The sequence below is a fragment of the Kineosporia sp. NBRC 101677 genome (genome assembly GCF_030269265.1).
Classification (GTDB): Bacteria; Actinomycetota; Actinomycetes; order Actinomycetales; family Kineosporiaceae; genus Kineosporia; species Kineosporia rhizophila.
Window position 1 is genome coordinate 228,450 of the sequence record NZ_BSTA01000010.1, and the last position, 57,671, is coordinate 286,120.

Below are 57,671 nucleotides of genomic sequence, written 5' to 3' on the forward strand. Positions count from 1 at the left end.
GCCGTGAGCCCCGGCCTGGCTCGGGGTACACACGACCGCCTCGCCGTGGTCCGCCAGGATCCCGGCCTGTCGGCGCTGGTACTCGACGAGGCGGGCGAACCGCTCCCCGTCGGCGCGACGCTGCGGCAGCCGGTTCTGGCCGCCACGCTCACCGAAGTCGCCGGAGACTGGAAGTCGTTCTACACCGGACCTCTGTCGCAACGCGTAGCCGCGGCCCTGGAGAAGTTCGGCAGCCCCCTGCGGGCATCCGATCTGGCGGCGCACGAACCCGAGGTCTGCGAACCACTTTCAACAACTAAGGACGGGGTGGTCTGGTCAGTCGCTCCCCCACCCAGTCAGGGGGCGGCTCTGCTGGCAGTGCTCGCGGCTGCCCCCGCAGAACGACTGGCCGCCGCACGCGAGGCAGAACTACGTAGGGACGCTCTCCTCGGCGATCCGGCCATGGGCCCGATCGATGTGGCTGGGTTGCTCGGAGCAGCCTCCCGGTCGGTCGAGGCTCTTCCCACCGGCCCGAAACCGGCCGGGGACACGGTCGCCGTGACCGCCGTGGCCGAGGACGGCAGCGCGGTCACGCTGATCCAGAGCGTGTTCCAGACCTTCGGCTCCGGCCTGCTCGACCCGGGCACCGGCATCGTGTTCCACAACCGCGGCTCGGCCTTCAGCATCGACCCGGACCACCCCGGCCGGGTCCGGCCCGGAGCCCGCCCACCGCACACGCTGTGCCCGGTGATCGCAGTGTCGGACGAGAGCGTGCTCTCGCTGGGCTGTCAGGGCGGCCGGGCCCAGGCGTGGATCCTGTCGCAGGTGGCCGAGGACGCGATGGTGGCGCCGGACCTACGGGCCGTACTCGACCGCCCGAGGTGGGTCATCGGCTCCCGGGACATCGACATGCCCCGCCCCACCCTGCTCCTGGAGCCTGGGGTGCCCACAGCAGACGCCCTGGAGGCAGCCGCCGACAGCCTGGGGCTCGACGTGGTGACCTCAGAGACCAAGCGCGACGACGCCGGCCACGTCCAGGCCTGCAGACTGGATCGGCGCCCCCGACCGGACACCCTGCTGGACGCGGCGCTGGACGCGGCGCCGGACGGGGCGCTGAATGCGGCGCTGGATGGGGCGCTGGATGCGGTGCCACGCCCCGGCGGCCAGACGGGACCGGATAGCCACGCCGAACCGGGTAGCCAAACCCAACCCGGTAGGGAGGCTGAGCCGGCCCAACCGAGTCAGTCGAAGGCAGGAAAACTCTTGGCCGCAGCCGACCCGCGCGCAGACGGACTGGGTGCCGTCTTCACCGCGAACTGAGGCCCGCCTCGCCGGGAACACCGATAACTGCCACGGCTCCACTCACCACCAAACCACCGTCCCGCCATCGCAGACCCGATCGCGCCGCCGTCCAGATCACCTCCGGCCCGAACCCAAGAAGCACCGCGCCACCAGAGCCGCCCACACCATCACAGCGGCCCGCACCAGACTGCCCACCCGACACCGACACCGCCGCTCCCGCACATCAACACGGCCCACCCACAACCCAACACATCAAACGGCGAGTACCGAGCCCTGATCCGGACCGCCCCTCGGCCATGAGTGGACCCCATGCCTGACACCCTCATCACCGGCACGATCCACACCCTCGCCCCGCTCGCCAGTGGCATCCCTCCCGTGGTCGAGGCCATCGGCCTGCGCGACGGCCGGATCGTGAACTGGGGCTCCCCCGGCTGGGTTCGGGCCGATCTGGGTGGCCGGGTGAGCGAAGTCGACCTTCCGGGAACAACGGTACCCGGCTTCACCGACAGTCATGTGCATGTGCTCTGGGCCGGGCGGCGGGCCGATCGGTGCGATCTGACCGGCGTCCGCAGTGTTGCTGAAATCGGCCAGCGCCTCAGTGAATACGGTCAGCAGCATGCGGGCTGGATCGAGGCGGATGCCGAGTTCGAAGCCATCGACCTGAGCGAGCGGCGCCTGCCTGACCGCCACGACCTCGACCGGGCCTGCCCCGGGCGTCACGTGGTGCTCGACCGCAAGGGGCACGACGCGATCGTCAGTACTGCGGTGCTACAGGCAGCCGGGATCGACGCAACCACGGCTGACCCACCTGGCGGGCGGATCGAGCGGGACGCCGACGGCTCGCCGACCGGGCTGCTGATCGAGCATCCGGCCGTCGATCTGGCCCGGAAGGTTCAGCCCGAGCCGGATCTGGCCACCCGGCAGCGCTGGATCGAATTAGGGCAGGCCGAGCTCCTCAGTCTGGGCATCACCACGGCGATGGATCCGGCGGTCAGCCTGGCCGAACTCCCGGCCTGGGTGGCCGCGGCCCGCAACAACCGGCTTCGGCAGCGGGCGGTGGTGATGCCGCGGGGTGACGACGCGATCGGCCCTGACAAGATTGCCGATGCGATCAAGAACCTGGATGCGTTCGATCAAGAATGGCTGCGGATCGGTCCGACCAAGCTGTTCCTGGACGGCGGGGGTTCGCTGGGTACGGCCTGGCGTTCCACCCCGTGGCCCGGAACCGACGGCTACCACGGCAATCAGAGCATCACGCTGGAAACGCTGCGGGCGCACTGCGCGGCGGAGGTGAACGGGCGCGGGGTGGGGGTGCACGCCGTGGGCGACGCCGCGATCGACGCGGTGCTGGACACCCTCGAGGTACTGAACTGGACCGGCGATCAGCCTTACCGCGGCACCGGTTTTCACATCATCCACGGCTATCTCTCCCCGGGCCGGGCCGCGCTGGAGCGGGCCGCCCGTCTCGGCGTGGCGGTCTCGGCCCATCCGGCGCTGCAGTGGAGCTTCGGCACCGCGCTGATCGACCGGCTCGGAGAGGCCGAGGCCGCCGCGGCCAACCCGCTGCGCGCCTGGCTGGACGCCAACGTGCTGGTCGGCGGCGGCAGCGACGGGCCGGGCCCGCCGATGTCCCCGCTGTTCGGCATGTGGCAGGCCCGCACTCGCCGGGTTCGTGACCGGGCCGAGGCTCTCGGCCCCGAGCAGGCCGTCGACGCCGCCGAGGCCCTGGCCCTGTTCACCTCGGGTGCCGCCGCGGTCACCGGCTCGGCCACCCACCTGTTCCGCGGCGGCCCAGCCGATCTCGTGACCCTCGACGTGAACCCGCTCTTCTGTGAACCCGACGCACTGCTCGAGGCGAGCGTCCAGGCCACGGTGGTGGCGGGCGTCCTCAATTAGACAATCAGAGGAAACGCCCGCCGGAAGCCGACAAGAACGCTTCGTCGGTCTGCCTCAACACCCGTAAAACGTTGCGTCCGCACAGGTCTGCCAGGTCTGATGCGGTCCAGCCCCGACGCGCCAGCTCTTCCAGGAGCTTCGGATAGCCTGACACGTCTTCCATCCCAGCCGGGAACGTGGGCGCGCCGTCATAGTCGCCGCCCAGACCCACGTGCGCCAATCCGGCGACGGAGCGGACATGTTCGACGTGGTCAGCGGCCTGTTCGATGGTGGGCAGGGGTTCTGGGCTGCTCCGGTCGGTGTACCACCAGTCTGCCGCCTCCTGCGAGAGGAACGACGAGACGAACGAGACCATCTGCACGCCGCCGTTCTCGGGGAGACGGGCGATGACGTCGTCGGGGACGTTGCGCACGCTGGAAGAGAGCGCAGTGCAGGAGGAGTGCGAGAAGATGACCGGCGCGGTGGACACGTCCAAGGCCTGATGCATGGTCGCGTGCGAGACGTGCGACAGGTCGACCAGCATGCCCAGCCGGTTCATCTCGCGTACGTACTGCACCCCGCGCTCGCTGAGCCCGCCGTGCACCGGGGTGTCGGTGGCCGAGTCGGCCCAGGTGGTGTTGGCGAAGTGGGTGAGGGTGAGGTAGCGCACCCCGAGCCGGGCGAACATCCTCAGCACGCCGGGAGAGTCGTTGAGCGAGTGCCCGCCCTCGGCGCCGAGGAGCGAGGCGATCCGCCCCTCGCCCTGGGCCTGCTCGACCTCGGCGGCGGTGCGGGCCAGGGCGAAGTGCTGCGGGTGCTCACCCACCAGCCGGTACACGAAGTCGATCTGCTCGAGCGTGGCCTGCACCGCGGCCGCCCCCTCCAGGTCGGAGGGCACGTAGACCGACCAGAACTGCCCCTGCACCCCGCCGGCCCGCAGCCGCGGGACGTCGGTCTGCAGACCCGCGACCGAGCTGTCCAGACCGTCCGTGCCGTAGCCACGTTCCTCGCGACTGGCCCAGGGCAGGTCGTTGTGCCCGTCGATCACACCACACAGCGCAAGGGCTTCCGCCACCACCTGATTCATTGCCTCAGGCTAGCCAGCCAGCTCTCGGACTCGCGCGGCAGGTCCGGGGACATTTCTCAACCCCGCTTGGCCAGACCGCTGCGCTCGCGGTCGAACACCAACCGCACCAGGCGCTCGGAGTCGATCGGTGAGATGTCGGTGAACTCGGCCCGGAACCCCTGTGGCGTCTGCTCCACCACCAGGAGCAGGGCCGGCACCAGATCGCCGTTGGGCAGGGTGATCTCGCCGTACAGGGTGAGCCCTTCGGCCAGCGGCCGGCCCTGCTCCAGGTCGACGCAGACTCCGCCGGCCGAGACCGAGGTGGTGGTGCCGACCAGGTCGGCCTGGGCGCCGTCGCCCGGCCCCAGCGCGGCCAGGTAGCCGGGGCTGCGCCGACGGCCGCGGGGAGTGGTCGGCGGCCTCTGCATCAGGGTGCCGCGGAACTCCAACTGCACGGGCCCACGGACGTTCTCGCGTCGTTGGTCGGTCAGCGCGGCCGCCCGGATCGCCCGGGTGGGCCTGGCGCGCGGTGCGCGCAACGTCAGATCGGCCTCGGTGACGACGAGTTCGGCCTCCACGCGAAGCGGCCCGTCTTCCGCCGGGATCTCCACCACCACCCGCAGACCGGCGTCCACCAGGCTTTTCAGGTGTTCCAGATCGGCCAGCACCGGCACGGCCCAGCCCGCTCGGCCCACGTCGACGCCGCGCAGTACCCGCAACGTCACGCCGACCTCGCCCGAGCGCACCACCAGCCTGCTGCCCGCGGCGACCGACGCCATCTGCAACTCCCACCCTCGACCCAGCCAGCACCTGCCCGGTCCAGTGTGCGCCGGTCACCGCCCGTGCCGATCCGGCCCGCCGGGCAATCACCCGTTAGCAGCAACCGGTGACCAGGAGGCTCAGGCCTTGGCCGGGTCGAGCACCTTGTCGATCAGGTACACGGTGGCGTTGGCGGTCTTGATCCCGCCGCAGACCACGTTCGCGTCGTTGACCTTGAGCTCGTTGCCCGAGCCGGACACCTTCACCTTGCCGCCCTGAACGGTCACCTGTTCGCCGACCACCTTGCCGGGCGCCAGTTCCCCGGCCACCACGTGGTAGGTGAGGGTGGCCACCAGCGCCTGGTCGTCCTTCTTCAGCCGGCTCAGGCGCTTGGCCGGGACTGCGGCGAAGGCGGTGTCGACCGGGGCGAAGACCGTGTACTCGTTGCCGTTCAGGGTGTCGACCAGGTCGACCTTCTTGTTCAGCTTGCCCGACACCGCGGCGGTGAGCTGCTTCAGCATCGGGTTGTTGGAGGCCGCGGTGGCCACCGGGTCGTTGGCCATCGCCTCGACCGAGCCCTTGCCGGTGGGCACCTGGGTGGCGTAGGCGGAACAGCCCGGGCCGACCAGGTTGGCCATCTCCACCGACTGGTTGGCGGCGGCGGTGGTGCGGGAGGCACTCGGCGTGGTCTCGCTGCCCTCGTCACTGTCGCTGCTGCACGCCGCCAGGGCGAGGGTGGCCGCGACAGCGGCCCCGGCGGCGAGCGTACGGCGGATCGACGGGTTCATCTCAGGCAAAGCCTTCCCTAGTAAACGCCCGGCGGGGAGCGGGTTTCCGATGAACCAGGATCCCCGCCCCGGCGCCGGGCGCCGGCGAGCAACACACCCGGTGCGCTGCTCGTCCGATCACCCGAGGAAGGCCGTCAGGTCGCCGCCAGGCGGACCACCGCCGGTGTGGTGGGCTGCTTCGAGCCGCCCTCGGGCTCGACCGAGACCGCGAGCTGGGCGTCGGTGGGGATGTCGCTCATGAAGGCCGACCCGTCGCCGTTCTCCAGCTTCAGCATCCCGCCGGACGTCACCTGGCCGTCGGACCCGATCACCCACATCTGGTAGCCGTGCCCGTGCGGCGCGTCCGGTACCCCGGTGGCGGCCAGCACCGCGTCGCCCTCGGCCATCACCATGGTGGCGGTGCCACCACCGGTGACGGTGTGGTCGACCTCCACCCGCTCGGGCGAGGTCAGCACCCGGGCCATGCCGTCGGCCAGGTTGCGCGCGTCTTCGGCGGCCTGGTGCTGCTGCCAGGCGACTCCCCCGAGGGTGGCCCCGGCGGCGATCAGCAGGGCGGCTGCGGCGCCGGTGAGCGCCTGCCGCCACGACGGGCGCCGCACCACGCGGGAAGACCGGGCCGGCAGCTGACGGGTCCGCGACACCTCGGCCATCACCCGCTGGTGCAGGCCGTGCGGGGCGGGCTGGGAGACCCGGTCGGCCAGGGAGGCCGCTGCCTCGGAGAAGTCGCGTACCTCGGCCGCGCAGGCCGGGCACTCGCGCAGATGGTGCTCGAACCGCCGCTGCTCGACCTCGTCGAGCGCGTCCAGCGCATAGGCCGCAGAAAGATCGTGCAGGTCAGGCATCCGAACCCACCCCCAGGCAGTCGCGCAGGCGGATCAATCCGTCCCGCATCCTGGTCTTCACCGTGCCGAGCGGCAGTTCCATCACGTCGGCCACGTCGGAGTAGCTGCGCCCGCCGTAGTAGGCCAGCGTGACCGTCTCGCGCTGACGCGGGGTCAGCCCGTCCAGGCAGTGCCGCACCCGCTCGGCCTCCAGGCGGCGTTCCACCTTCTCCACCACTTCGTCGTACTCACGCTCGTTGCTGCGCGCGGCCACCGCCTGGTCGCGGTTACGGGAGGCCTGCGAGCTGCGCACCCGGTCGACCGCGCGGCGGTGGGTCAGCGTGGCCACCCAGGCCCGCGCGCTCCCCCGGGCCGCGTCGAAGCGGGCGGCGCTGCGCCAGATCTCCAGCAGCACCTCCTGGGCCACTTCCTCGGCCTGGTGCGGATCCCGCAGCACCGACCGGGCCAGGCCGAAGACCACGTCCGCGACCCGGGCGTAGACCTGCTCGAAGGCCGCCTCGTCGCCCCGGCCGACCCGGCCCAGGAGCACCTCGGTCGTCTCCGCGGCGTCCGGCCCGCGGGCCGGGACCGGTACGGGCTCTCGCCGTCCCACCATCTGCGCACTGCCCTTCCACGGCCGTTCTCCTGCGAGGTCGGCGCAAGTTCGGCGCCGACCGGGGCGGCGGATTGGTGCAGGTTACCGGTGGATCAGCGGGCGGGACGAAGCTCACAGCCAGTCGTTGCGCTTGAACAGCGCCCACAGCCCGACGCTGATCGAGACGATCAGCGTCAGCGCGTAGGCGTAACCGTACTTCCAGCCCAGCTCCGGCATGTGCTCGAAGTTCATCCCGTAGACCCCGGCGATCGCGGTCGGCACCAGCCCGATCGCCGCCCAGGCGGAGATCTTGCGCATGTCGTTGTTCTGCCGCATGGCCACCTCGTTCTGGGTCACCGAGAGCCGGGCCACGTTGGCCTGCAGCACGTCCGAGAGCAGGCTGTCCTGCCGCTCGATCTCGTCGGTCACCCGCATGATGTGGTCGTGCACGTCGCGGAAGTACTTGCGCGCGCTCTTGTCCGACCCCGGCACCCCGCCGGTCATCAGCTTGAACATCGGCTCCCCGAGCGGCAGCACCGCCCGGCGGAACTCCAGCACCTCGCGTTTGAGCTTGTAGATCCGCTCGGTGTGGTCGCCCTCCCGTAGGCCGAACACCTGCTGCTCGATCTGCCCGATGTCGTCGTCGATCGAGGCGGCGACCACCTCGTACTCGTCCACGATCAGGTCGGCCACCCGGTGCAGCACGGCGATCGGGCCGCGCTCGCTGGCCTCCAGCCGGCCGGCGTCCAGTTCGCGCCGCACCCGGCTGAGCACGTCGGTCTGCCCGTGCCGCACCGAGACCAGGAAGTGCTCGCCGACGAACAGCGCGATCTCCTCGACCTCGACGATCTCCTCGCTGTCCACGTAGCGCACCGGCCGCAGCACCATGAACGAGACCTTCTCGTCCTCGTACACCTCCAGCTTGGGCCGCTGGAGGGCGTTGATCGCGTCCTCCACCGCCAGCGGGGGCAGCCGGAACTCGCCGGCGACGTGCTGCACGTCCTCGGCCGAGGGGTTCTGCAGTCCGATCCAGACGAACCCGTTGGTGCGCCGGGCCGCCTGCGCGGCCTGCTGCATCGGCAACCGGGTGCTGCTGCGCAGTCCGGTCTCGTAGACCGCGCAGTCGCCGATCACGTCCTCCACGTTGCGGTGCCGGGTCCGGCGGGGGATGCCGTTCTCGTGGCCGTTGTCGTCCACGACGCCGTTCAGGCCCTGCGGATCCCGGTCGTCCACGACGAAACTCCCCCACAGCGGTGCCGACAGCTCCCGCACCCGGCGCAGCCGGTGCAGTGCCTTACCCGACCACCGGGCCGGTGGTGTCGTGCCCTCGAACCAGCGCGTCGGCGTCTTCAATGCGGTGTTCTCCCAGCGAACGATCTACGGCAGCGCCCAAGTGTGCACCGGTTCGTTCGCATGCATGCCCTCGCAGTACTGCTCCACCATCCGGCGCAGGGCCTCGGCCCGTTCCATGCCTGAGCGCCCGGACGTGCCGTGCTCGAGCCGCTCCACCGCCGCCACCTGCCAGGACGCGCCGTTGCGGCCGGACTTGACCCGCCCCTCGACGATGCCCAGGTACCGATCCACATCCTCGGCGGGCACCCCGGCGGACTGGAGCCCCTCGGCCGCCATCGGCAGCAACCGGCGCAGCACCAGCTCGTCCACCCCGGTCTGGCCCAGCTGCGGCGAGTACACCGTGGCGTCCAGACCGTCTTTCGCGCACGCCAGGAAGTTCTCCTCGGCCGCCGCGAAGGACATCTTGGACCAGGCGGGCCGCCCGTCGTCCATCAGCGAGCGCAGTGCCCCGTGGAAGAACGCCGCGTTGGCCACCGTGTCGACCACCGTGGGCCCGGCCGGCAGTACCCGGTTCTCCACCCGTACGTGCGGCTCACCGTCGACCACCGCGTAGATCGGCCGGTTCCAGCGGTAGACCGTGCCGTTGTGCAGCCGCAGCTCCTGGAGCGTGGGCGCGCGGCCCGCGTCCAGCTCGGCCACCGGGTCCTCCTCGCTCAGTTCCGGCAGCAGCGAGGGGAAGTACCAGCCGTTCTCGGCGAACAGGTCGAAGATCGAGGAGATCCACTTCTCGCCGAACCAGACCCGCGGGCGCACCCCCTGGTTCTGCAGTTCCTGCGGGCGGGTGTCGGTGGCCTGCTTGAACAGCTCGATCCGGGTCTCGGCCCAGAGCCGGCGGCCGAAGAAGAACGGGGAGTTGGCGCCGACCGCCAGTTGCGGGCCGGCCAGGATCTGCGCGGCGTTCCAGGCCCGGGCGAAGTCTTCGGGCTGCACCTGCACGTGCAACTGCACGCTGGTGCAGGCCGACTCGGGCGCCAGCGAGTTCGCGAAGGTGGACAGGCGCTCCACCCCGTGGATGTCCAGGTGCAGGTTCTCGCCCCGGGCGGCCAGGATCGAGTCGTTCAGCGCCTTGTAGCGCGGCGAGGGAGTCATCCACTCCGGGTCGCTCAGGTGCTCGGGCATCGTGGTGGGCAGGATGCCGACCATGACGATGTGCGCACCGTTGCGGTTGGCGGCCTGCTCGGCGTTGTTCAGCACCTCGCGCAGCCGGGTCTCGGTGCCGGCCAGGTCGCTCAGCGGCGAGGGCTCGACGTTGAGTTCGATGTTGTAGGCGCCCAGCTCGGTCTGGAAGTTCGGGTCGCCGATGCCCTCCAGCACGGCGGCGTTGCTCAGGGTCGGCCGGAAGTCCGGGCCGACCAGGTTGAGCTCCATCTCCAGCCCGGTCATCGGGCGGTCGTCGTCGAACGGCCAGGTGGCCAGCAGGCGCTCGAAGACGTCCAGGCAGAGGTCGACTTTCTCGCGGTAGCGCTGCCGCTCCTCGGCCGAGTAGCGGATCGCCGAGATCTCGTCACCCATACCTCGACCAAACCACACCTTCGCGGCCCTGGCGAGGGGAGATGATCTACGAAGGCGCCGGGCGGAACATCACTTTAGGACGATTGGGAACTCGGCTCCCGCTTCCGATGGGTGAGACCGGGCCTGTCCGGACACTCCGCTTTTGCCCGGATCGCGGCGCGCCGATAAGGGTTTTGTCGGTGGGGGTGCCTACCGTGTCCTCTCGTGCGCATCCTTCACAGCTCCGACTGGCACCTGGGCCGGTCGTTCCACCGGGTGGATCTGCTGTCCGCACAGGCCGCGCACCTCGACCACCTGGCCGAGGTGGTGCGCGCCGAGAAGGTCGACGTGGTCCTGGTGGCGGGCGACATCTACGACCGGGCGCTGCCCGCGGTCGACGCGGTCACCCTGCTCGACGAGGGCTTGCACCGACTGGTGTCAGCCGGGTCCCAGGTGATCCTGTCCAGCGGCAATCACGACTCGGCCCGCCGGCTCGGCTTCAACTCCCGCCTGCTGGGTGCGGCCGGGCTGCACATCCGCACCGATCCGGCCCAGGTGGGCACGCCGGTGCTGCTGTCCGACGAGCACGGCGAGGTGGCCTTCCACCCGCTGCCCTACCTCGAGCCCGCGCTGGCCGCCGGGGTGCTGGGCGCCGAGCGCAGTCACGCCGGCGTGCTCGGGGCGGCCCTGCAGCGGGTGCGCGCCGACCTGGCCGAGCGGCCAGGCCTGCGCTCGGTGGTCTCGGCCCACGCCTTCGTCATGGGCGGGGCCGCCTCGGACAGCGAAAGAGAGCTGGCCGTGGGTGGTCTCGGGCAGGTGCCGCTGGCCCTGTTCGAGGGCGTCGACTACGTGGCCCTCGGGCACCTGCACGGCCGGCAGAAACTGGCCGGGCAGGCCCGCTACAGCGGCTCCCCGCTGGCCTTCTCGTTCTCCGAGGCCGATCACCACAAGGGCAGCTGGCTGGTCGATCTCGACGCGAACGGGCTGGCCGGGGTCGAGGCGGTGCCCGCCCCGGTGCCCCGGCGGCTGGGCCGGTTGCGCGGCGAGCTCGCCGAACTGCTCACCGAGGCCCGCTTCGCCGCCCACGAGCAGGAGTGGGTGCAGATCACCCTCACCGATCCGCAGCGCCCGGCCGAGCCGATGGAGCAGCTGCGCCGGCGTTTCCCGCACCTGCTCGAACTGCGGCTCGACCCGCAGCGGGCCGGCCGCGCCAGCGCGGCCGGTTACACCGAGAAGATCGCCGGACTGCCCGATCTGGACGTCTGCTGCAGTTTCCTGGAGCACGTGCGCGGCCGTACCGCCTCCCCCGCCGAGACGGTGCTGCTGCAGCAGGCCCTGGAGGCGGCGCTGATCGAGAGCATGGAAGGGGCGCCCGGTTCGGCCTACCGCGACCTGGCCGCGATGGCCGCCGAGTCTCCGGTGAGCGATGCCGAACTGCAGCAGCTGCTGAGCCCCAAGGCGCCGGGCCGGCGCGGGCGGAGCGCCTGATGCGCCTGCACCGTCTCGAGATCACCGCCTTCGGCCCGTTCGCCGAGCACCAGCAGATCGACTTCGACGAGCTCAGCGGCGCCGGCCTGTTCCTGCTGCACGGCCCCACCGGCGCGGGCAAGACCAGCGTGCTCGACGCGCTCTGCTTCGCCCTCTACGGGCGGGTCCCGGGCAGCCGGGGGGCCTCCGGCCGCTACCGCAGCGACCACGCCGATCCGGCGGTGCGGGCCGAGGTGGTGTGCGAGTTCACCGTGGCCGGGCGGCGTCTGGAGGTCACCCGCTCACCGGAGTGGCAGCGTCCGAAGAAGCGCGGCACCGGTTTCACCCGCGAGCAGGCGCACGTGGTGGTGCGTGAGTGGGTGGCCGACGGCTGGGTCGGCCGGACGAACCGTATGGACGAGGCGGGAGACCTGATCGGGCAGCTGATCGGGCTCGGGCCGGAACAGTTCACCAAGCTGATCCTGCTGCCCCAGGGCGAGTTCGCGGCGTTCCTGCGGGCTTCGGCCGAGGAGCGGCGGCCGCTGTTGCAGAAGCTCTTCGGCACCGACCGTTTCGCCGCGGTGGAGAGCTGGCTGGGCGAACGCCGCCGGGAGGGGGCCGGTTCGGTGGCGGCCGCCCGCGCCGGGACGGCCCGGCTGTTCGCCCGGGCCCAGGAGGCCCGCCCCGACCAGCCCGGCCAATCCGACCAGTCCGACCAGCCCGACCAGGGCCCCGGCAGCGGTCACGAGGATCTGGATCTCGACGACACCGAGGCGGTCACGGCCCTCGTCCGTGAGTGGGCCACCCAGGCCCACGCCCAGTTGCGCGCCGCCCACACCGCCGCGGTGAAGGCCGAGGCCGCACACGAGAAGGCCCGCGCCGAGCACGAATCCGTGGCCGAGACCGTACGGCTGCGCGACCGACGCCGCGAACTGGTGGCCGAACATGGTCTACTGGTCTCGCAGTCACCGGAGCAGGCGGTCCGTAAGGCCCGCCTTCAGGCCGCCGGGCACGCCCCGGTCCTGCTCCCGTTGCTGGCCGAGCTCGACGCGGCGTCGGTGGAGGTCGAGACCGCCGAATTCCGCGTCGAGTCGGCCCGGCGGCGCCTCGCCGACCACGGGCTGGAAGGTCAGGTCGACGACGGCGGTGGCCGAACCAGCCCGGGCCACCCACACCAGGCCGAACCGGCCGACCAGGCCGAACCGGCCCGGCTACGGCAGGAACTGACCCGGCTGCGGCAGGAACTGGCCGCCCTCACCGCCCTTCTCCCCGCCGACCTGGAACTGCGCCGGCTCGACCGGCAGGCCCTGGCCACGCAGGAGCAGCTGCAGCAGACCGAGGCCGCCCGGGTGCAGGCCGAGAAGGCCGCCGCCCGGCTGAACGAGCAGGCCGAGAAGCTGCTGGCGGCCCGGGGCGAGAGCGAGATGCTGGCCTCCGCCGCCGAAGACCGCCACCGCGACCTGGAGCGGGCCAAGCGGGTGGCCGAGGCGGTACTACGGGCCCAGCGCCTCACCGAAGAACAGACCAGTCTGGAAGACACCCTGCGTGCCGTCACCGACGTGCACCAGGCCGCCGTCGCCGCCCAGCAGGAACTGCAGGCCCGGCGTCTGGCCGGGATGGCCGCCGAACTGGCGGCCGGGCTGGGGCGCGACGAGGAGTGCCCGGTGTGCGGCAGCCTCGACCACCCGCGCCGGGCCAAGCACCGCGCGCGTCCGGTCACCGAAGAGGAGCAGGAGCGCGCGGCCCATCAGGAGGCCCAGACCTCGGCCCGCCGTGAGCAGGCCCGTCAGGCCGTCGAGGCCGGGCGGCGGCAACTGGCCGCCCTCACCGCCCTCACCGGCGGGGCCGACGCCGAGGCAGCGATGGCCGAGCTGGCCGGCGCGCAGTCCCGGCTGTCCGAGGCCAACCGGGCCGCAGCCTCGGCCCAGAAGCTCAACGCCGAGGTGGCCGGTCTGGCCGCCCGCCTGGAAGCGGCCCGGGCCCGGCTGGAGGCCGCCACCGATGCGGCCTCGGCCGGGCGGGAAGCCTTGGCCGCCCTGGAGAGCCGGCGATCGGACCTGCGCGGACGGCTCGACCAGGCCCGCGGCGACAGCGCCGACGTGCAGTCCCGTCATGCCCGGGTTACGGCCGCGGTCGAGGCGCTCACCGAGCACGAAGAGGCCCACCGCGCGCTCCAGATCGCGCGAGACCGGCTGGCCCGGGCCCGCGGTGCAGCCGACAACGCCGCCACCGCAGCCGGTTTCACCGACCGTGAGGCAGCCGCTGCGGCCGCCCTACCGGAGGCCGACCGAGCCGAGCTGGCCCAGGTCATCGCCGACCACGACGCCCAGCGGGCCCGGGTCGAGGCGCTGCTCGAAGAACTCGGCCGCGAGGAACAGGCCTCCGCCGCCGCCCGCCGGGCCAAGGAGAAGCAGGCCGCCCGCAAGCCCCGCCGCAAGAAGCCCCGCAAGGCCGATCCGGGCCAGCCCATGCTCGACCTCTGGGCCGAGCTCGTACCGATCGCCCCCGAACCCGGCCCAGCCACCCAAGAGCCCACCACAGCAGCCGGAACCGACGGGACCGACGGGCCCACCGACGTCCTCAGTTCCAGCACTCCCGAAGAGACCGAGCCTGACCTCGACTCCCTGGCCGAGGCCCTGAACGAGATCCTCCAGAAGGCCCGCACCGCCCACCAGAGCGCGCAGCAGCGCCACACCCTGCTCACCCGGGCCGCCCAGGCCCTCACCAACCTGACCATCGAGCTGGAGCAGCACGCCAAGCAGACCGCCGACCTGCGGGCCTCCTTCGCCACCCTCGACGCGGTCTCCCGCTGCATCGAGGGCACCGGCGGCGACAACCAGCTGCGCATGCGCCTGAGCTCGTACGTGCTGGCCGCCCGGCTGGAACAGGTGGCCCAGGCCGCCACCCTGCGACTGGCCGCGATGTCCGGCGGCCGGTACTCCCTGGTGCACACCGACGGCCCCTCCCGCGGCGGCGCCCGGTCCGGCCTGGGGCTGGCCGTGATCGACGGCTGGACCGGCGTGCAGCGCGACCCGAGCACCCTCTCCGGCGGCGAGACCTTCTGCACCTCCCTGGCCCTGGCCCTCGGCCTGGCCGACGTGGTGCAGGCCGAGGCGGGCGGCGCCACCATCGAGACCCTGCTGGTCGACGAGGGTTTCGGCAGTCTCGACCAGGACACCCTGGACGAGGTGATGGACGTGCTCGACGGCCTGCGCAGCGGCGGCCGGGCGGTCGGCCTGGTCAGCCACGTGGCCGACCTGCGCGACCGGATCCCGGCCCAGCTCGAGGTGGTCAAAGGCCGCGACGGCTCCCACCTCAGGGTGGGAGCCGCCGCACTCATCGCTTAGGAGCGAGAACCTCAGTCCTCGAACGCCTCCGGCGCCGGGCAGGAGCAGACCAGGTTCCGGTCGCCCCAGGCACCGTCGATCCGGCGCACCGGCGGCCAGTACTTGAACCGCGGCGTCACCCCGGCCGGGTAAACGGCCTCTTCCCGGGTGTACGGGTGCTCCCACTCACCGGTCAGGCTCTGCGCCGTGTGCGGGGCGTTGGCCAGCGGGTTGTCCCCGGCCGGCCACTCCCCCGCGGCGACCTTGTCGATCTCGGCCCGGATCGCGATCATCGCGTCGCAGAACCGGTCCAGCTCGGCCAGGTCTTCGCTCTCGGTCGGCTCCACCATCAGCGTCCCGGCCACCGGGAACGACATCGTCGGGGCGTGGAAGCCGTAGTCGATCAGGCGCTTGGCCACGTCGTCCACCGTCACCCCGGTGGCCTTGGTCAGCGGCCGCAGGTCGAGGATGCACTCGTGCGCCACCAGGGCGTCCCGGCCGGAGTAGAGCACCGGGTAGTGCTGACGCAGCCGGGCCGCCACGTAGTTGGCGGTGAGGATCGCGGTGCGGGTGGCCCGGGTCAGGCCCTCCAGCCCCATCATCCGCACGTAGGCCCAGGAGATCGGCAGGATGCCGGCCGACCCGTACGGCGCGGCCGAGATCGGGCCGATGCCGGTGGCCGGACCGGCCAGCTCGTCCAGCGGGTGGTTGGGCAGGAACGGCGCCAGGTGCGAGCGCACCGCCACCGGGCCCACGCCCGGGCCGCCGCCGCCGTGCGGGATGCAGAACGTCTTGTGCAGGTTCAGGTGCGAGACGTCGGCGCCGAACTGGCCCGGACGCGAGAGCCCCACCAGCGCGTTGAGGTTCGCGCCGTCGACGTAGACCTGACCGCCGGCCTCGTGCACCTCGGCGCAGATCTGGCCGATGCCCTCCTCGAACACGCCGTGCGTGGAGGGGTAGGTCACCATGATCGCAGCCAGCGCGTCCCGGTGCTGCCCGATCTTGGCCGACAGGTCGGCCAGGTCCACGTTGCCGTTCTCGTCGCAGGCCACCACCACGACCTTCATCCCGGCCATCACCGCGCTGGCGGCGTTGGTGCCGTGCGCGGACGACGGGATCAGGCAGACGTTGCGGCCCTCGGCACCGTTGGAGCGGTGGTAGGCCCGGATCGCCAGCAGGCCGGCCAGCTCACCCTGCGAGCCGGCGTTCGGCTGCAGCGAGACCGCGGCGTAGCCGGTCAGCTCGGCCAGCCAGTTCTCCAGGTCCTTCACCAGGGCGCGGATGCCCTCGGTGTCGGCGCTCGGCGCGAACGGGTGCAGCCCACCGAACTCCGGCCAGGTGATCGCCTCCATCTCGGTGGTGGCGTTCAGCTTCATCGTGCACGAGCCCAGCGGGATCATGCCCCGGTCGAGCGCGTAGTCCTCGTCGGCCAGGCGGCGCAGGAAGCGCAGCATCGAGGTCTCGCTGTGGTGCGTGGTGAACACCGGGTTGGTCAGGTATTCAGACGTACGGACGAGGGTGGCGGGCAACGCGGGCTCGCTCACCTCGGTCGCGGGGGAACCTCCGAAAGCCTGCGCCACCAGCGCCAGGTGGGCCGGTGTGGTGGTCTCGTCGCAGGAGACCCCGACGTGGTCGGCGTCGACCCGGCGCAGCAGCACGCCGAGCTCGTGCGCCCGGTCCACCACCTCGGCGGCCCGGCCCGGCACCTCGGCCAGGACGGTGTCGAAGAAGTTCTCGTGCACCACGGTGACGCCCTGCGCCCGCAGACCGGCGGCCAGCGTGGCGGCCGAGGAGGCGGTGCGCTCGGCGATCCGGCGCAGCCCCTGCGGGCCGTGGTACACCGCGTACATGGCGGCCATCACGGCCAGCAGCACCTGCGCGGTGCAGATGTTGCTGGTCGCCTTCTCCCGCCGGATGTGCTGCTCGCGGGTCTGCAGGGCCAGCCGGTAGGCCGGGTTGCCGTCCGCGTCCTTCGAGACCCCGACCAGGCGGCCCGGCAGCGAGCGCTCCAGGCCCTTGCGCACGCTCATGTAGCCGGCGTGCGGTCCGCCGAATCCGAGCGGCACCCCGAAGCGCTGGGTGTTGCCGACCGCCACGTCCGCGCCGTCCTCACCGGGCGCGCGCAGCAGCGTCAGCGCCAGCAGGTCGGCGGCCACGGTCACCAGCGCCTTGCGCTCGTGGGCGGCCTCGATCAGAGGACGGAGGTCGGTCACCTTCCCGGAGGCCCCCGGGTACTGCGCGATCACGCCGAAGACACCCTCCTCGACCGCGTCGAGGGCCTCGGCCGGGGCGTCGGTGAGGTCGGCCACGACCACCCGCAGGCCGAGCGGTTCGGCCCGGGTCTGGATCACCGCGAGGGTCTGCGGGAGGACGTCGGTGTCGACCACCAGGGCGGCCCCGGCGGGCAGCTTGGAGGCGCGGCGCATCAGCGTCATCGCCTCGGCGGCGGCGGTGGCCTCGTCCAGCAGGGAGGCGCTGGCGGTGTCGAGCCCGGTCAGGTCCGAGACCATGGTCTGGAAGGCCAGCAGAGCCTCCAGCCGGCCCTGTGAGATCTCCGGCTGGTACGGGGTGTAGGCCGTGTACCAGGCCGGGTTCTCCAGCACGTTGCGCAGGATCACACCGGGCGTGTGGGTGCCGTAGTAGCCCAGCCCGATCATCGGCACGCCCACGGTGTTGCGGGCGGCCAGGGCGCGCAGCTCGGCCAGCGCCTCGGCCTCGCTCACCGGCTCGGGCAGGGCGGGCACGCCGCCGTCGCGGATCACCGGGGGGATCACGGCGTGCTCGAGGGCGTCCAGCGAGTCCAGGCCGACCGTGCGCAGCATGGTAGCCACCTGCGGGGCGTCGGCGCCGATGTGCCGGTCGGCGAAGGCGTCGGCGCGGTGCCCGGTGCCCTGGGGGGCGTCCTGCGGCGGCTCGGTCAGGTCCGGCTGGTTCCCGGCATCGATGAAGGTCGTCATCGGAGGCTCCCACGCTTCAGGCGTAGCGGCCGCTGAGTAGGGCCGCACGGATACCTCCCCATCCGTCGGGCCACGTCGCCCTTCGGAGATGCCTCGCCCTGGCGGTCCTTGGCGCCTGAGAGGTTCCGGGGAGAGTTGCCCCTTCGGCGCCCCTTCACGGGGTCTCTCCCGCCGGGGTCTTCAGCTGTCGGCCTCCGTCACTGACGGACCACCCACGGCCCTGACGTTACCAGCGCGGCATGTCACATTCATCTTCGCCCGGTTCCGCACACCCCACAGAGGGCCCGGTCGGCGTACGGCGGGCGAACGGAGGGTTGCGAGGGGACCCGGCGAGGCGATGCAATTGGGTCTTCCCGAGCCCTGACCCGGACGGCCGTCACCCTGAGTGGGACGGCAATCACGTCCGTTCCGTCGCGGCCCGGATCGTCGGCCGGAACTTGATAACGAGGTAGCGTCGAATACCGTGATCGTCGTCAGCGTGTGCAGTTTGAAGGGTGGCGTCGGGAAGACGTCGGTGGTCCTGGGCCTGGCCTCGGCCGCGCTGGCCCGTGGCGTCCCCACGCTCGTGGTCGACATCGACCCGCAGGCCGACGCGACGCTCGGGCTCGACATCACCGCCGAGATCACCACCAACGTGGCCACCGTGATGGGCGCCTCCCGCCGCAACGCGCAGAAGGTGAACGTCGTGCCCAGCGGCTGGGCGGCCGGCGGCGGCACGCTCGACGTGCTGCCCGGCTCGCACGACATGGCCGCGCTCGACCGGCCCACCGGCAGCGAGCGCACCCTGGCCCGGCTGTCCCACGCGATCAGCCAGCTCGAGGGCTACCAGCTCGTCCTGATCGACTGCCCGCCCTCGCTGGGCACGATCACCCGCTCCGGCCTGGCCGCCAGCCAGCGCGCCCTGGTGGTCTCCGAGCCGGCCCTGTTCTCGGTCACCGCGGCCGACCGGGCCCTGCACGCGATCGAGGACGTGCGCCGCAACATCGCCCCCACGCTGCAGCCGCTGGGCGTGGTGGTCAACCGCTACCGCGAGCGCTCCCCCGAGCACCGCTACCGCCTGCAGGAGCTGTCGGACATGTTCGGCCCGCTGGTGCTCGGCCCCTCGATCCGCGAGCGCAGCGCCCTGCAGCAGGCCCAGGGCGCCAGCCAGCCGATCCACCGCTGGCCCGGGGCCCCCGCGCAGGAGCTGGCCGGAGCGTTCGACGCCCACCTGGCCCGGGTGCTGCGGGCCAACACCCGCGGCCGCCGCCCGGCCGCCAGCGCCAGCTGATCCCCTGAAGCCAGACAGCAGAAAGCCCCCGGGTACCGGATCCCGGGGGCTTTCTGCTGGACCGTAAGGCTTTTCAGCTGATCGCGCGGGTCTTCCGGCGCGCCGCCAGCTCGTCTCCGGCGACCATCGCGGTGTCGTCCCCCGCGCGCTCGGCGGGCAGCTCGGCCAGCGTGCCCTCGACCTCGCGCCAGACCCGGCCGACGGCGATGCCGAACACGCCCTGACCGCCCTGGACGAGATCTATCACCTCGTCCGCCGAGGTGCACTCGTAGACGCTGGCGCCGTCGCTCATCAGCGTGATCTGGGCCAGGTCCTCGACGCCGTGGTCGCGCAGGTGGTTCACCGCGATCCGGATCTGCTGCAGCGAGACCCCGGTGTCGAGAAGCCGCTTGACCACCTTCAGCACCAGCACGTCGCGGAAGCTGTACAGCCGCTGGGTGCCCGAGCCGGTGGCGTTGCGGACGGTGGGCTGGACCAGGCCGGTGCGGGCCCAGTAGTCGAGCTGACGGTAGGTGATGCCCGCCGCCCGGCAGGCGATCGGGCCTCGGTAACCGGCCTCCTCGTCGAGCTCGGGCAGGTCGTCGGTGAAGAGCATTCCCTGCGCCTGCGCGACGACGTGACCGGGCACAGCATCTCGCTCGCTACGCTCGCTCACGGCGGCTCCATTCAACGTTCCGAGTCCGGCACGCTGGTCCGAGGGACGGATCTCAGCGGGAGAACTACACCGGGGTCGTTTCATTTGAACCGTAGGCCGCCCACCCGGCCTCGTCAACGAAGCGGGTCCCGAGGGGGGCGGCGTGTCGGCAGATCACCCCTCTTTCGGACCAATCGGAACCGTTCCGGCGCCGGTGGCGAGGGGGTTTCAGGAGTCCTGCGGGCCCTTGCCGGTCTCGCCGAAGTCCTCCGGGGAGATGTTGTCGAGGAACTCCCGGAACTTCTCCACCTCGTCCTCGTCCTCGTCCGGCACCGAGACCCCACCGGCCTCCAGCACCTCCTCGGCACCGACGATCGGGCAGCCGACCCGCAGCGCCAGGGCGATCGCGTCGGACGAGCGCGAGCTGACCGACAGCCCGCCGTCGAAGACCAGCTCGGCGTGGAAGACGTTCTCCTTCAGGGCGACGATGCGCACCTGGGCCAGCCGCCGGCCGAGCGCCTCGATCACGTCCTTCATCAGGTCGTGGGTGAGCGGGCGCGGCGGCACCAGCCCCTGCTGGGCGTTCGCGATCGCGTTCGCCTCGGGCGCCCCGACCCAGATCGGCAGGTAGCGATCCCCGTCGCGCTCCTTGAGCAGCACGATCGGGTTGTTCGAGGGAACCTCGACCCTGACACCAACCACATCAAGCTCCCGCACACCGCAAACGTACCCCGCGGCCCGGCGCCTAGGCGACCAGAGTGGGCCCACAGTCAGGCCGCGGTCAGGACTGTCCGCGCTCCAGGGCCGCTTTCAGCAGTGCGGAGTGCAGTTGCACGCACAGCGCGGTGAGCTCGGGGGCGCTCTGCCCGCCCGCCTGGCCCCGGCCCCGGGTGACCTGTTCGATCAGCCCGGCCTCGCGGTCGGCGGCGGTGCGGAAGGCCCGCAGGTGGCGCGGTTCCAGGCCGAAGGCGCCCAGTTCGGCCGCGGCGCGGGCGACGGCCGCCGCATCGGCGTCTAAGTCCCCGCCCGGCCGGGCCACCACCAGACCGTGCGACTCCAGCTCGGCCAGCAGCGCCTCGTCGACCGCGGCGGCGGCCAGCACCTCGCCCCGGGTGAACCGGCGCCGGGTCCCGGCCTCGACCGGCGGCTCGGGGGCCACCTCGACCAGCCGGGGCGCGGCCGGCGCGCCCTGGTCGAGCGCGTCGAGGTGCTCGCGGATCACCCGCAGCGGCAGGTAGTGGTCACGCTGTACCCCGAGCACGTACCGCAGCCGCTCCACGTGCTCGGGGGTGAACTTCCGATAGCCCGCGGCGGTGCGCAACGGCTCGACCAGACCCTGGTCCTCCAGGTACCTGATCTTCGAGATGGAGATGTCCGGGAAGTCCTGCCGCAGCAGTTCCAGGACCGCCCCGATGCTCATCGCCCGGGAGCCACTCGCATCACCCAAGTCACCCGAGTGACCTGACTCGCCGGTCGCGCCGTTCGCGCGCCGGCCCGCAGCCGCGCCGACCATCCCGGCTGCCGTCAGGCGGTCCGGCGGCTGGGGTGGAACACCAGCCGGTACTTGCCGATCTGGACCTCGTCCCCGTCCTTCAGCAGCGCCTCGTCGATCCGGTCGCCGGCCAGGTAGGTGCCGTTCAGGCTGCCGGCGTCGCGGACGAAGAACTGCCCGTCCCGCCGGACGAACTCGGCGTGCTTGCGCGAGACGGTGACGTCGTCGAGAAAGATGTCGCTGTCGGGCTTGCGCCCGGCGGTCGTGCGCTCGGCGTTCAGCAGGAACCGGGCCCCGGCGTTCGGGCCGCGCTGCACCACCAGCAGGGCCGACTGCCCGGGCAGCGCGTCGACCGCGGCCTGCTCGGCACCGGAGAGCCCGCTGGGCCGCTCCTCGTCGATCCCCGGTATGGCACCGAAGGAGATCGTCGTCTCGACCAGGGGCGCGTCGAAGTCACGCCTGGCACCCTCCGGCCCCTGACCGCTCAGGAACCTCGGTTCCGACATCTCGGTCTCCTGTCTCGTGAAGTCTGGCTAGCGTAACTCTCACCCCGTGCTCGAGGCATGTACCGGTCGCCTCCTGTTCACCCGGGTGAGGTGACCGGAGGCGGGCTCGGGCGCGGCGGCCCGGTCTCAGTCGAGCTGCGTCCGGTACTCGGCGGCGCTCAGCAGGCCGTCGAAGGCCTCCGGGCCGGCCACCGTGACCTCGAACATCCAGCCCTCGCCGTAAGGGTCGCTGTTGACCAGCTCCGGCGTGGTGTCGAGGGCCTCGTTCCGCCTCGACACGGTACCGCTGACCGGTGCGTAGACGTCGCTCACGCTCTTGGTCGACTCGACCTCGCCGCAGGTCGAGCCCGCCTGCACCGGGGTGTCGCCGTCCGGCAGCGTGACGTACACGATGTCGCCGAGCGCGTCCTGGGCGAACGCGGTGATGCCGACCCGGGCGACGTCGCCGTCGGTCCGCACCCACTCGTGGTCGCCGGTGTACTTCAGGTCTTCCGGGTACTCGAAGTCGCTCACTGCGCCCTCGTCTTCCTCTCAGTCCTGGGGCTCGTCGGTGCGGGGTACGGCGTAGGCCGGGCCGGCCGCCTCCCGCACCGCGGACACCTCGAGATCTTGCTTGCGCTGAACCGTACCGCTCGCACCCACCTGGTGCAGCGTCTCCAGCACGCCACCGGGGATGTTGAGGGCGGATTCCATGGTCGCCGGGTCGCCGATGGCCAGCAGCCGGTAGGGCGGTGACTGGGTGACGCCGTCGGCGACCACCGCACCGCCGGTGGGCGGATCGGTGAACGAGGTGCCGGCCACCACCCGCACCTGGCCGAACTGGATCGCCTCGGCCCCCGCGTCCCGCAGTTCCTGGACCGCGTCGAGCACGGTCGCGGCGTCGACCAGGGCCTGCGGGTCGTCGATCCGGATGCTCACCCCCGGCCCCTGGGCGGGCTCGGTGCCGGCCAGGATGCCGAGCACGTCGAGCCGTTCGCGCGTGGCCTTCTCGGCCGCGGCGGCCCGGTCGGTGCCGGACTGCAGCTCGTTCCGGGTGGTCTCCAGGGCGCGGGCCTCGGCGTCCAGCCGCTCGCTCTGCCGGCTCACGTCGTCCAGCACCCGCACCAGCTCGCTCTGGCTCAGCGAGGAGAGGTCGTCGGACTGGGTCTGGCGGGCCTGCACGATCAGCCCGAACCCGAGCGCCCCGAGCAGCACAGCAGCGAGCACCTGGAACCGGGTGACGCGGAACCGCGAAACCGGCTTGTCCGGAACAGAGGACGACGGGCGCGCCTCGGGTACGTCACCGACAACGGACGAGGTGGTCGCCTCAGGATCGTCGGCTCCCCCGGGCGCGGTGGTCACCTCTACGTCGTCGGAAGTCTCGGACGGCGTGGAACTGTCGGCCTCGGGCACCTGAGGAGCAGCGGTTTCGCCCACCGGAGGGGAACTTTCGGGGCGGCTCGCCGCCTCGGCGCCCACACCCGTCCTTTGTTCGGCTTTTTGTTCGTTCAGATCGACCGCCGTCATCGGCATGGTGTCGTCCGGATCCCGCTCGGCACCCGCCTGAACCGCCTTACCCGAACTCGGGCTCCCCTGACCGCCACCCACCAGCGGCGGTCCGGGACGACGTCCCCCTGCGGGCCGGATCACCCGCGTACGCACCGGGCTCACCGGACGCGACACCGGCATCGGCGCCGTCTCGGCACCGGCCTCGTCGTCCGTAACAGCATCCGGCTGAACATCCGGCTCGTCCACGGGCTCCTGCTCGGGCTTCTCCTCGGCCATCGCTCAGGCCTTGAAGATGTGCCGACGGATCGCCGCGGCGTTGGAGAAGATCCGGATACCGAGCACCACGACCACCCCGGTGGACAGCTGCGCCCCCACTCCCAGGTGGTCCCCCAGGAACACGATCAGCGCCGCCACCACCACGTTCGACAGGAACGACACGATGAACACCCGGTCGTCGAAGATGCCGTCGAGCAGCGCGCGCAGACCACCGAACACCGCGTCCAGCGCCGCCACCACGGCGATCGGCAGGTAGGGCTGCAGCCAGAGCGGGACGGTCGGCTGCAGGACCAGCCCGGCCACCACCCCGATCAGCAGTCCGATCGCCGCGATCACGTACGTCCTCCAGAGTCAGCAGTCTTTCCCACAGCGTCTTGCTTCGCTTCTTCTTCCACCGGCCGGGCCGCACGCAGGGCGAACTGCCCGGCGCCCGGCAGGACGAGCTCGTCGGCCGCCGCGATGTCCGCGCGGATGCCGTTGTTGTCCCGCAGCGACTGCACGTAGGGCCCGGCCTGCCCCTCGGCGAACCGGCTCTGCAGCGCGCCCGGATCGCCGATCACCGAGATCACGTAGGGCGGCACCAGCGGGCGGAAGTCGACCAGGATCGCCTCCCCCGCCGAGCGGATCGCCGAGACCGCGGTCAGCCGCTCGCCGTTGATCGAGATCGCCTCGGCGCCGGCCGCCCAGAGCCCGTTCACCACCACCTGCACGTCGGCGTCGAGCACCACGCCCTCGTCGAAACCCACGTCTTCGCGCGGATCTCCACCGACCTGGTCACGTCCCGGCGCGTCGTCCAGCGTGACCTGCACACCCTTGCCGCTCACGGCGATCTCGCCGGTGAGCGCCCCCAGCTCCTGCACCTGACGGCTGAGCGCAGCCCCCCGCGAGCCGAGCAGCGTCTCCTGCGCCGCCGCATTGGCGGCGGCCAGTTCGGCGTTGCGGCGCTGCTGCCCGTTCACGTCTTCGGTGCGGCGCTGGATCTCTTCGCGCAGTTCCTGGCTGACCGCGTCGGACTCGCGCTGCGGCACCCGGATCGAGCCCACCGCCACGGCGAAACCGGCCCCGGCCAGGATCGCCAGGACCAGGGTGATCGCGGTGCGCCGGCGGGTGCTCGGCCGCGGATGGGCGGCCGCGGCCGCGTAGCCGGGGTCGAGCGGACGTTCCATCACCTCGCGCAGCAGAGTCATCGAGGCGTCGAGCGGGCGGGATCGCTCGCTCATCCGGCGGCCTCGCTCTGCGGGCGCCGGGTGAGCTGGTCGCGCCGGGCCATCACGGCGGCGGCCTGACGCAGGTAGATCAGGGCCGACCACCAGTACAGCGCGGTGCCCCACCAGGCGAAGGCCCAGCCGACCGTCATGGCGACGTCGCCCGCCCGGCCGTCGATGTCACCGAGCAGCAGCAGCGGGAAGGCGTAGAGCAGGTTCGCGGTGGCGGCCTTGCCGAGGAAGCTGACCTCCAGCGGCCGGCGCTCCTCGTGCGTCATCAGCAGCAGGGAGCCGACCAGCACCGCGTCGCGGGCGATCAGCAGCAGCACCAGCCACCAGGGGATCACGTCGCGGTAGGCCAGGCCCAGCAGCGTGGTCAGGATGAAGAGGCGGTCGGCGATCGGGTCGAGGATCTGGCCCAGCCGCGTGGTCTGCCCCCAGCGCCGGGCCAGGTTCCCGTCGAGGTAGTCGGTGAATCCGCTCACCATCAGCACGACCACCGCCCAGCCCACGTGGTCGACCACGATCAGCACGGCGAAGACCGGCACCAGCAGCAGCCGGCCGAAACTGAGCAGGTTGGGAATGTTGAGCACCCGTGTGCCACCCACCGGGTTCTCTCCCACCGGCACGTTCCTCCTTCGCGTTTTCCCCCCGGGCGTAAGCCAGGAGACAGCCTACGGCCCACCGCGCCCGCTCCCGCCCGACGCCCCGGTGATCCGGCGTCCCGGCGTTGCCCGGAGGGCGGTCAGGTATAAATCTCACTCCGGCAGACCGGGCGATTTGGTGGCATTAACTCCTTATGCTGTGTTGGAGGTTGCACGCGGTGTAACCGGCGGGCTCAGTGTGCAGGGGTGAGGGAGGCGGCGTGGGCTTGACCCCGGGCGGTGCCGTGTCGAGCCGGGTCGCCGCCGCCGTCTACGTCCTGGACGCGCTGGCCGTGGCCGGGTCCTTCTTCGTCCTGCTCTGGAGCACCAGCCCGGGCAGCCGCGACTCGGCGGCCGGCGTGCTGGTCATCGCCCTCACCGCCCTGCTGCTGATCGGCCTGGTGGTGGTGCTGGCCCGGCTCGGCGCGCAGGCCCGTCCGGTCCTGCTCCCCCGCGCCGTCACACCCCCGGGCGCGGTGCCCCCGGCCCTGCTCTGGCTGCCCCTGATCGCCTCGGCCCTGGTGGTCTCCTGGCACCTGCTGGCCGGGGTCGAGCTGGGCCCGGCCCAGACCGCGGTCTCGCTGGGGCTGCTCCTGCTGGTCATCCTGCGCCAGTCGTTCACCGGGCTGGACAACGTGCGGCTGCTGCGCGAACTGCAGGAGAGCCAGGACCGGCTGCGCACCCAGGCCTACCACGACTCGCTCACCGGCCTGGCCAACCGGGCCCTGTTCGACCAGCGGCTGCGCCGGGCGATCCGCGGCGGGCGTCCGCTCGGCCTGATCTTCTGCGACCTGGACGACTTCAAGGCGGTGAACGACCGGTTCGGCCACAACGCCGGCGACGACGTGCTGCGCGCGGTGGCCGGCCGGCTGAAGGCCTGCGTGCGGCCCACCGACACGGTGGCCCGGCTCGGCGGCGACGAGTTCGCGATCCTGATGGAGGATGCGGCCTCCTCGCCCGACGTGATCGGGCAGGAGATCCTCGGCGCCGTCGGCAGGCCGTTCCAGCTGATGCACCGCGGGCGTCAGACGCGGGTGCGGGTGGGGGCCAGCGTGGGCGTGGCGGTGCTCGACCGGGTCGATCCCGACGCCTCGCCGGAGAGCCTGCTGGCCGGGGTCGACCAGGCGATGTACGCGGCCAAGCGGCGCGGCAAGAACCAGATCGTCACCTTCAGCCACGGCAGCCCCGAGGAGAAGGACCGCTACCTGCCTCTGGTCGACCCGGCCGCCGCCCCGGTCACCGATCCCCCCACCGGCCCGGTGCCCCGGCCCACCCCCACCCCGGTGGCGGAACCGGCCGGCCTGAGCACCCCGGCGGCCCAGTACCGCGGCTCGGGCCAGGCCCGGCCCGAGCCGGTGCGCCGGCCGGCCACCGAAGAGGAGAAGAAGGCCGAGGAGAAGGCCCGGCTGGCCGCGGCCGCCCAGCGCTCGGTGGAACGCACCCTGGCCGAGTTCCAGGCCCTCGAGCAGGAGTCGGAACGCAAGGCCGCCGAGCGGGCCGCCGCCGAGCGCCGCGCCCGTGAGGCGCTGGAGATCGAGGCCGAGGTCCGGGCCGGCACGCGGGCCGAGGCCGAGGTCATCCCGTTCAGCCGCGCGGCCGGCCTCCGCGCGCAGAAGAAGGCTCAGGAACAGGCCGGCGAGAACACCACCGAACCGGGCCCCGGCCGTCAGCAGTCCGCCGCTCTGGTCCTCGACGCGCTCCCCCAGGACGAGAAACGGCAGCAGGCCGAGCAACTCACCACCCTGTCGTTCGATCACATCGACGTGCTCTACCGCCCGGTGCGCGGCCTGCGCTCCGGGCACCTCGCCGCGCTCGCCATGGACGTGCGCTGGCAGCACCCGGTGCACGGGGTGATGCCGCCCGACGCCCTGCTCGCCGCGGCCGAGCAGGCGGGCCTGCGCCGGGCCCTGGAAGAGCGGTTGCTCGACTCGGTCTGTTCCGACATCGCCCGGCTACGTAGGGCCCCCGGCCAGAACGCACTCACCGCCCAGGTCCCGCTGGCCACCCTGCACCTGGCCGACGAGCGGCTGGCCGCCGTGGTCGAGCGCATCCTGCGGCGGCACGAACTGCCCGGCGAGGCCCTGCTGCTGCAGATCACCGAGGACGGCCCGGCCCCCGACCTGACCGCCGCCGACCGGGTGCTGCAGCAGGTGCGGGCGCTCGGCGTGCGGGTCGGCCTGGAGTCGTTCGGCGCCGGCCCGGGAGACCTCGGCTTCCTGACCCGGCTCCCGATCGACACCCTCACCCTCGACGAGTCGCTCACCACCGCCGAGCCGGGCAGCCGGCCGGAGGCCGTGCTGGCCGGCGCGGTGGCGATGACCCCGGGCCTCGACCTCACCCTGATCGCGGCCGGGGTCGAGCACCAGGAGCAGGCCGACCGGCTCACCGCCCTGGGCGTCCACCTCGCCCAGGGCTCGCTCTACGGTGAGCCGGTCCCGCTGCCCGAACTCGATCTGCCGCGTCTGTCAGCTCACTGATCGATGTTGCTGCGCGGCCCGGTGAACCAGTGCTTGACCGAGGCGTGCCACCCCACGAACAGCGCCCCCATCAGCAGGGCCAGCACGATCGGCGCGTAGTTCACCGCCGTCCAGGTGAAGTCGTCGTTCAGCGGCCACCCGGCCGGTGAGAACGGCAGCACGAAATACACCGAGGTGATGGCGATCTCGACCACCGCGAGCACACACAGCCAGCGGTACCGGGAGCCGAGCGTCCACGGCCCGGGCTGCCAGGCGTCCCCGGCCCGCCACCGCAGGTAGATCGGGATGGCGAAGGCCAGGTACAGCCCGATGACGCCGATCGAGACCACTGCATAGAACGCGGTCGGCGCTCCGGAAGGGCTTTCGTACAGCGCAGGCAGAGTCAGCACCAGAGCTGCTGCGGCAGCGGCGAACACAGCATTGCGGGGTACACCCTTGGCGTCCACCGAAGCCCAGAGCCCGGAACCGGGCACCGCCCGGTCGCGGCTGAACGCGAACAGCATCCGCGAGGTGGACGTCATACAGGCGGTGGAGCAGTAGATCTGGCCGCTCATGCTGATGAAGACGACGAGCTTGAACAATGCCGGCGACAGCGCGCTCGACAGCACCGCCAGCACGCTGCCCCCGCCGTAGGGGTTCACCTCGGGATCGAAGGAGTTGATGAAGTCGGTCTCGGTCGCCGCGAAAAGGAAGGCCAGCAGCAGGATCCAGCCCCCGATCGCGGAGTACAGGATCGACTGCCAGATCCCCTTGGCCGCCGCGTTCGCCGCCCCCTGGGTCTCCTCCGAAAGGTGCGCGGAGGCGTCGTACCCGGTGATCGTGTACTGGGTCAGCAGAAAACCCAGAGGCAGCACGTAGAACCAGAAGGTGCCGTCGCCGTCGCCACCGATGCCGGAGTTGTTGATCCGCTCGGTGAACACGAACGACAGGCTCTGGTGCGAGTCCGGCCCGAAGACCAGCACGCCGACCACGATCAGCGCACCGAACACGTGCCACCAGACCGAGACGTTGTTGATCACCGCCAGCAGGTGCGAGCTGAAGATGTTCACCGCGGTGATCAGCCCGAGCAGCAGCACGAACCAGAAGAACTGCTGGTACAGGTAGTTCCCGCCGAGGAAGCCGGTGGCGTAGCCGTCGGAGAACAGGTCGATGAAGGTGTTCAGGTAGATCGCGGCCCCGTAGGCCACCGAGGCCAGGATCGCCACCAGCCCGACCAGGTTGAGCCAGCCGGTGTAGTACCCGGCCTTCGCCCCGCCGAGCCGGGCCGCCCACCAGTAGATCCCGCCCGAGGTCGGGTAGGCGGAGACCAGCTCGGCCAGGCACAGCCCGATGATCAGGATGAACGCCGAGATCACCGGCCAGCCCAGCGAGATCGCGATCGGGCCGCCGTTGTTCCAGGCCTGCCCGAAGGTGGTGAAGCAGCCGGCCAGGATCGAGATGATGGAGAACGAGATGGCGAAGTTCGAGAAGGCCGACCAGGAGCGGTGCAGCTCCTGCTTGTAGCCGAGCCCGGCGAGGACCGATTCGTCGTCGCTGATCGTGCCGTCGGACATGGTTCCCCTTCAAGGTCGAAGAGCACAGGGCGCAAACCATCACTCTGAAGCGTTTCCGGCACCGGCACGGTGGATCACATCCGGATGAAGCGCCGAACGGTGTAAATGGGTGGACCTCCCGGCAACCCGCGCGACATGCTCATCACCGCACTTGCTCCCGGAACCGAGTGGGGTGAGCACGAACAGGAGGTGGACGGTGACGGTCGAACGTCTGGGGAAGAAGCTGTACAACTGGGCGAGCATCCTCGAGGAGAAGACGCGCGAGCAAGCCGCCCGCACCGCCGAGATGCCCTTCGTCTTCCCGCATCTGGCCCTGATGCCGGACGCCCACCTGGGCCGGGGGGCGACCGTCGGCTCGGTCATCCCGACCGACCGGGCCATCATCCCGGCCGCGGTCGGGGTGGACATCGGGTGCGGCATGATCGCGGTGCGCACCCAGTGGACCGAGGCCGAGGTGCGGGCCAAGGGCGACCTGAGCGCGCTGCGGGTGGCGATCGAGCAGGCCGTCCCGCTGTCGGCCGGCGGCTACAACAGCGACGAGCGGACGACCGAGAGCGTGGTCGCCGCCCGGCTCGACGTGCTCGAGGCCAAGGCCGACAAGGTGGGCTTCGACCCGGCCTCCTACACCGGCAAGTGGAAGCGGCAGCTCGGCAGCCTGGGCTCGGGCAACCACTTCATCGAGGTGACGGCCGACGAGACCGGCACGGTCTGGCTGTTCCTGCACTCCGGCTCGCGGGGCGTGGGCAACCTGATCGCCCAGAAGCACATCAAGGTGGCCCGGGCCCTGATCGAAAAGTGGCACATCAACCTGCCCGACCTCGACCTGGCCTACCTCGTGCAGGACACCGACGAGTTCTGGGCCTACATCAACCAGATGCGCTGGGCCCAGGACTTCGCCCTGGCCAACCGGGAGGAGATGATGCACCGCCTGATGCTGTGCGTCGCCGACTTCATGGGTGAGCCGGTGCAGGACCTCGAATCGATCAACTGCTTCGCCGGTGAAACGCTGGTGACCACCCGCACCGGCCCGCGTCCGATTGAGTCGCTTGCCGGCGGAGAACACGAACTGCTTACGGCAGAAGGCAAGTGGGTCAAGGCCCCGGTCCAGTCCTTCGGGCGCCAGCAGGTGAGCGAGGTCGTACTGAGCCGCTCCGGAGTGATCAAGACGGTTCGCGCGACACCTGGCCACCGCTGGCTGCTGCGGTCGCGACGTAATCACGAGTACGCCGCTACGACCGAGGAACTACGTCCAGGTGACCGCCTTCAGATCACCTTCCCGCCTCGACCGGAAGGCCTGTTCCCCGACCGGATGGGCATCGCCAGAGGGTTCGTCTTCGGCGACGGCAGCAAAGCGCCGACCGGGAGCCGCTCCTACGCAAACTTCTGTGGGAAGAAGGATGAGGCGCTCATCCCCTACTTTGATGGCATCGGCAACCCGGTCCGCACGTACGACAAGGTCAAGCGTGTGACGGGCCTGCCTCGTGAGTGGAAGGTCGGGCGCCCTTCTCTTGATACGGAACCGAACGAGCTGTACGGCTGGCTCGCTGGCTACTTTGCCGCGGATGGAGATGTCGGGAAGACCGGCCGTCCGACTCTTGCATCAAGCAAGAGGGAAGATCTGGAGTACGTCCGTCTCCTGGCGCAGACCATCGGTATCGGAACATTCGGAATCCGGTCACGAGTGCGCTCCGGCTTCGGCGGCCCGCCGACGCCAATCCACCTCCTGGGCCTGATGCGCGGTGATCTCGATCCAGAGTTCTTCGTCGTGCAGGCTCATCGGGAGAGGTTCCTGGCTGGCCGGGGCGCCGCCGAACGGCGGGGCTGGACTGTTCTGTCGGTCCAGCCCACGGATGAGTTCACGGAGGTTTACTGTGCGACGGTGGAAGACACCCACTCGTTTGCCTTGACCGACAACATCCTGACCGGGAACTGCCACCACAACTTCACCCAGCAGGAGAACCACTTCGGCAAGAACCTGTGGGTGAGCCGGAAGGGCGCGATCCAGGCCGACGCGGGCCGGCCGGGCCTGATCCCGGGCTCGATGGGCACCGCCAGCTACGTGGTCGTGGGCAAGGGCAACAAGCTCTCGCTCAACTCCTCACCGCACGGCGCGGGCCGGGAGTACTCCCGCACCGCGGCGCGCAAGAAGTTCACGGTGGAGGATCTGCGGGCGGCGATGAAGGGCATCGAGTACCGCGACACGGACGCCTTCGTCGACGAGATCCCGGGCGCCTACAAGGACATCGACCGCGTCATGGCCGACGCCGAGGACCTGGTCGAGGTGAAGCACACGCTGCACCAGCTCCTGAACGTCAAGGGTGACTGACAACTGCAGACAACAAAATGGTGGACGTTTGTGCGCACCGAGCGCACAAACGTCCACCATTTGTTCTTGTCTCAGCGCCGCCAGAAGTCGAAACGGTCGCGCCCGGGCCGGAATCCGGCACTCTCCACCACGTCGACGGCCAGCTCGAACTGCGCGCCCACCCGGTAGGGCACGTGCGCGTCGCTGCCGAACGAGACCGCCTCGCCGCCCTCCTCGTGCCACCAGCGCATCAGCTCGGCCGACCACAGCGGGCTGCGGGTGTTGATCTCGAGGGCGCGGCCGGAGGTGGCGAGCACGCGGAAGACCGTGCGGTACTCCTCCTCGAACAGCTTCTCGTCGTAGGCGTTCGCGCTCTGCGGCCAGTAGCGGCGGGGGAAGTCGCAGTGCGCCAGCACCTGGAACACGTCCGAGCCCTTGATCAGGTCGAGCAGGCCCTCGAAGTAGCGGCGCATCAGGTCTTCGGTGGGCATCGCGTTCAGCCCGAAGACCCGCTCCGGGGAGAGCATGCGGCCCTCGTGCACGACCGAGTGCAGCGAGCCCAGGACCCGCTCGAACGCCCCCGAGCGCAGCACCGCGGCCACGCTGCCGGGGAACAGGTGCGGCTCGCCGGTCTCGATGCCGGAGAGGATACGCAGGTCGGGGTACTTGTCGCGGCAGCGCTCGAGCTCGGCCTGGTAGGCCTCGACGTCGAGCGGCTGCACCCGGTCGCGGAAGGCGATGGTGGTCTCACCGGGCGGCAGGTCCTCGTGACCCCAGGCGGTGAAGTCGAGGTGCTCGGTGAACGCGATCGCGGGCAGGCCGATCTCGACGGCCCGGGCGCAGGTCAGATCCATCGAGCCGTTGCTGCGGGTGTCCCAGCTGAACTGGGAGTGCACGTGGTTGTCGGGGGGAAGCATCGCCACGATTCTCTCATCGGCGGAGAATGAACGGGTGAACACCCTCGTAACCCCGGCGTTCGAGAAGCTTGTCGATCTGCTCGCCGAAGGCCGGGTGCTGGTCCTCAGCGGCGCCGGAATCTCCACCGACTCGGGCATTCCGGACTACCGCGGGCCCTCCGGGGCGCTGCGCCGGCACACTCCTATGACGTATCAGACATTCATGAAAGATCCGCAGGCCCGGCACCGCTACTGGGCCCGCAGCTATCTGGGCTGGCGTCAGATCGCCCTGGCCAGGCCGAACGCCGCCCACGAGGCAGTGGCCCGACTGCAGGAACAGGGCGTGCTCCAGGGCGTGATCACGCAGAACGTGGACGGGCTGCACCAGGCGGCCGGGGCGAGCGGGGTGATCGAACTGCACGGCGGGCTCGACCGCGTCGTCTGCCTGGAGTGCGGGGCCGTCATCTCCCGGGCAGCCCTGGACCAGACCCTCACCGCAGCCAACCCGGACTTCACCGCCCGGGCCCAGCAGATCAACCCGGACGGCGACGTCGACCTGGCCGAGGACGAGCTGGACGGTTTCGTGATGGTCGCGTGCGAGGTGTGCGGAGGCGGGCCGCTGAAGCCGGACGTGGTGTTCTTCGGCGAGACGGTGCCCCGGCCGCGAGTGGCGGAGTGCTTCGCACTGCTGGACGGGGCGAAGGCTCTGCTCGTCCTGGGTTCGTCACTGAAAGTGATGTCCGGCTTCAGGTTCGTGCTTCAGGCGCGCAAGAACGGGACCCCGGTGGCGATCGTGAACCAGGGTGAAACGCGTGGCGATACGTACTGCGACGTCCGGATTGATGCCCCTCTGGGCCGGCTCGTGCCCGCCCTGCATCACGCAGTGACCGCAAAGTGCATGATCAACTAGCCCGAACGGGCACTTTGTGCTCCCTCGAGCGGGTAGGTTGACCTCGGCCGACTGGTGGACAGCCGGTGCACAGACTCCCCACCCGTAGCCGCAGATCGACGGTCTCGCAGCATGTGATTGCATCCGTCGCCGCCGCTGAAGAGAGCGAGAGCCGCAGTTGCCGAGCCCCGTCGCTGACATGAGAAGTTCACGCATCGTGACCAGAACCGTTCGTGCCCTGAGCATCGGCGGTCTCCTGGTCCTCCCGGTCGCGGCCGGTTCCCTGGCTCCGGCCGGGGCCGCCGAGAAGACGCCGGTCACCCGTGACCCGGGCGTCATCGGCACGGTCACCCCGAACGGGGTGTTCAGCCCGGTCGAGGGCGCCGAGGCCGACGCGAGCGGCGACTACCGGGCGGCGGCCGCCCGGGTCTCGGTCTCCGGCCCGTCGACCCTGACGAAGGACGCCAGCTACAAGGTGAGCGTCAGCGGCGACAGCCGGGTCTGCGGGATCATCGAGCAGAGCGTCCCGCGGCAGGACATGAAGAAGCCGTTCACGCTCCCGGTCACGCTGAAGGACCTGAAGGCGGGCAAGACCAAGATCACGGTCTACGCGGTCGGCTGCTCCAGCAGCAACCGCTACCCGGTCTACGGCATCGGTTACAAGACGATCAACCAGCCGGTGCACGTGAACAAGGGCAACCGCTGGATCGCCCCGGTCTCGGAGAAGAAGGCCGACCGTACGCTCTCGCTGTCGCTCTCCTCCTCGAAGTCCGGGATCAGCGCCAAGCTGTACAAGGGCTCCAAGCTGGTCAAGAACCTGGGCTCGAAGAAGGCCAAGAAGGCCACCTTCACCTGGAAGCCGGGCAAGGCCGCCCCGGGCAACTACACGGTCTCGATCAAGTCCGGCGGCAAGACGGTCAGGTTCGCCACCGGTGTCACCGCCGGCTGGGCGCCGATGAACTGGCCGTTCGCCCGCTGCAAGACCATCACCTGGTCGTACAGCGCGAAGAACGAGCCGGACCGGGCCGAGGGCATGATCGACGACATCTCGGCCGGCTTCAAGCAGATCAACAAGGCCACCGGGATCAAGTTCAAGAAGGTCAAGAAGAAGGGCACGATCACCCTCAGCTGGGCCGGCACCAAGCACTTCCCCAAGGGTGAGACCGACGCGGACGGCCTGGGCGGCTCCTCCTCGGTCGACGGCGTGGTCGCCAACAAGGGCACGGTCTGGTTCAACACCGCCTCCCGCTGGGTCGGCCAGCCCGGCTACGGCCGCTACAACGGGGTGCCCGGGCGGGGCGCGCTGGTCGTGCACGAGGTCGTCCACTCCCTCGGCCTGGGTCACGTCACCGCCAAGAGCGCGCTGATGTACCCGATCTCCAGCGTCGGTTCGCCGACCGGCCTGACCAAGGCCGAGATCGCCGGGCTGAACACCCTGTACAACGCGAAATCCTGCTGATCAGGGGCTGAACCGCCGCAAAATCTCAGGCGCAGCGTAGGGCATGTCTCCGGGAGGTAAACCGCCCGGGGACATGCCCTATCTTTGTCTTCCGTGTCCAAGGTATTGACAGCTCTCCCCGTCGGTGACCGAGTCGGCATCGCCTTCTCCGGTGGTCTCGACACCTCCGTCGCCGTGGCGTGGATGCGCCACCACGGCGCCGTGCCCTGCGCCTACAGCGCCGACCTCGGTCAGTACGACGAGGACGACATGGAGTCGCTGCCCGGACGCGCCAAGCAGTACGGCGCCGAGATCGGCCGGCTGATCGACTGCCGGGAGGCCCTGGTCGAGGCCGGCCTGGTCGCCCTGTCGTGCGGCGCCTTCCACATCCGCTCCGGCGGCAAGGCCTACTTCAACACCACCCCGCTGGGCCGCGTGGTCACCGGCACCCTGCTGGTCCAGGCCATGCAGGAGGACGGCGTCTCGATCTGGGGCGACGGCTCGACCTACAAGGGCAACGACATCGAGCGGTTCTACCGCTACGGCCTGCTGGCCAACCCGGCGCTGCGGATCTACAAGCCCTGGCTGGACGCGGCGTTCGTGAACGAGCTGGGCGGCCGCGCCGAGATGTCGCAGTGGCTCACCGAGCACGACCTGCCCTACCGGGCCAGCAAGGAGAAGGCGTACTCGACCGACGCCAACATCTGGGGCGCCACCCACGAGGCCAAGACCCTCGAGCACCTCGACGAGTCGCTCGAGATCGTCGAGCCGATCATGGGCGTCAAGCACTGGGACCCGTCGGTCGCGATCGAGACCGAGGACGTCACGGTCCAGTTCGAGAACGGCCGCCCGGTCGCGATCAACGGCGAGAAGTTCGGCTCCGCGGTCGATCTGGTGATGAAGGCGAACCAGATCGGTGGCCGCCACGGGCTCGGGATGTCCGACCAGATCGAGAACCGGATCATCGAGGCCAAGAGCCGCGGGATCTACGAGGCGCCGGGCATGGCCCTGCTCTTCATCACCTACGAGCGCCTGGTCAACGCGATCCACAACGAGGACACGGTCGACTCGTACCACACCATGGGCCGTCGCCTCGGCCGGCTGCTGTACGAAGGCCGCTGGCTGGACCCGCAGTCGCTGATGCTGCAGAGCAGCCTGACCCAGTGGGTGGCCCGCGCGGTCACCGGCGAGGTCACGGTGCGGCTGCGCCGCGGCGACGACTGGACGATCGTCAACACGGTCGGCCCGAACCTGAGCTACCACCCCGACCGGCTCTCGATGGAGCGCACCGAGGACGCGGCCTTCGGCCCGGTCGACCGGATCGGCCAGCTCACCATGCGCAACCTCGACATCGCCGACTCCCGGCAGAAGCTCGAGCTGTTCGCCGGTCTGGGCCAGCTCGAGGGCCAGGCCCGGATCGTGGGCGAACTGGAGCCGGGCGGCGCCGACCGGATCAGCCGCAACAGCGAGGTCGAGGCCGGCGAGGACGTGCTGCTCGACCAGGCGGCGATGGAAGCCGGCACCGACTGATCCGAACCGAGGACGCCGGTGGTCACGTTCGGTGCCCACCGGCGTCCTTGGTTGTCGGCAGTTGCTTTTCGGCTATTCGCGCTCGGCCACGTTGCCCAGGATGATCCGGGCCAGCTCGGCCGAGGCCTGCTCCTGCTCCTCGCTGGAGGGCAGCTTGTCGTCGTAGTCGTTGTTGTCGAGGGTGAGCTCGTACTGCACACCGTCGCTGATGAAAACCATTCTGTGGTCGGGCCGGTCGAGCGCGGCGATCTCCCCCACGTCCTCGATCTCGACCGCCTCGGTGGAGGTGATGTCGTCCTCGACCGACTGGCGGTAGTAGTCCCCCAGATCGGCGTCCAGTTCCCTGCGGTCCAGCCGGAGATCCAGGTTGTAGCCCAGGTCGGTCTGCATCGAGAGGTACTGGCAGCTGTCGCCGTCGTAGATCCGGTCGTCGTAGGCGGCACTCCCGCCGAGCACCGAGTCGACCTCGGCCGGCGTGAGCAACTGGCACATACCGCTGTCCTGCGGGGAGATCGGGTCGTAGCCGGACGACGAACCGTCCTGGTTCTGCATGACCGCCCAGCCCACGCTCACCACGCCCAGCACCGCGGCCAAGGGGACCCAGCTCTTGCGGCGACGCCTCTTCCCCACGCCGGACTCGCTGCTCCGGTAAGGGAGTGGCGTCTCTTCCTGATGGCCGGACTTCTCGCCGTTCCCGGGGGTTCCCCAGATCGGGTTCTCGGACGACACTCGGGCAACCTTCCGTGGTCTGTGGCCTGCACTGCGAACCCCAAACTAAAGGACGTCGGTGGGCACCTGGGTGCCCACCGACGTCCTTTGATGGAAATAGGGTCAGAACGCGGTTTCAGCGCTTCTGTTTCGGCCGCTCCGGCTCGGTGAGATCGGCCGAGCGGGCGGCCGGGAGGGTGATGGCCGACGGTTTACGGCCGGAGGGGGCGAGGGGCTGGGCCCGCAGGAACGCCGCCGTGGCCACCACTCCGACCAGTTCGAAGCGGGTTCCGCCGGTCAGGTGCGAGTCGGTGGCCTCCTGCACGCCGGGCCAGTTCCGGTCGCCGTAGTCGTCCAGGACCACGACTGCACCCGGCGCGGCGACCTTTTCGGCGAAGCGCAGGTCGTTGGCCACCCCGCGGGCCGAGTGGTCGCCGTCGATCACGATCACGCCGTACTTGCGGTCGCTCACCTGGGCCTGGATCTTCGGGTCCTCGGAGAAGCCCTTGACCAGGCGCATGCGGTTGGGGCTGACGCCGGCCAGGGAGAGGTTCTCGCGCACCACCGTCTCGGTGACCGGGTTGCCCCCGGGCTCCACGTCGGCCAGCGGGTCGATGATAGTCAGCTGGTACTGCAGGCCGATCCGGCTGACCTGCCGGGCCATGCCGCCCGAGAAGAGCCCGAAATGGGTTCCGATCTCCAGGATCTCGCCGTTCGGCGGGTTCAGCAGCGGGGCGGTGGCGAGCTTGCCCAGGATGTTCGGGGCCGCACCGGCCAGCCGGTCCACGCCGCGCAGCTCGAGCTCGAAGAGGGTGCGGTAGGCCTGCACCACGCGTCCGTAGGCGTCCGGCGCCTTCGACGCCTTGGCCACCTGCGCAGCCAGGTCGCGCAGCTTCTCCTCACTGATCAGCCGGGTGCTGCGGCGACCCTGGGCGCCGAGCAGGAGGTCGACCGCGTAGCCGGGGGTGCGCACCTGGCTACGCATCCGCTCCAGCTCGGTGCGCAGCTGCAGCACCTCGGTGCGCAGGTCCAGCACCTCGGTGCTCTCGCTCAGCACCTGCCGGGCCCGGTTGCGCACCAGCCGCTCGATCCGCCGGTCGAGCACGGTCAGGACGGGCCGGATCGCCCGGGCCGTGGTGTGGTGTGCCCATCGCTGCGCCATGACCTTATGCAATCAGATGATCACGCTCTGGTCTTGGCGGCGCGAGCGGGCCTCCTCCGAAGACCCGATCCGGACTTGTTCGAGGCTTGTTCCAGATTGGTTCAGGCTGGTTCAGGCCACCGGCGGCTGGCTCGACCACGGGAAGTTGATCCACAGGTCGGTCTCCCGCCAGAAGTAGTCGGGCTGCACGATGGTGCGCGGCTTGGTGTAGAGCACGGCCGAGCGCACCTCGTCGGGATGGTGGTTGCGCAGCAGCTCGAGCACCAGGTCGAGGGTGCGGCCGGAGTCGGCCACGTCGTCCACCACGAGCAGGCGCTTGCCCACGATGGCGGCGGTGTCGAGCAGCGGCTCGAGCAGCACCGGGTCGGGCAGGGTCTCCTCCACGTCGCTGTAGAACTCGACGTTGAGCGTGCCGGCCGCCTTGACCCCCAGGGCGTACGAGATCGACCCGGCCGGGAGCAGTCCGCCACGGGCCACGGCGATCACCATGTCGGGCCGGAACCCGCTGTCCGCGATGCTCTGGGCCACCTCCCGGCTCGCCTCGCCGAACAGGTCCCAGGTGAGGATCTCGCGATCAGGGCTACTCATCCGGACAATGTAGTGCTCCCCCGACCGTTCACCGCAGCCAGGCCGCCAGCCTCTCGCCCACCGCCGGGTCGGTGAAGTAGGTGGTGTGGTCCACTCCCGCGTGCGACTGCAGCAGCAGCGGATCGGGTACCGGAAAACCGGGCACGCCGTCGAGCCGGTACACCCCGTGGGTGGGCACCACCAGATCGTTGCCGTCTCGTCCGAACACCAGATCGGTCAGGCCGTTGCGGCTGACCCGGGCCAGTGGGGAATTGGCCGGCGGGTCGTAGTCGGAGGTGATCGCGTGGAGCACCTCCGGCGCACCGGCGTCCGGGGGAAGCGGGCGGTTGAGACGTTCGCGCAGATAGGCACCCGCCGGATCCATTGCCGCGAGCCCGTCCAGCCCTCGAACAGCCCCCAAGGCCAGGTGCTTGAGCACGGTGAGCACGGCGTCGAGGGTGTCGGTCACCGGGTTGTCCGGCACGAACTGCAGCAGGTTGGTCATCCGGTCGATCAGGACGCCCCAGTGCTTGGAGTCGGCCAGGACGGTGCCGGCGTTGGGGGTACCCACCATGACCAGGCGCCGCACGCGGGGCCCCTGAACGTGCTGGGCGAGCTCCCGCCCGACCAGACCGCCCCGGCTGTGCGCGATCACGTCGACCTGCAGCTTGCGGTCGGCCGGGATGCGGGCCACCAGTTCGTGCGCGTTCGCGGCCGGATCGGCCGACAGGGTGGGGTGGTCGAAGGCGAACACCCGGCCCTGGTACAGCTCGTAGAGCTCCTCGAACCGGTGCGGGGGCAGATCGCGGAAGGCCAGGTCGGAGCGGCTGAAGGTGCCGTGCAGGAAGAGCAGGGCCGGGCCCTGGGCGAACCGGGCCCAGTCTTCGGCGTCCAGGCCGCGCCCCTCGGTGTGGGTGTAGTCGTCGGGGCCGAAGGTGCGCAGCAGGTACGGCCGGTGCTCGGCCTCCCAGCGCGTGGCCAGCCGTTCGGCCACCACCGCGGTGCCCCGTTCGAGCAGCGGAAAGGCCAGTACCTTGAGCAGTTTCCGGCCCACCGCCCAGATCAGGCCGCGGTGCACCGGGCCGCCCCCGGCCTCGGCCGGCTGCACCGCCCGGGGGATCGTGTAGGTGAGCGAGGTGGTGGCCCGCACCGTACGGCCCGGCTCGCCCTGCGGTTCCCGGGGCAGGTGCCACGACTGGGTGCCGTCTTCGGCGGTGTAGAGCAGCACCTGGGCGAAGTAGCGCCCCGGGTCGGGCACCGAGACAGTGATCTCCGGCCCTCCCCCACCGCGCAGCCCGGCCACCGAGGCCACCTCGGCGGGCCGGCTGATCTCGATGGTGAGCTGCTCCATGAACCCGGCCGAGGCGATCGCCGCCACGAACGCGTCGGCCGCCCCCTCACGCATCCGCAGCCCGGGAGCACCGGCCGGCAGAACCTCCACCTCGCCGGTCAGGCCCGGCGTGCTCAGGGTGACCCCCTCGACGGTGACCGGAGTGCCGTCAGGACTGAGCGCCTGTGCCATCGCTGCCCTTTCTGGTGCTGGTGGTGACGACTCCGGCCAGCTGCAGCCGGGGATGCCCGAACAACTGGAAAGAGACAAGCGTGGCGTCGACCCCCGGCGCCTCAAGCCGCACTGCCCGCTCGGTGTACCGGGCCCGGATCCGGCGCAGCAACTCGGCCACCGGCAGCCGCTGACCCGCGGCGAGCTCCTGGCCCACGGTCAGCGGCGGGGCCGCCGGCAGCCCCTGGGCGGCGAGCTCTGACCCGTCCATTGTTTGCTCTGGCTCTTCTTCCGGATCGCCGAACACCACCGAAAGGCAACGCCGGTAGAACTCCTCGGCCATCCCGGCCGCGGTGTGGTCGGCGATGTTCCACAACGGCGCCACCACCGCTCCCGCCCCGGCCTCGAGGAACGCCGCCGCCATGCCCCCGTAGTCGCCCAGCACCCGCCCGTCGCCCGCGCCGATCTGGCAGGCATTGAGGTAGACGAACGGCGTGGAGGTGAGCCGGCGACCGCGGATATGGTTCTCGTGCAACAGGTCCGGCGACCCCGGCAGGCCCGACTCCGGGGGCAGCAGCAACCCGCCGTGCACACCCAGCGGGTCGAACCGGCCGTGCAGGGCGAAGTGCATGAGGTCGACCGAGGGCCGGCCGCCGACCAGGTCGAGCACGTCGGTGAACAGCGGGCGCACCGCCACCACCTCCGGCTGCAGCGCGGCGATCAGCCGGGCCGCCTCGAGCTCGGCGTGCGGGAGCGGGCCCGCGCCGAGAACCGCCTCGTAGCGGGCGGTCACGACCGCCGAGGAACGAATTTGGAGCACCGATGGTGGACGAGGGGACGGCGGCGGTTCGTCGGTCAGCAGCCAGCGGCTGATCGCGACCTGGGCTCCCAGGAAAACGGACTCACCACCCGGCGCCTCCCCGCCTTCGCCACCGAGCCAGCCCTCCGGCCGCGCCGCCAGCTCCCACGGCACGTACGGCTCGTCGCTCAGCACCAGCACGGTGGCCGGGCGTTCGGCCGTTCCGGTGGCCACCGTGGCCCGCAGCGCCGCGCGGACCGGCGCCGGGATCGACCGGTAGATGCGATGCCCCAGCCCGAGCAGCCAGACGTACAGATCGAGCTGGTTCGCGGTGACCGCCACCTTGGCCCGGGCCTGCGCGCCCAGCTCGTGCGGGGTGGTGCCCACGCCGGACTCGCCCACGATCGTCTCGCTGCGCGGTTCCCACTGGTCGGTGACGTGCTGGTGACGGCTGAAGGCGGTGAAAACGAGCCGTGTGCCGGACACTTCGTCGCTGCGCCGGATCACGATGAGCAGGTCGGGGCGGTCGGAGTCGAGCAGCGGCCCCAGGTGCAGGGCGCCCCAGCGGTCAACTTCAGAGTCTTTAAGGACGGGGTGGTCCAGTTCGGGTACGACGGCCAGGTTGTCGGGGGCCCACGGTGGTTGCACAGGACGTCGGTGCCCGGTTTCCGGTCGTGTCTGCGGTCTGGAGTACCGGGGCTGGAACGGCGCGGGCCCGGACTCGTCCGAGACTGTCGACGGACGGGCTGCCTCTTCCCGGACAACGCTGAGCGCTGGCCCGTCGGGGGCGATCACCACCGCACGGGAGGCGAAGCCGATCAGGGTGCCCTCGCGCACGAAGCTCACGTCGATCCGGCGCTCCGCGGCGAGACCCGGGCGGGCCAGGCCGACGAAGGTGACCTCGACGGACGGCCACGGATCCTGCGGAGTGCGATGCAGCGTGTGCACCCCCAACTGCCCCGGGAGCAGGATGAACGCCTCGGGGTCGAACTGGAACGCTACCTGCAGCTCGACCGCCTCCGGCCGCTGGGGCAGGCGCACCCGCGCCGGGCCGACCAGCACCGGATCCCGATCCGGGCGCAACCCCGCCACCACGGTGAAGGGGACGCCCGGGGCAGCCCGCTCGGGAGCGTCGAGCCTTGGATGCACGACCGGGGCCGGCTCCGGCTCCGGCTCCGGCTCCGGCTCCGGTTCCCGTTCCGGTTGTTGCGGCACCGAGCGCTCGACCGGCCTCTGATCAAGGATGACCTCGTCCGGCGGCCCCGCCTCGGGTGGCGTGTCGACCTCCGGGAGCATGCCGAGCTGCTCAAGATCCGACAGGCTCAGCTCGTCGGACAGCTCACGCCGCGCCAGTCCGTCCCTGACCGGGGGTGGCTCCACGTCGATGCGCTCGTACCCCGGCGCCCCCGATCGGCCAGGTCGGCCCGGCTGCTCCTCGAAGTCGATCGCCACCCCGGGATGCACCACCCGGCCCCCCGCCCGACGCACCCGGAACAGCTGCACCGGCGGCGGGAACCCGTCCCGCCGCAGGCTGGTCAGCAGCACCCGCATCACCGTCGAGTCGTCCGGATCCGTTGCGTCACGGGCCAACTCGAAGAGCACCGTGTATTTCCGCAGCACCGGCATGCGGGCGATCAGCTCGATGAACTCGCGCCGCCGGGCAGTACCCGGCGGAACCTGGGCCACCCGCAACGCCGGACGCCCGAACTCCGCCCACAGGTTCGGCGGCAGCTCCCCGATCAGGCGGAGCAGCAGAAGCAGCCGGGTCTCACTGTTCGCCCTGGCGGCAGTGTGGAGCAGTTCCTCGGCCTCGGCCCGGCTCAGCATCAACGCTCTCCCCCCACCCGCTCCGGCTCAGCTGATCACAACCGCCCGAAACCACGCAAACGGGTTCGCCCGGTGGTCTGGGGCAGGTGGGCCACGCCGGGGACCGGGCACGCGTGGGGGGTGGGGTTGGCCCTCGGGGTCCGCCGGAGCGGGTTGGTGAGGGCGGGTTGGTGGGGCCGGTCGGCGGGCCGGGTTGGTGGAGGCCGGTCGGCGGGCCGGGTTGGTGGAGGCCGGTCGGCGGGCCGGGTTGGTGGAGGCCGGTCGGCGGGCCGGGTCAGCGCGTCCGGTCGGCGCGGCCGGTCGGCGCGGCGAGTAGGCGAGGCCAGCTGATCCGACCGGCCGGCGGGGCGAGTAGGTGGGGCGAGTAGAGGCAGACCCGATTGGGGCGGCGCGGCCAGCCGGCGTGGCCGATAGGCAGAGCCGGTCGGCACGGCCGGTCGGCACCGCCGGTCGGGGCGACCGATCGGGGCGGACGCTCAGCGAGGCCAGCTGGTGCGGCCGTTGGCGGGACCAGTCAGTGCGGCCAGCTCAGGGGGCGGTCGGCGGGATCGGCTGGTCGGGCTGCTGATGACGGCCGGTGTCGGAGTCGTGCTCAACCGGTAGGGCCGGGAGATAGGGCCAAGTGGTGTGGTCTGGTGGTAGGGCCAACCTGGTGGGGCCGGATGATAGACCGCCCGGCGCGGTGAGCCGGAGTGGCACAGCGATCAGTATTCGGTGGCGGACCAGGCTCTACGTGTAAACAAAGTCTGGTCAGAGCAGGCTTTGTTTACACGTAGTCTCCGGCGGCCCAGCCCTTGAGCCGGATGGCTCGCTCAGGCTCAGCTTCGGGTCGTCGACCTGCGCTTGGGCCCCCGGCCTGTGGGGCAACCTCCGAAAGGCACCGTCACTCTTCCCAACGGCCCTACTCTCAGCCCTTTTCCGGCGTTGGTGCCCGGCCGGGCGGTCAGGTGGAGGTGATTCCGGCCGTCGGCAGCCCCACCAGACGGGCGGCCCCGTTGCGGCTCGCCGGACCGGGGGCTTCCCGTTGCGGCGTCACCAGACGGGCGGCTCGCCCAGGCTCAGGTCCGGGTCGTCGGCGCGGAAGGTCTTGATCGGGCCTGGGCCGGTGTGTGGGCCTTCGAAGCGCACCGTCACTCTGCCCAGGCCGGCACCCTGTACCCAGCCGGGGCCTCGCTCTGTGTGCACTACGTCTTGGCCGGGGCGCCACTCGGGGACGCCGGAGGCGTCGGGCTCACCGGTGGTCGTTTCCTCCAGCTCGGCCGTCCAGCCGAAACCTTTTGTGCTGGGTTGTTTCTCGCTCTCCGGCGGAAGTTTCTCCAGCGCGCCGCCCGTCACGGCGGCCAGCACCGGCGGGCTTACGGGCCGGCGTTCGTCGGGCTCGTCGCCCACCTCGGCCAGGAGGTCGGAGAGCAGGTCGGTCTGGGCGAAGTCGGTGAGGCCGGCCACGCCGACGCCGAGGAGGCGGATGCCGTCGCTGACGTCGACGGCGTCGAGCAGGTGGCGGATGCTCGACATGATCTTGTTCAGCGAGTCGGTGGGCTGGTCGAGGGTGAACGAGCGGGTGATGGTGCTGAAGTCGTAGCTGCGCACCTTGATGGTGATGGTGCGGGCGCAGAGCCCGTCTTTGGCGATCCGGCCGACCACCCGCTCGGCCATGCGGCGGGCGTGCTCGTTCAGCTCGCGGCGGTCGGTGAGGTCGCGGGAGAAGGTCTCTTCGGCGGAGACCGACTTGGCGTCGCGCTCGGGTTCGAGCTCGCGGTTGTCGATGCCGCGGGCGTGCTGGTGCACGGCGGTGCCGTGGGCCTGGCCGAGGATGCCGACGATCTCCTTCTCAGTGGCCTCGGCCACCTCGCCGACGGTGTGCATGCCGAACTTGTGCAGGCGCTCCTGCGTGGCCGGGCCGATGCCGGGCAGTCGGCGCACCGGCAGGGCGGCCAGGGTCTGCCGCTCGGTGCCCGGGGCGACCACGGTGAGGCCGTCGGGCTTGTTCAGGTCGGACCCGATCTTGGCGACCAGCTTGCTGGTGCCCACCCCGACCGAGGCGGTGAGGCCGGTGGCCTCGCGGATGCGCCGGCGGACTTCCTCGGCCAGTTCGGTGACGCCGGGCACGTCGATGCCCGGGTGGGTGGGAGTGAGGTCGACGTAGGCCTCGTCGACCGACATCTGCTCGATCAGCGGGGACACCTCGGCCAGCAGCCCCATGACCACCCGCGAGGCCGCGCGGTAGGCGTGGAACCGCGGGGTGAGATAGGCGGCGTTGGGGCAGCGGCGGCGCGCCTCGATGATGGACATGGCCGAGCCGACGCCGAAGCGGCGGGCCTCGTAGGAGGCGGTGGCCACCACGCCGCGGCGGCCCGTGCCGCCCACCACCACCGGCTTGCCCCGCAACGAGGGCTTGTGCAGCTGTTCGACGGCGGAGAAGAACGCGTCGAGATCCAGGTGGAGGATCACCGGTCGCGTTCGCATACCCACAGTTGTACCCAAAGGGTCCGACAGTCTTGGCCCGGCACCCGCGGCGCAGCACCGCTAGCATGGCCCGCATGTCTGGCTCGGACATTCCGGACCTCTCTCCCGAGGCCACGCCCAGGCGCCTGATCATGCTGGTCGGCGTCGACGGGTCGGAGAGCTCGCTGCGTGCCCGCGCCTACGCGGTGGGCCTGGCCCGGCGTTCGCACGCCTACCTGATCATGGTCTACGTGCGTCAGCTGAGCACGATGACGGCGTTCGCCCCCGGCCCGGGCACCGCCGCCATCGAGGAGGCCGAGGACGAGGTGGCCGCCGAGCTCCGCCGGGAGATGACGATGCTCGCCGAGGAGCCCGGCCCGCAGCTCGACGCCGAGCTGATCGAGTGCACCGGCAGCCCGTTCCAGGCGCTGAACCAGATCGCCGCCGAGCGCCGCGCCGACGCCATCATCGTGGGCGCCTCCAAGCAGGCCGGGCACCGGTTCGTCGGTTCCCTCGCCGTGCACCTGGTGCGCAACGCCAGCTGCCCGGTCACCGTCGTCCCCTGAGCCCTCCGGATCCAGACCGGGTCCACCCGGTCGCCCTGCGCCGAACCCCCCTCCACGCAGGGCAATCCCGGCTTCCCGGTCGGGCAGCCGTGCCCGAAGGGGCAGGACCGAAAAGATCGCCGCTGACCTGCCCGGATGCCGAAACCCGGAAGATCTGGCGGTTCTCGGTGCATCGGGCCCTCTCCCAGCGTGCTCCACTTCCGTCGGCAACGTCCGTGACCACCGGAAGACCGAGAGGGCCTCCCACCATGAGCACCCCCACCGTCAACGACCTGGCCGAGCTGCGCGAGCACCTCACCCGGCCTGACGGCACCACCGTCCTGGCTCTGCCCGGAGACCCCGGGTACGCCGTCGCGACCCCGTGGAACGTGGCCAAGACGGTCACACCGCAGGCTGTCGTCCTGGCCGAGACGGCCGAAGACATCTCCCGCACCGTCGCTTTCGCCACCGACCAGGGCCTGCGGGTCGCGGTCCAGTGCACCGGCCACGGTGCCACCGGCCTGACCGCGCAGGACGTCGAGAAGGCCGACGTGCTGCTGGTCCATACCGGCCGGATGAACGATGTGCAGATCGATCCGCAGACCCTGACCGCCCGGCTGGGGGCCGGGGTGATCTGGCAGCAGGTGATCGAGGCCGCCGCCCCGTACGGCCTGGCCCCGATCGTCGGCTCCGCCCCCGGCGTCGGCGCGGTCGGCTTCCTCACCGGCGGCGGGATCGGCCCGCTGTCGCGCACTTACGGCCTGGCCTCCGACCTGGTCCGGGCCTTCGAGCTGGTCACCGGCAACGGCGAACTGCGCCGGGTGACCGCGACCGAGAACCCGGAGCTGTTCTGGGGTCTGCGCGGCGGGAAGGCCACGCTGGGCATCGTCACCGCGGTCGAGCTGGAACTGCTTCCGCTGAGCGGCTTCTACGGCGGGGCGATCTACCTCGACGCCGGTGACGCCGAGGTCACCGGCCGTGTCCTGCACGCCTGGCGGGCCTGGAGCCTGAACCTGCCCGAGCACGCCAACACCTCGATCGCGATCTTCCAGCTGCCGCCGCTGCCCGCGGTCCCGCCGCCGCTGGCCGGCCGGATGACCGTCGGGATCCGTTACACCAGCACCGCTCCCGAGCCGGAGGCGGCCGAACTGTTCGCCCCGATGCGCGCACTGGGCACCCCGCTGATCGACGCGGTGGGCCCGATGCCCTTCTCCGCGATCGGCGCCGTCCACGCCGACCCGGTCGACCCGATGCCGGTCGCGGAAGAGGCCACTCTGCTGAGCGAACTGCCCACCGAGGCCGTCGACGAGATCCTGCGCGTGGCCGGGCCGGGTTCCGGCTCGGTGCAGCTGGTGGCCGAGATCCGGCGTCTGGGTGGCGTTCTGGCCAAGGAGCCGGAGCACGCGGACGCCTTCAGCCACCGTGAGGCGGGCTACTCGTTCTTCGCCGCCGGTGTGCTCGCCCCCGAGATCGCGGCGATCGTCAAGCCGCAGGCCCAAGCCATGACGGCGGCCCTGGCCCGATGGAGCACGGGCGGTTTCATGCCGAACTTCTCCAGCGACCTCACCGCGGCCGAGCGGGTCAGCAGCTACGACGAGAGCACCCGCAAGCGCCTGGCCGATCTGGCCGATTCCTACGACCCGGCGGGCACTTTCCGGGTCGGCCAGGTGGTTCGCCACTAGCGGTCAGCACCGAGGCACCGGACCTGAAGGCTCAGAACCCGGGCGGCACCACGAGGTCGCCCGGGTTCAGCTCGGTCACGGAGGAACGCCCGAGCCCCAGGAGGGCGGAGTCGATGCCCCCACGCAGGATGTCGAGCACGTTCTCCACCCCGGCCTGGCCGTTCGCGGCGAGCCCCCAGAGGTAGGCCCGGCCGATCAGTACTGCGCGCGCCCCCAGGGCCAGCGCCTTGACCACGTCGGAACCGCGACGGATCCCCCCGTCCATAAGCACTTCGATCTCCCCGCCGACCGCCTCGGCGATGGCAGGAAGACTGCGGACGGCGGCGCGCTCGGTATCGAGGTTGTTTCCCCCGTGATTGGACACCGAGATAGCGGTGACCCCCGCGTCCAAGGCGCGGCGGGCGTCCTCAATTCGGGTTACCCCCTTGAGCATGAAGGGGCCGTTCCACTGCGAACGCAACCACGCGACGTCCTCCCATGTGGGCGGTGGGGTGCTTTTCCATGCCCCGTAAGCCTCGAAGAACGTAGGTAGCGGACGGCCCGGCTCGGCCAGGTTCGGCACCGTGAGGTCAGGGAGCTTCCCGGCGGCCACCCAGTCCCACAACCACGCGGGCCGCGCCAGCACGGCGGGAGCGAATCGGACCGCCGTAGGCAGGTCTATCCGTAGGGGGATCGACGGCGAGCCCCAGTCGCGCCCTTCTGAGAACGACCAGTTCAAAGTGAGGACGAGTCCTGCCGCACCTGCGCGAGCCGCGCGTTCTACCCCGGCCATGACGTGCTCCCGGGAGCCGGTCCAGCTCGTCTGGAAGAACGTGACCGGGTTAGCGGCCACCACCTCCGTAAGGGGGCGACTGGCGAAGGACGACAGCGACATCGCCGTACCCCGGGAAGCGGCGGCCCGGGCCACCGCCACCTCGGCCTCCGGATGCACCGCCTGAACGCCGGTAGGCGAGATCAGTACCGGCAGGGCGAGTTGCTGGCCCATGACCGTGACCTGCTGCGAACGCTGCGCGGACAGCCCGGCCACGTGCGGCGCGAACCCCAGCTCAGCGAACGCCCGCTCGTTGTCCTCGATGGTCAGCCCGCGCTCGGACCCGGCGACCAGCGCCTTGTAGACGGGCTCGGGCAGCCGCCGGCGGGCCCGCCGACGGGCCTCGGCGACGCTCTCGAACCACGGATCGCGGAGTCTCACCGGCCTATATTGACACCACGTGCCAATATAGAGCCAGCACATCCGGACAGCGGTCTCGAAGAAGAGAAAGAGCACTCCTATGGCCAACGCATGGTTCGAGACGGTCGCCGAAGCCCAGCGGCGTGCGAAGAAGCGGCTGCCCAAGTCGGTGTACATGGCCCTGGTGGCCGGCTCCGAGCGCGGCCTCACCGTGGACGACAACCTGAACGCCTTCGGTGAGCTGGGCTTCGCCCCGCACGTGGCCGGCCTGTCGCAAGCCCGCGAGCTGAGCACCACGGTGATGGGCCAGCAACTCGACCTGCCGGTGATGATCTCCCCCACCGGCGTGCAGGCCGTGCACCCCGAGGGTGAGGTGGCGGTGGCCCGCGCGGCCGCCAACCGGGGCATCACCATGGGCCTGAGCTCGTTCGCCAGCAAGTCCATCGAGGAGGTGGCGGCGGTCAACGACCGGACCTTCTTCCAGATGTACTGGGTGGGCAGCCGCGAGGTGCTGGTGCAGCGCATGGAGCGCGCCCGCGCCGCCGGGGCCAAGGGCCTGATCATGACCACCGACTGGTCGTTCTCCAACGGCCGGGACTGGGGCTCGCCGAGCATCCCGGACAAGATCGACCTCAGGACGGCGATCCGTTTCGCCCCCGAGGTGCTGCGCCGGCCCAAGTGGCTGTACGAGTTCGGCCGGACCGGCGCCATCCCCGACCTGACCACGCCGAACCTGGCCCCGGCGGACGGCGGACCGGCCCCCACCTTCTTCGGCGCCTACGGCGAGTGGATGGGCACCCCGCTGCCCACCTGGGAAGACATCGCCTGGCTGCGGGAGCAGTGGGACGGGCCGTTCATGCTCAAGGGTGTGATGCGGGTGGACGACGCCCGGCGCGCCGTCGACGCCGGGGTCACCGCGATCTCGGTGTCCAACCACGGCGGCAACAACCTGGACGGCACCCCGGCCCCGATCCGCGCCCTGCCGGCCATCGCCGAGGCCGTCGGCAACGACGTCGAGGTGGTGCTCGACGGCGGCATCCGCCGCGGCTCGGACGTGGTCAAGGCGATCGCCCTGGGCGCCCGGGCCGTGATGATCGGCCGCGCCTACCTGTGGGGCCTGGCCGCCAACGGGCAGGCCGGCGTCGAGAACGTGATCGACATCCTGCGCGGCGGCATCGACTCGGCCGTGCTCGGCCTCGGGCACTCCTCGATCCACCAGCTCACCGCGGACGACGTGATCGTTCCGGACGGTTTCACCCGGTCGCTCGGAGTGACGCCCGCGCAGAAAGTGGTGCAGGCCGCAGTGCAGTCGGCCTGACCGCCCACCAGCGGTGAACCAGCACGGCACCCCCTGATCGGCCCCCGGAAACCAAGACAGTGCGCTGGTTTCCGGGGGCTCTCCAGCTCTGCGGCGCCGGAGCGGGTGGCCCGGGTAAGGAAACCGCGCCACAGAGTGATCGAAACAGGCGCATTTCATACCCATGGCGGTTTCGGACAAACCCCAGTGACCCCCTAGGCTTTCGCAGGTGCCGACCACCCCCGAGCCGACCCCGGCCCCGGCGTCACCGCCCGCAGCCCGGCCGTTCCAGGTCGACCTGCGGGGCATCGTCGACCTCCTGAGCCGCAGCATCTACTCCGGCCCCCAGGTGTATCTGCGGGAACTCCTGCAGAACGGGGTCGACGCGATCACCGCGCGGCAGTCCCTGCCGGGGGCCCCGCCCGGGGTCATCCGGATCACCCCGGCGGCCGCCCCGGGGGGCGAACTGGTCTTCACCGACAACGGAATCGGCCTCACCGCCGCCGAGGTCGGCGAGCTCCTGGCCACGGTCGGTCGCAGCTCGAAACGCGACGTGCTCGACCTGCCCCGCACCGACCGGCTCGGCCAGTTCGGCATCGGCCTGCTGAGCTGCTTCATGGTCAGCGACGACATCCGGGTGCTGTCCCGCAGCGCCGGCGGCGAGCCGCCGGTCGAGTGGGTCGGCAGCGCCGACGGCACGTTCACGGTGCGTGAGATCACCGAGGCAGAAATCATGGACGTCGTCGGTCCCGGTGGGCTGGCGACCGGGACCCAGGTGCGGCTGCGGCCGCGCTCGGCCGGTACCGGCGAGGGCGCGCTGACCTCCGCGGCCGGTGTCCTCGACCTGGCCTCCCGGTACGGCGCCTACCTGCCGGTGCCGGTCCGGGTCGACCTGCCCGGCGGCGGTGAGCAGACGGTCAGCGGCGAGCCGCTCTTCGCGCAGCCGTTCCTGCTGCCCTCGCCCGGGCTGATGGCGCTGGGCCGCGAACTGGTCGGGGCCGACCCGCTCGACGCGATCCCGCTGCACGTGCCTGCCACCGGCACCCGGGGCACCGCGTTCGTCCTGCCCTTCGCCCCCTCCCCCGGCGCCCGCCAGGCCACCCGGGTCTACCTGCGCGGGATGCTGCTGTCCGAGCGGGTCGACGACCTGCTGCCGGAGTGGGCGTTCTTCGCCCGCTGCGTGGTCGACACCACCGGCCTGCGGCCCACCGCCAGCCGGGAGTCGCTGATCCAGGACGACGCGCTCGAGGAGACCCGGGCCGAGCTCGGCGCCGCCCTGCGCCGCTGGGTGGCCACGATGGCCAACCGCGACCCGGTCCGGCTCAGCACCTTCCTGGGCGTGCACCACCTGGCCCTGCGCGCGCTGGTGCTGCACGACGACGAGCTGGCCGGCTTCATCGTGCCCTGGCTGCCGATCGAGACCAGCAACGGCCAGACCACCTACCGCGAGCTGCTGCGCCGGGGCGACCCGCTGCGCTTCGCCGAGACGGTCGACGAGTTCCGGCAGATCGCGGCGATCGCCCGGCCGGACGCCCCGGTGATCAACGGCGGCTACGTCTACGACTCCGACATCCTGCGCCGGCTGCCCGACCTGATTCCGGGCACCGTGGTCGAGACGGTCACCATCACCGACGAGCTGGCCTCGCTGGACGTGCCGCCGCTGGCCGAGCGCCCGGCCGCGCAGCGGCTGCAGGCCCGGGCCGAGGCGGCCCTCAAGGATCTGGACTGCACGGTGCTCGTGCGGTCGTTCGCCCCCGACACCCTCCCCGCCCTGCACATCGCCGACGCCGGGGTGCTCCGCCGGCTGCAGCGGCAGCGGGCGAAGGAGGCCGGGAGCGGGATGTGGGCGTCGATCCTGCAGCGGATCGACGACGCACAGGACGCCCACAACGCGTCCGAGGGCGAGGCGGAGACGGTCGGTGCGGCCGGCCAGCTCTGCCTCAACTGGCGCAATCGGCTGGTACGGGCACTGGCCGAGAGCGAGGACGAGCTGCTGCTGGCCCGTACCGTAAGGGTGGTTCACGTGCAGGCCCTGCTGGCTGCACACCGCCCGCTCCGCGCGGTCGAGCGGGCCTCGCTCACCGACGCACTGACCGACATCGTGCACCTGAGTGCCGGGCTGGGCGCGGACCTCGGCGACATGCCGGACGCCCCCGGGGAGAACTGATCGCATGAACACCACGCAAAGCCCCACCCAGAACACCGGCCGCCCCGAGGGCCGGCCCGCCCGGTCGATCGACACCGACGTCCTGCTGGACCGGGTCGAGTGCCTTCTCGTGCTGGAGGAGTTCGGCCTGGCCGGGCAGCTCCTGGACCTGATCGCCACCCGCCGGATGCTGCTGAAGACCACCTTCACCGACGAGCAGAACCAGCGGCTGGCCACCGCCCGGGCCCGCCGGGACTCCCCGCCGGAGCTGGACGAGGCGCTGGCCCCGGTGGTCGCCGCCCCCGACGACACCGACCCGCTGCAGGTCGCCGCGATCGTCGACGAGCAGCTGGCCAAGGAGGGCTGGAACCGTGGCCAGCGGGCGGCCCTGCTGCGGGCCAAGGCCTGGATGCTGGCCGGCGCCGGGCAGCTCGAGGAGATGCTGAACACCGCCGAGGAGGCCCTGCGCACCGGGCTCGACCTGGGCGCCCACGGCTTCTGCGTGCAGCTGTCGCGCACCGCCGCCCAGGCCACCCTGGAGCTGCACCGCTACCAGGAGGCCGCCGACCTGTACCGGCTGGCCCTCAGCGAGGCCGCCGCCGGTGAGCCGATCGTCATCGTCGAGCCGCCCCGCCAGCCGCACGGCGACCTGCTCGGCCTGATCGACTCGCTGCACCTGCTGGGCCGGGCCCGGGGCCGGGCCTCGGACGCCAAGGGGGCCGAGGAGGTGCTGCGCGAGGCGCTGCAGCTGGCCTCCACCCCGCCGGCCTCGGAGCACCCGGCGGTCAGTGCCGCCCGGGCCGAGGTGCTGCACGGGCTGGCCCTGCTGATCAGCGGCGCCGACCCCGACCGGCTGGACGATGCGGTGGAGTGCGCCGGGAAGTCTGCCGACACCTTCACCGGGATCAACGCCAAGGTGGACGCGGGGCGGGCGCTGGCCCTGGCCGCCCGGCTGCTCACCTCGGCCGACCGGCCGGCCGACGCGGTGCCGTTCCTGGAGCGGGCCACCGCCGTGCTCGCCGCCGAGCCCGAGCACCTGGTCGGCTGCCTGGACATCCTGGCCGCCACTTACGCCCAGCTGGGCCGTACTGAAGACGCCCGGGCGGCCGAGGAGATGTCCGAGCACATGCGCACGCTGCAGAACCAGTAACCACTGGACCAACCCCCGGGAGATGGCATGGATGCCGTCGAGAAGCGCCTCGCCGACCTGCTCGCGCGGGTCGACGCAGCCCCGTTCGGCGTAGCCGGACGGGCGCTTCTCGACGAGTGCGTGGCCCTGGCCGACCAGCACGACCTGCCGGAGTGGGGCTACGCGGCCCGGCTCCGGCTGCTGGCCTCGGCCGCCCGCATCGGTGACACCGACGCCCAGCTGTCCGCCTTCGCCTGGTGCGTGGGCCGCAACGCCGCCGACCCGGAGCGCTTCCCGCTCCAGGTCGGCGACCACGACCTGCTCTGGTACCACAAGCACGTGGTGGCCGCCCTGACCGCCAGCCCGCTGTTCACGCTCGACGACGTGGAGTCGGCCCTAGAGGCGATGCAGGAGCAGTACCTGCGGGCCGGGGCCGGGATGTCGGCCGTCTGGCAGGCCCGGTTCCAGGCCACCCTCGGCCTGGGCCGGCCCGAGCGGGCGGCCGGGATGCTGGCCGCCCTCAAGCGCACCCCGCGCGACGAGTACAGCCACTGCTTCACCTGCTCGCGGGCCGAGGAGGCGGAGTTCCACTACCTGGCCGGGCACGACCAGGCCGGGCTCGCCCTCACCGCGGAGATCCTGGCCAACGACCTGAGCTGCGGCGACGAGCCGGCCAACGCGATGGCGCACGCCCTGCTGCCGCTGCTGCGGGCCGGCCGCCCGGGTGAGGCCCGGCGGCTGCACCTGCGCGGCTACCGGCTGATCCGCTCCAGCCCCGACCGGCTCCGGGCGATCGCCCAGCACCTGCGCTTCTGCGCGGTCACCGGCAACGAGGCCCGCGGTCTGGAGATCCTGGTCCAGCACCTGCGGCTGCTCGAGCACGACCGGCTCAACCAGCTGGCCCACCTCGACCTGCTCTCGGCCGCGGTGGTGCTGCTGACCGCGGTCGAGCAGGCCGGGGCGGGCGACCAGCCGGTGATCGCCTCCGCGCCCTGGACGATCCGCGAGCTGCTGGTCGCCCTGCGGGCCCGGGCCGCCGCCCTGGCCGAGCGGTTCGACCAGCGCAACGGCAACGACTTCGAGAGCCGACGGCTCGCACAGGACGAGGAACTGCTCAACACCCGCTACGACGTGCCCCTGGACACCCGCCCGTCGCCTCCTCCGGTGCTGCCGGTGCCGGCCGAGCAGCTGCACGCCGAGGCCCGCCGGCTGCGGGCCGAGGCCGAGAACCTGGCCGACAAGGAACCGGCCCGGGCGCTGTCGGCCGCCCGCGAGGGGCTGCGGCTGGCCCTCGGCCTGGGCAACCGCGAGCTCACCATCAGCATCGCCCGGTTCGGGGCGCTGGCCGCGATGACCATGGGCGAGGACGAGGCGGCGATCGAGTTCTGCCGGGTGGCGGTGGACGAGGCCGCCACCGCCGAACTGGCCGCCGAGCCGTCGTTCCGTCTGGAACTGGGCGCGGCGCTGTTCCGCGGGGGCCGCGCCGAGGAGGCCGGTCTCGAGATCGAGGAGGCGCTGCGCCAGCTGCGGGTGGCCGGGGCCCCGCCGTCCGAGCTGGCCGTCGGGCACCACCAGCTCGGGCAGGCCGAGGCCGCCCAGGGGCGGTTCACCGCGGCCCGCGCCAACTACCGCGACGCGATCGCCCTGGCCTCCCGGTCCGGCGACCACGCCGCCAGCACCCGCTACGGCCTGGCCCTGGGCGAGCTGCTGCTCTCCCGCGACGACCCGCAGGGCCTGACCGTGCTGGCCGGCACCGTGGTCTCGGCCCGCAACCTGACCAGCAATCCGCAGGTGCAGATCGGCGCGCTGCACCTGCTCGGCCGCTCGCTCGGCGCGATGCACCAGGACGAGCTGGCCGAGCGCGTGCTGCGCGAGGCCCTGCACCTGGCCGACGACGCCCAGGAGATCCCGGCGATCCGTTACGAGCACGCCGACGTGCTCGACTCGATCTCCCGGGCGGTCAGCGCCGACCCCACCCGTCGCGACGAGGCGGTGGAGCTGGCCCGGCGCGCCGCCGACGGGTTCGCCGCCGCCTCCGCGCGGTCCGAGGCCGGGCGCGCCCTGCTGCGCGCGGCCTCGATGCTCGAGCACGACCAGCCCGGCCAGGCCCTGACCCTGATGGAGCGGGCCGCCCAGCTCGCCGCCGAGCGTCCCGAGGTGCTGGTGAAGTGCCTCGACTCGCTGGCCGAGCTGCAGGAGAGGCTCGGGCGCACCGGTGAGGCGCACCTGTCCCGCACCCGCGCCGACCGGCTGCGCACCACCGCCGGCCTCCTGGGCTGACCAAGGCTGATCAGAAGCCGACCACACCCCCCGAGACCACCTAGGAGTACCGCCCTCATGCAGAGCGCCGAGGCCCGGATCGAGCAGCTCTTCGGCGAGATCGACGCCATGCCCTTCGGACCCGGTGAACGGGCCCTGATCGACGAGGCGGTGGCCCTGGCCGACGAGAACGGCCTGGACCAGCTGGCCTACGCGGCGCGGCTGCGGCTGCTGCCCTCGGCCAGCATGCTCGGCGACACCGACGCCCAGCTCTCCGCGTTCGCCTGGTGCGTCGGCCGCAACGCCGCCGACCCCCAGCGTTTCCCGCTCCAGGTGGGCGGTTTCGACCTGCTCTGGTACCACAAGCACGTGGTCAGCTCGCTGATGGGCAGCCCGCTGTTCTCCCTCGCCGACGTCGAGGCGGCGATCGAGGCGATGCAGGAGCAGTACGTGAAGGAGGGCGTGGGCGTCTCCGGCGTGCTGCAGGCCCGCTTCCAGGCCGCCGTCGGGCAGGGCCGGCTGGAAGAGGCCGGCCGGTGGCTGGGCGAGCTGAAGCGCACCCCGCGCGACAACTACAGCCACTGCGAGACCTGCGTGCGGGCCGAGGAGGCGCAGTACCACTACGCGATCGGCAAGGACGCGGACGGGCTGGCCCTCGCCGACGAGATCTTCCAGCAGGGCATGACCTGCGGGGACGAACCGGAGAACACGATCGCCCAGGCGCTGCTGCCGCTGCTGCGGGCGGGCCGGGTGGAGGGCGTCTACGGAGCGCGGCAGCTGCACCTGCGCGGCTACCGGATGGCCCGCGGGAACGCCGACCACCTGCCGATGATCGCCCAGCACCTGCGGTTCTGCGCGGTCACCGGCAACGCCGCCCGGGGTCTGGACATCCTCGAGCGGCACCTGGGCTGGCTGGTGCACGACGGCCTGAACGCCGAGGCCCACTTCGAGGCCCTGTCCAGCGCCGCCGTGCTGCTGGGGGCGGCCGAGCGGGCCGGGGCCGGCGGCCAGACCGTCAGCGCGGCCTCGGACCCGAAGCTGCAGAAGGTGTTCGGCGAGCACACCGGGCCGTGGACGGTGAGCGAGTTGCGCAAGGCCGCCCACGCCGCCGCCACCGACCTGGCCGCCCAGTTCGACCGGCGCAACGGCAACCAGTGGTACGCCTCCCGGCTGGCCGAGGACGAGGCCCTGGCCGAGGTCTCCTACGAGCTGCCGATCGGGGCCACCCGGGTGGGCACCGACCGCACCGACGCGACCGCCGCCGTGGTGCCCGACGACCTGGACGGCCGCCTCACCATGGCCGACGACCTGCTGGCGATGGACGAGCGCGGCCAGGCCCAGCAGATCCTGGCCGCTGCCGACGCGCTCGGTGAGGCCCCCGGCGGTGAGCCGCTGACCGCCGCCCAGATCGCCACGATCGCCGGGCTCCGGGCCCGGCTCGAGGCCGCCGCCGAGAGCGACGAGGTGCTGGTGGGCATCTTCTCGGTCGCCGCCCAGGACGGCCTGGGCGCCGCGCTCGCGATGACCGAGACCGCGCTGGCCGACCCGGAACTGGAGAAGGGCCGCGGGCGGGGCCGGCGGGCCGCGCTGCTGCGCACCAAGGCCCAGTTGCTGGGCGCCGACGACCAGTACGACGCCGGTCTGGCCGCGGCGGACGCCAGCCTGGCCATCGGTCTGCGCCTGGGCGCGCGCGAATGGGCCTCCACCACCGCTTCTCTGGCCGCCCACCTGGCCCAGGACGCGGGCAAGGCCGACCTGGCCATCGAGCGCTGGCGGATCGCGATCCGCGAGGCGGCGCTGGCCGAACTGCCCCAGGAGCTCGTCGCCCGGCTCGAGCTGGGCTCGCTGCTGCAGGCCCTGGGCCGGGCCGAGGAGGGCGTGGAAGAGGCGCGCGAGGTGCTGCGCCGGCAGACCGCCACCGGTGCCCCCGACTCCGAGCGGGCCGAGACCCTGCGCCGGATCGGCCAGGGCTCGGTGGCCATGCAGGAGCTGCAGGACGCCCTGGACGCCTACCGCGACGCCGTGGCCCTGGCCTCCAAGGCGCAGGACTG

Annotated in this window: 42 protein-coding genes, 3 pseudogenes and 1 riboswitch (2 of these 46 cut by a window edge); of the genes and pseudogenes, 19 read left to right on the plus strand and 26 right to left on the minus strand. The window is 71.5% G+C overall.

The genetic code is table 11. The annotated features are described in order from the left end of the window. Both QSK18_RS26995 and QSK18_RS27000 read left to right on the plus strand, forming a co-directional pair. Positions 1 to 1,299: the 3' portion of a gamma-glutamyltransferase gene (locus QSK18_RS26995; protein WP_285624760.1), read on the plus strand. The gene continues 393 nt to the left of window position 1, outside the view; the window shows 1,299 of its 1,692 coding nt (coding positions 394-1,692); its start codon lies beyond the left edge, outside the window; the stop codon is at positions 1,297 to 1,299. Positions 1,300 to 1,590: 291 nt separating this feature from the next. Next, entirely contained in the window at positions 1,591 to 3,177 is a 1,587-nt protein-coding gene (locus QSK18_RS27000; protein ID WP_285624763.1) for an amidohydrolase, read from the plus strand. A 4-nt stretch (positions 3,178 to 3,181) separates the two neighbouring features. Here QSK18_RS27000 and QSK18_RS27005 read toward each other — a convergent pair whose 3' ends face one another. From QSK18_RS27005 to QSK18_RS27035, 7 genes are all read right to left on the minus strand, one after another. Next, complete coding sequence (locus QSK18_RS27005; RefSeq protein WP_232814065.1) at positions 3,182 to 4,243, minus strand: dipeptidase; 1,062 nt, start codon at positions 4,241 to 4,243, stop codon at positions 3,182 to 3,184. Between the two features lie 56 nt (positions 4,244 to 4,299). Then, a complete protein-coding gene (locus QSK18_RS27010) occupies positions 4,300 to 5,001 on the minus strand; it encodes a PilZ domain-containing protein (RefSeq protein ID WP_232814066.1) in 702 nt (233 codons plus the stop codon). A gap of 120 nt (positions 5,002 to 5,121) precedes the next feature. Further along, the gene (locus QSK18_RS27015) at positions 5,122 to 5,769 is read right to left on the minus strand and encodes a fasciclin domain-containing protein (RefSeq protein ID WP_232814067.1); all 648 of its coding nucleotides are present in this window, start codon (positions 5,767 to 5,769) and stop codon (positions 5,122 to 5,124) included. A gap of 134 nt (positions 5,770 to 5,903) precedes the next feature. Then, on the minus strand, positions 5,904 to 6,611 hold the full coding sequence (locus tag QSK18_RS27020; protein ID WP_232814068.1) for an anti-sigma factor: 708 nt from the start codon (positions 6,609 to 6,611) through the stop codon (positions 5,904 to 5,906). Then, positions 6,604 to 7,206: an ECF RNA polymerase sigma factor SigK gene (sigK, locus tag QSK18_RS27025; protein ID WP_232814069.1), complete on the minus strand. Its 603-nt coding sequence runs from the start codon at positions 7,204 to 7,206 to the stop codon at positions 6,604 to 6,606. Before sigK ends, QSK18_RS27020 begins: the two co-directional genes overlap by 8 nt. Positions 7,207 to 7,317: 111 nt before the next feature. Then, complete coding sequence (locus tag QSK18_RS27030; protein WP_232814070.1) at positions 7,318 to 8,538, minus strand: magnesium and cobalt transport protein CorA; 1,221 nt, start codon at positions 8,536 to 8,538, stop codon at positions 7,318 to 7,320. Between the two features lie 24 nt (positions 8,539 to 8,562). Continuing rightward, on the minus strand, positions 8,563 to 10,050 hold the full coding sequence (locus tag QSK18_RS27035; RefSeq protein WP_232814071.1) for a glutamate-cysteine ligase family protein: 1,488 nt from the start codon (positions 10,048 to 10,050) through the stop codon (positions 8,563 to 8,565). A gap of 204 nt (positions 10,051 to 10,254) precedes the next feature. On the opposite strand from QSK18_RS27035, the gene QSK18_RS27040 reads away from it, so the two are divergent. Both QSK18_RS27040 and QSK18_RS27045 read left to right on the plus strand, forming a co-directional pair. After that, entirely contained in the window at positions 10,255 to 11,517 is a 1,263-nt protein-coding gene (locus tag QSK18_RS27040; protein WP_285624774.1) for an exonuclease SbcCD subunit D, read from the plus strand. Further along, positions 11,517 to 14,843, plus strand: coding sequence for an AAA family ATPase (locus QSK18_RS27045; protein WP_285624776.1), 3,327 nt, complete (start codon positions 11,517 to 11,519; stop codon positions 14,841 to 14,843). The genes QSK18_RS27040 and QSK18_RS27045 overlap by 1 nt, the downstream gene beginning before the upstream one ends. An 11-nt stretch (positions 14,844 to 14,854) precedes the next feature. Here the strand turns inward: QSK18_RS27045 and gcvP are convergent, their stop codons facing one another. Then, complete coding sequence (gcvP, locus tag QSK18_RS27050) at positions 14,855 to 17,779, minus strand: aminomethyl-transferring glycine dehydrogenase (protein ID WP_285624779.1); 2,925 nt, start codon at positions 17,777 to 17,779, stop codon at positions 14,855 to 14,857. Between the two features lie 92 nt (positions 17,780 to 17,871). Beyond that, positions 17,872 to 17,960, minus strand: a riboswitch (glycine riboswitch). A 297-nt stretch (positions 17,961 to 18,257) separates the two neighbouring features. Between gcvP and QSK18_RS27055 the strand changes: the two genes are divergently transcribed. Continuing rightward, entirely contained in the window at positions 18,258 to 19,049 is a 792-nt protein-coding gene (locus tag QSK18_RS27055; RefSeq protein WP_285624783.1) for a ParA family protein, read from the plus strand. A 73-nt stretch (positions 19,050 to 19,122) separates the two neighbouring features. On the opposite strand, the gene QSK18_RS27060 is transcribed toward QSK18_RS27055, so the two are convergent. From QSK18_RS27060 to clsA, 9 genes are all read right to left on the minus strand, one after another. Further along, on the minus strand, positions 19,123 to 19,644 hold the full coding sequence (locus QSK18_RS27060) for a MerR family transcriptional regulator (RefSeq protein WP_232814095.1): 522 nt from the start codon (positions 19,642 to 19,644) through the stop codon (positions 19,123 to 19,125). Between the two features lie 267 nt (positions 19,645 to 19,911). Further along, complete coding sequence (locus QSK18_RS27065) at positions 19,912 to 20,400, minus strand: bifunctional nuclease family protein (protein ID WP_232814076.1); 489 nt, start codon at positions 20,398 to 20,400, stop codon at positions 19,912 to 19,914. A gap of 64 nt (positions 20,401 to 20,464) precedes the next feature. Then, on the minus strand, positions 20,465 to 21,130 hold the full coding sequence (ftsR, locus tag QSK18_RS27070; RefSeq protein ID WP_285624789.1) for a transcriptional regulator FtsR: 666 nt from the start codon (positions 21,128 to 21,130) through the stop codon (positions 20,465 to 20,467). A gap of 77 nt (positions 21,131 to 21,207) precedes the next feature. Next, positions 21,208 to 21,681 (minus strand): FHA domain-containing protein, encoded by a 474-nt coding sequence (locus tag QSK18_RS27075; protein WP_232814078.1) that lies wholly within the window; start codon positions 21,679 to 21,681, stop codon positions 21,208 to 21,210. Positions 21,682 to 21,807: 126 nt separating this feature from the next. Next, entirely contained in the window at positions 21,808 to 22,194 is a 387-nt protein-coding gene (gene gcvH, locus QSK18_RS27080; protein ID WP_285624793.1) for a glycine cleavage system protein GcvH, read from the minus strand. Between the two features lie 18 nt (positions 22,195 to 22,212). Continuing rightward, positions 22,213 to 23,445, minus strand: a complete 1,233-nt coding sequence (locus tag QSK18_RS27085; protein ID WP_232814080.1) for a DUF881 domain-containing protein — start codon at positions 23,443 to 23,445, stop codon at positions 22,213 to 22,215. A 3-nt stretch (positions 23,446 to 23,448) separates the two neighbouring features. Next, positions 23,449 to 23,781 carry a small basic family protein gene (locus QSK18_RS27090; protein WP_232814081.1) on the minus strand — a complete coding sequence of 111 codons (333 nt, stop codon included), beginning with the start codon at positions 23,779 to 23,781 and terminating at the stop codon, positions 23,449 to 23,451. After that, a complete protein-coding gene (locus tag QSK18_RS27095; protein ID WP_232814082.1) occupies positions 23,778 to 24,665 on the minus strand; it encodes a DUF881 domain-containing protein in 888 nt (295 codons plus the stop codon). Before QSK18_RS27095 ends, QSK18_RS27090 begins: the two co-directional genes overlap by 4 nt. Then, a complete protein-coding gene (clsA, locus tag QSK18_RS27100; RefSeq protein WP_232814083.1) occupies positions 24,662 to 25,273 on the minus strand; it encodes a cardiolipin synthase ClsA in 612 nt (203 codons plus the stop codon). Before clsA ends, QSK18_RS27095 begins: the two co-directional genes overlap by 4 nt. Before the next feature lie 242 nt (positions 25,274 to 25,515). Here clsA and QSK18_RS27105 point away from each other — a divergent pair, with 242 nt between their 5' ends. Beyond that, positions 25,516 to 27,771 carry a putative bifunctional diguanylate cyclase/phosphodiesterase gene (locus tag QSK18_RS27105; protein ID WP_285624798.1) on the plus strand — a complete coding sequence of 752 codons (2,256 nt, stop codon included), beginning with the start codon at positions 25,516 to 25,518 and terminating at the stop codon, positions 27,769 to 27,771. Here QSK18_RS27105 and QSK18_RS27110 read toward each other — a convergent pair. Beyond that, the gene (locus QSK18_RS27110) at positions 27,765 to 29,324 is read right to left on the minus strand and encodes an amino acid permease (RefSeq protein ID WP_232814085.1); all 1,560 of its coding nucleotides are present in this window, start codon (positions 29,322 to 29,324) and stop codon (positions 27,765 to 27,767) included. The two genes, QSK18_RS27105 and QSK18_RS27110, sit on opposite strands and share 7 nt — an antisense overlap. A gap of 196 nt (positions 29,325 to 29,520) precedes the next feature. On the opposite strand from QSK18_RS27110, the pseudogene QSK18_RS36055 reads away from it, so the two are divergent. From QSK18_RS36055 to QSK18_RS36065, 3 pseudogenes are all read left to right on the plus strand, one after another. Continuing rightward, positions 29,521 to 30,315 (plus strand): annotated as a pseudogene (locus tag QSK18_RS36055) (RtcB family protein); the annotation flags it as partial. Between the two features lie 318 nt (positions 30,316 to 30,633). Beyond that, positions 30,634 to 31,248: pseudogene (locus QSK18_RS36320) on the plus strand (LAGLIDADG family homing endonuclease); the annotation flags it as partial. A gap of 3 nt (positions 31,249 to 31,251) precedes the next feature. After that, positions 31,252 to 31,650: pseudogene (locus QSK18_RS36065) on the plus strand (RtcB family protein); the annotation flags it as partial. Positions 31,651 to 31,721: 71 nt separating this feature from the next. Here QSK18_RS36065 and QSK18_RS27120 read toward each other — a convergent pair. After that, the gene (locus QSK18_RS27120; RefSeq protein ID WP_285624908.1) at positions 31,722 to 32,546 is read right to left on the minus strand and encodes a PHP domain-containing protein; all 825 of its coding nucleotides are present in this window, start codon (positions 32,544 to 32,546) and stop codon (positions 31,722 to 31,724) included. A gap of 34 nt (positions 32,547 to 32,580) precedes the next feature. Here QSK18_RS27120 and QSK18_RS27125 point away from each other — a divergent pair, with 34 nt between their 5' ends. The 3 genes from QSK18_RS27125 to argG all read left to right on the plus strand — a co-directional run bounded on the left by QSK18_RS27125 (position 32,581) and on the right by argG (position 36,382). After that, the gene (locus QSK18_RS27125; protein WP_285624805.1) at positions 32,581 to 33,435 is read left to right on the plus strand and encodes an NAD-dependent protein deacetylase; all 855 of its coding nucleotides are present in this window, start codon (positions 32,581 to 32,583) and stop codon (positions 33,433 to 33,435) included. Positions 33,436 to 33,631: 196 nt separating this feature from the next. After that, on the plus strand, positions 33,632 to 34,873 hold the full coding sequence (locus QSK18_RS27130; RefSeq protein ID WP_285624807.1) for a matrixin family metalloprotease: 1,242 nt from the start codon (positions 33,632 to 33,634) through the stop codon (positions 34,871 to 34,873). A gap of 93 nt (positions 34,874 to 34,966) precedes the next feature. Further along, positions 34,967 to 36,382: an argininosuccinate synthase gene (gene argG / locus QSK18_RS27135; RefSeq protein WP_232814089.1), complete on the plus strand. Its 1,416-nt coding sequence runs from the start codon at positions 34,967 to 34,969 to the stop codon at positions 36,380 to 36,382. Between the two features lie 72 nt (positions 36,383 to 36,454). On the opposite strand, the gene QSK18_RS27140 is transcribed toward argG, so the two are convergent. The 6 genes from QSK18_RS27140 to QSK18_RS27165 form a co-directional block, all read right to left on the minus strand. Then, positions 36,455 to 37,111 carry a hypothetical protein gene (locus QSK18_RS27140; RefSeq protein WP_285624816.1) on the minus strand — a complete coding sequence of 219 codons (657 nt, stop codon included), beginning with the start codon at positions 37,109 to 37,111 and terminating at the stop codon, positions 36,455 to 36,457. Positions 37,112 to 37,226: 115 nt separating this feature from the next. Then, complete coding sequence (locus tag QSK18_RS27145) at positions 37,227 to 38,252, minus strand: class I SAM-dependent methyltransferase (RefSeq protein ID WP_285624818.1); 1,026 nt, start codon at positions 38,250 to 38,252, stop codon at positions 37,227 to 37,229. Positions 38,253 to 38,363: 111 nt separating this feature from the next. Continuing rightward, positions 38,364 to 38,840: a phosphoribosyltransferase gene (locus QSK18_RS27150; protein WP_285624821.1), complete on the minus strand. Its 477-nt coding sequence runs from the start codon at positions 38,838 to 38,840 to the stop codon at positions 38,364 to 38,366. Between the two features lie 28 nt (positions 38,841 to 38,868). Then, complete coding sequence (locus QSK18_RS27155; RefSeq protein WP_285624824.1) at positions 38,869 to 40,341, minus strand: alpha/beta hydrolase; 1,473 nt, start codon at positions 40,339 to 40,341, stop codon at positions 38,869 to 38,871. Further along, positions 40,319 to 42,946, minus strand: coding sequence for a CHAT domain-containing protein (locus QSK18_RS27160; RefSeq protein WP_285624831.1), 2,628 nt, complete (start codon positions 42,944 to 42,946; stop codon positions 40,319 to 40,321). The genes QSK18_RS27155 and QSK18_RS27160 overlap by 23 nt, the downstream gene beginning before the upstream one ends. 1,032 nt (positions 42,947 to 43,978) lie before the next feature. Further along, the gene (locus QSK18_RS27165; protein ID WP_285624834.1) at positions 43,979 to 45,412 is read right to left on the minus strand and encodes a DNA polymerase IV; all 1,434 of its coding nucleotides are present in this window, start codon (positions 45,410 to 45,412) and stop codon (positions 43,979 to 43,981) included. A 74-nt stretch (positions 45,413 to 45,486) separates the two neighbouring features. Between QSK18_RS27165 and QSK18_RS27170 the strand changes: the two genes are divergently transcribed. Both QSK18_RS27170 and QSK18_RS27175 read left to right on the plus strand, forming a co-directional pair. Next, positions 45,487 to 45,957, plus strand: coding sequence for a universal stress protein (locus tag QSK18_RS27170; protein ID WP_232813897.1), 471 nt, complete (start codon positions 45,487 to 45,489; stop codon positions 45,955 to 45,957). 248 nt (positions 45,958 to 46,205) lie between these two features. Further along, a complete protein-coding gene (locus QSK18_RS27175; protein ID WP_285624838.1) occupies positions 46,206 to 47,618 on the plus strand; it encodes an FAD-binding oxidoreductase in 1,413 nt (470 codons plus the stop codon). Positions 47,619 to 47,649: 31 nt separating this feature from the next. Here QSK18_RS27175 and mftD (QSK18_RS27180) read toward each other — a convergent pair whose 3' ends face one another. Continuing rightward, positions 47,650 to 48,810 (minus strand): pre-mycofactocin synthase MftD, encoded by a 1,161-nt coding sequence (mftD, locus tag QSK18_RS27180; protein WP_285624841.1) that lies wholly within the window; start codon positions 48,808 to 48,810, stop codon positions 47,650 to 47,652. 79 nt (positions 48,811 to 48,889) lie between these two features. Here mftD (QSK18_RS27180) and mftD (QSK18_RS27185) point away from each other — a divergent pair, with 79 nt between their 5' ends. The 5 genes from mftD (QSK18_RS27185) to QSK18_RS27205 form a co-directional block, all read left to right on the plus strand. Continuing rightward, complete coding sequence (gene mftD / locus QSK18_RS27185) at positions 48,890 to 50,107, plus strand: pre-mycofactocin synthase MftD (protein ID WP_285624844.1); 1,218 nt, start codon at positions 48,890 to 48,892, stop codon at positions 50,105 to 50,107. A 208-nt stretch (positions 50,108 to 50,315) separates the two neighbouring features. Beyond that, a complete protein-coding gene (locus QSK18_RS27190) occupies positions 50,316 to 52,253 on the plus strand; it encodes an HSP90 family protein (RefSeq protein WP_285624847.1) in 1,938 nt (645 codons plus the stop codon). A 4-nt stretch (positions 52,254 to 52,257) separates the two neighbouring features. Continuing rightward, a complete protein-coding gene (locus tag QSK18_RS27195; RefSeq protein WP_232813902.1) occupies positions 52,258 to 53,382 on the plus strand; it encodes a tetratricopeptide repeat protein in 1,125 nt (374 codons plus the stop codon). A 27-nt stretch (positions 53,383 to 53,409) separates the two neighbouring features. Continuing rightward, positions 53,410 to 55,641 carry a hypothetical protein gene (locus tag QSK18_RS27200; RefSeq protein ID WP_285624861.1) on the plus strand — a complete coding sequence of 744 codons (2,232 nt, stop codon included), beginning with the start codon at positions 53,410 to 53,412 and terminating at the stop codon, positions 55,639 to 55,641. 57 nt (positions 55,642 to 55,698) lie between these two features. Beyond that, positions 55,699 to 57,671 carry the 5' portion of a tetratricopeptide repeat protein gene (locus QSK18_RS27205; RefSeq protein ID WP_285624863.1) on the plus strand. The gene runs 598 nt beyond the window's last position, so the window shows 1,973 of its 2,571 coding nt (coding positions 1-1,973); the start codon lies at positions 55,699 to 55,701; its stop codon lies beyond the right edge, outside the window.

Bases quoted from the DNA above. Each gene is read 5' to 3' on its own strand.
- QSK18_RS27000 (WP_285624763.1), top strand. From the start codon at position 1,591: ATGCCTGACACCCTCATCACCGGCACGATCCACACCCTCGCCCCGCTC.
- QSK18_RS27005 (WP_232814065.1), bottom strand. From the start codon at position 4,243: ATGAATCAGGTGGTGGCGGAAGCCCTTGCGCTGTGTGGTGTGATCGAC.
- QSK18_RS27010 (WP_232814066.1), bottom strand. From the start codon at position 5,001: ATGGCGTCGGTCGCCGCGGGCAGCAGGCTGGTGGTGCGCTCGGGCGAG.
- QSK18_RS27015 (WP_232814067.1), bottom strand. From the start codon at position 5,769: ATGAACCCGTCGATCCGCCGTACGCTCGCCGCCGGGGCCGCTGTCGCG.
- QSK18_RS27020 (WP_232814068.1), bottom strand. From the start codon at position 6,611: ATGCCTGACCTGCACGATCTTTCTGCGGCCTATGCGCTGGACGCGCTC.
- sigK (WP_232814069.1), bottom strand. From the start codon at position 7,206: ATGGTGGGACGGCGAGAGCCCGTACCGGTCCCGGCCCGCGGGCCGGAC.
- QSK18_RS27035 (WP_232814071.1), bottom strand. From the start codon at position 10,050: ATGGGTGACGAGATCTCGGCGATCCGCTACTCGGCCGAGGAGCGGCAG.
- QSK18_RS27045 (WP_285624776.1), top strand. From the start codon at position 11,517: ATGCGCCTGCACCGTCTCGAGATCACCGCCTTCGGCCCGTTCGCCGAG.
- gcvP (WP_285624779.1), bottom strand. From the start codon at position 17,779: ATGACGACCTTCATCGATGCCGGGAACCAGCCGGACCTGACCGAGCCG.
- QSK18_RS27060 (WP_232814095.1), bottom strand. From the start codon at position 19,644: ATGCTCTTCACCGACGACCTGCCCGAGCTCGACGAGGAGGCCGGTTAC.
- QSK18_RS27075 (WP_232814078.1), bottom strand. From the start codon at position 21,681: ATGTCGGAACCGAGGTTCCTGAGCGGTCAGGGGCCGGAGGGTGCCAGG.
- QSK18_RS27085 (WP_232814080.1), bottom strand. From the start codon at position 23,445: ATGGCCGAGGAGAAGCCCGAGCAGGAGCCCGTGGACGAGCCGGATGTT.
- QSK18_RS27095 (WP_232814082.1), bottom strand. From the start codon at position 24,665: ATGAGCGAGCGATCCCGCCCGCTCGACGCCTCGATGACTCTGCTGCGC.
- QSK18_RS27110 (WP_232814085.1), bottom strand. From the start codon at position 29,324: ATGTCCGACGGCACGATCAGCGACGACGAATCGGTCCTCGCCGGGCTC.
- QSK18_RS27120 (WP_285624908.1), bottom strand. From the start codon at position 32,546: ATGCTTCCCCCCGACAACCACGTGCACTCCCAGTTCAGCTGGGACACC.
- QSK18_RS27145 (WP_285624818.1), bottom strand. From the start codon at position 38,252: ATGGCGCAGCGATGGGCACACCACACCACGGCCCGGGCGATCCGGCCC.
- QSK18_RS27150 (WP_285624821.1), bottom strand. From the start codon at position 38,840: ATGAGTAGCCCTGATCGCGAGATCCTCACCTGGGACCTGTTCGGCGAG.
- QSK18_RS27155 (WP_285624824.1), bottom strand. From the start codon at position 40,341: ATGGCACAGGCGCTCAGTCCTGACGGCACTCCGGTCACCGTCGAGGGG.
- QSK18_RS27160 (WP_285624831.1), bottom strand. From the start codon at position 42,946: ATGCTGAGCCGGGCCGAGGCCGAGGAACTGCTCCACACTGCCGCCAGG.
- QSK18_RS27165 (WP_285624834.1), bottom strand. From the start codon at position 45,412: ATGCGAACGCGACCGGTGATCCTCCACCTGGATCTCGACGCGTTCTTC.
- QSK18_RS27170 (WP_232813897.1), top strand. From the start codon at position 45,487: ATGTCTGGCTCGGACATTCCGGACCTCTCTCCCGAGGCCACGCCCAGG.
- QSK18_RS27175 (WP_285624838.1), top strand. From the start codon at position 46,206: ATGAGCACCCCCACCGTCAACGACCTGGCCGAGCTGCGCGAGCACCTC.
- mftD (WP_285624844.1), top strand. From the start codon at position 48,890: ATGGCCAACGCATGGTTCGAGACGGTCGCCGAAGCCCAGCGGCGTGCG.
- QSK18_RS27195 (WP_232813902.1), top strand. From the start codon at position 52,258: ATGAACACCACGCAAAGCCCCACCCAGAACACCGGCCGCCCCGAGGGC.
- QSK18_RS27200 (WP_285624861.1), top strand. From the start codon at position 53,410: ATGGATGCCGTCGAGAAGCGCCTCGCCGACCTGCTCGCGCGGGTCGAC.